This window comes from Actinacidiphila sp. bgisy160, from assembly GCF_965342435.1.
Lineage (GTDB): Bacteria > Actinomycetota > Actinomycetes > Streptomycetales > Streptomycetaceae > Actinacidiphila.
Genome location: NZ_CBDRCM010000027.1, coordinates 1 through 55,216, shown reverse-complemented (window position 1 = coordinate 55,216; position 55,216 = coordinate 1). Strand labels below are relative to the sequence as shown.

48 protein-coding genes and 8 pseudogenes (1 of these 56 cut by a window edge) are annotated in these 55,216 nt (G+C 72.1%); 27 read left to right on the top strand and 29 right to left on the bottom strand.

Annotation, left to right across the window (positions count from 1 at the left end):
* A protein-coding gene (locus tag ACRWNP_RS21530) for an SDR family oxidoreductase (RefSeq protein WP_431963750.1) crosses the window boundary here: on the top strand, positions 1-433 show its 3' portion. Its footprint begins 449 nt before the window's first position; only the last 433 of its 882 coding nucleotides appear in the window; the start codon falls outside the window, past its left edge; it ends in the stop codon at positions 431-433.
* Positions 434-607: 174 nt separating this feature from the next.
* On the opposite strand, the gene ACRWNP_RS21525 is transcribed toward ACRWNP_RS21530, so the two are convergent.
* The 3 genes from ACRWNP_RS21525 to ACRWNP_RS21515 form a co-directional block, all read right to left on the bottom strand.
* The gene (locus ACRWNP_RS21525) at positions 608-1,033 is read right to left on the bottom strand and encodes a hypothetical protein (protein ID WP_431963748.1); all 426 of its coding nucleotides are present in this window, start codon (positions 1,031-1,033) and stop codon (positions 608-610) included.
* 105 nt (positions 1,034-1,138) lie between these two features.
* Positions 1,139-1,657, bottom strand: a complete 519-nt coding sequence (locus ACRWNP_RS21520) for a DUF1360 domain-containing protein (protein WP_431963747.1) — start codon at positions 1,655-1,657, stop codon at positions 1,139-1,141.
* Positions 1,658-1,682: 25 nt separating this feature from the next.
* Positions 1,683-2,009 carry a plasmid stabilization protein gene (locus ACRWNP_RS21515; RefSeq protein ID WP_431963745.1) on the bottom strand — a complete coding sequence of 109 codons (327 nt, stop codon included), beginning with the start codon at positions 2,007-2,009 and terminating at the stop codon, positions 1,683-1,685.
* Between the two features lie 588 nt (positions 2,010-2,597).
* Here ACRWNP_RS21515 and ACRWNP_RS21510 point away from each other — a divergent pair.
* The 3 genes and pseudogenes from ACRWNP_RS21510 (at position 2,598) to ACRWNP_RS21500 (ending at position 3,902) form a co-directional block, all read left to right on the top strand.
* Entirely contained in the window at positions 2,598-2,807 is a 210-nt protein-coding gene (locus ACRWNP_RS21510; protein WP_431963743.1) for a hypothetical protein, read from the top strand.
* Between the two features lie 264 nt (positions 2,808-3,071).
* A pseudogene (locus ACRWNP_RS21505) lies at positions 3,072-3,182 on the top strand (metallophosphoesterase); the annotation flags it as partial.
* Positions 3,183-3,227: 45 nt separating this feature from the next.
* Positions 3,228-3,902, top strand: a complete 675-nt coding sequence (locus tag ACRWNP_RS21500; protein WP_431963741.1) for an endonuclease — start codon at positions 3,228-3,230, stop codon at positions 3,900-3,902.
* A gap of 19 nt (positions 3,903-3,921) precedes the next feature.
* Here the strand turns inward: ACRWNP_RS21500 and ACRWNP_RS21495 are convergent, their stop codons facing one another.
* Positions 3,922-4,614, bottom strand: a complete 693-nt coding sequence (locus tag ACRWNP_RS21495) for a haloacid dehalogenase type II (protein WP_431963739.1) — start codon at positions 4,612-4,614, stop codon at positions 3,922-3,924.
* Between the two features lie 163 nt (positions 4,615-4,777).
* Between ACRWNP_RS21495 and ACRWNP_RS21490 the strand changes: the two genes are divergently transcribed.
* Both ACRWNP_RS21490 and ACRWNP_RS21485 read left to right on the top strand, forming a co-directional pair.
* Complete coding sequence (locus ACRWNP_RS21490; RefSeq protein WP_431963737.1) at positions 4,778-5,281, top strand: hypothetical protein; 504 nt, start codon at positions 4,778-4,780, stop codon at positions 5,279-5,281.
* Positions 5,278-9,786, top strand: a complete 4,509-nt coding sequence (locus ACRWNP_RS21485; RefSeq protein WP_431963735.1) for an HAD-IC family P-type ATPase — start codon at positions 5,278-5,280, stop codon at positions 9,784-9,786. Before ACRWNP_RS21490 ends, ACRWNP_RS21485 begins: the two co-directional genes overlap by 4 nt.
* Positions 9,787-9,965: 179 nt before the next feature.
* On the opposite strand, the gene ACRWNP_RS21480 is transcribed toward ACRWNP_RS21485, so the two are convergent.
* The 3 genes from ACRWNP_RS21480 to ACRWNP_RS21470 form a co-directional block, all read right to left on the bottom strand.
* Entirely contained in the window at positions 9,966-10,439 is a 474-nt protein-coding gene (locus ACRWNP_RS21480) for a hypothetical protein (RefSeq protein WP_431963733.1), read from the bottom strand.
* Positions 10,440-10,477: 38 nt separating this feature from the next.
* On the bottom strand, positions 10,478-11,035 hold the full coding sequence (locus ACRWNP_RS21475; RefSeq protein WP_431963732.1) for a hypothetical protein: 558 nt from the start codon (positions 11,033-11,035) through the stop codon (positions 10,478-10,480).
* Positions 11,036-11,154: 119 nt separating this feature from the next.
* Positions 11,155-11,631, bottom strand: a complete 477-nt coding sequence (locus ACRWNP_RS21470) for a MarR family winged helix-turn-helix transcriptional regulator (RefSeq protein ID WP_431963730.1) — start codon at positions 11,629-11,631, stop codon at positions 11,155-11,157.
* A 329-nt stretch (positions 11,632-11,960) separates the two neighbouring features.
* Here ACRWNP_RS21470 and ACRWNP_RS21465 point away from each other — a divergent pair.
* Positions 11,961-12,089: pseudogene (locus ACRWNP_RS21465) on the top strand (carboxylate--amine ligase); the annotation flags it as partial.
* Between the two features lie 17 nt (positions 12,090-12,106).
* Positions 12,107-12,271: a hypothetical protein gene (locus ACRWNP_RS21460; RefSeq protein ID WP_431963728.1), complete on the top strand. Its 165-nt coding sequence runs from the start codon at positions 12,107-12,109 to the stop codon at positions 12,269-12,271.
* Between the two features lie 15 nt (positions 12,272-12,286).
* On the opposite strand, the gene ACRWNP_RS21455 is transcribed toward ACRWNP_RS21460, so the two are convergent.
* Positions 12,287-13,909, bottom strand: coding sequence for a phytoene desaturase family protein (locus tag ACRWNP_RS21455; RefSeq protein WP_431963726.1), 1,623 nt, complete (start codon positions 13,907-13,909; stop codon positions 12,287-12,289).
* 25 nt (positions 13,910-13,934) lie between these two features.
* Complete coding sequence (locus tag ACRWNP_RS21450; RefSeq protein ID WP_431963724.1) at positions 13,935-14,432, bottom strand: SRPBCC family protein; 498 nt, start codon at positions 14,430-14,432, stop codon at positions 13,935-13,937.
* A 120-nt stretch (positions 14,433-14,552) separates the two neighbouring features.
* Between ACRWNP_RS21450 and ACRWNP_RS21445 the strand changes: the two genes are divergently transcribed.
* Positions 14,553-15,443 carry an SDR family oxidoreductase gene (locus tag ACRWNP_RS21445; RefSeq protein WP_431963722.1) on the top strand — a complete coding sequence of 297 codons (891 nt, stop codon included), beginning with the start codon at positions 14,553-14,555 and terminating at the stop codon, positions 15,441-15,443.
* Between the two features lie 26 nt (positions 15,444-15,469).
* Here ACRWNP_RS21445 and ACRWNP_RS21440 read toward each other — a convergent pair.
* Both ACRWNP_RS21440 and ACRWNP_RS21435 read right to left on the bottom strand, forming a co-directional pair.
* Positions 15,470-15,955, bottom strand: a pseudogene (locus tag ACRWNP_RS21440) (hypothetical protein); the annotation flags it as partial.
* Positions 15,956-15,969: 14 nt separating this feature from the next.
* Positions 15,970-17,062: pseudogene (locus tag ACRWNP_RS21435) on the bottom strand (molybdopterin-dependent oxidoreductase); the annotation flags it as partial.
* On the opposite strand from ACRWNP_RS21435, the gene ACRWNP_RS21430 reads away from it, so the two are divergent.
* Positions 17,022-17,144: a hypothetical protein gene (locus tag ACRWNP_RS21430; RefSeq protein ID WP_431963838.1), complete on the top strand. Its 123-nt coding sequence runs from the start codon at positions 17,022-17,024 to the stop codon at positions 17,142-17,144. The pseudogene ACRWNP_RS21435 and the gene ACRWNP_RS21430 overlap by 41 nt on opposite strands.
* 301 nt (positions 17,145-17,445) lie before the next feature.
* Here ACRWNP_RS21430 and ACRWNP_RS21425 read toward each other — a convergent pair whose 3' ends face one another.
* Positions 17,446-17,955: an Ohr family peroxiredoxin gene (locus tag ACRWNP_RS21425; RefSeq protein ID WP_431963720.1), complete on the bottom strand. Its 510-nt coding sequence runs from the start codon at positions 17,953-17,955 to the stop codon at positions 17,446-17,448.
* Positions 17,956-18,269: 314 nt separating this feature from the next.
* Here ACRWNP_RS21425 and ACRWNP_RS21420 point away from each other — a divergent pair, with 314 nt between their 5' ends.
* Positions 18,270-18,536, top strand: coding sequence for a WhiB family transcriptional regulator (locus tag ACRWNP_RS21420; protein ID WP_431963718.1), 267 nt, complete (start codon positions 18,270-18,272; stop codon positions 18,534-18,536).
* A gap of 6 nt (positions 18,537-18,542) precedes the next feature.
* Here the strand turns inward: ACRWNP_RS21420 and ACRWNP_RS21415 are convergent, their stop codons facing one another.
* Positions 18,543-19,307: an SDR family NAD(P)-dependent oxidoreductase gene (locus ACRWNP_RS21415; protein WP_431963716.1), complete on the bottom strand. Its 765-nt coding sequence runs from the start codon at positions 19,305-19,307 to the stop codon at positions 18,543-18,545.
* 273 nt (positions 19,308-19,580) lie between these two features.
* On the opposite strand from ACRWNP_RS21415, the gene ACRWNP_RS21410 reads away from it, so the two are divergent.
* A complete protein-coding gene (locus tag ACRWNP_RS21410; protein WP_431963714.1) occupies positions 19,581-20,312 on the top strand; it encodes an SDR family oxidoreductase in 732 nt (243 codons plus the stop codon).
* A 32-nt stretch (positions 20,313-20,344) separates the two neighbouring features.
* Positions 20,345-21,220, top strand: a complete 876-nt coding sequence (locus ACRWNP_RS21405) for an RNA polymerase sigma-70 factor (RefSeq protein ID WP_431963712.1) — start codon at positions 20,345-20,347, stop codon at positions 21,218-21,220.
* 48 nt (positions 21,221-21,268) lie between these two features.
* Here the strand turns inward: ACRWNP_RS21405 and ACRWNP_RS21400 are convergent, their stop codons facing one another.
* Positions 21,269-21,748, bottom strand: coding sequence for a cupin domain-containing protein (locus ACRWNP_RS21400; protein ID WP_431963710.1), 480 nt, complete (start codon positions 21,746-21,748; stop codon positions 21,269-21,271).
* Positions 21,749-22,345: 597 nt separating this feature from the next.
* Between ACRWNP_RS21400 and ACRWNP_RS21395 the strand changes: the two genes are divergently transcribed.
* Positions 22,346-23,701: an NAD(P)/FAD-dependent oxidoreductase gene (locus ACRWNP_RS21395; RefSeq protein ID WP_431963708.1), complete on the top strand. Its 1,356-nt coding sequence runs from the start codon at positions 22,346-22,348 to the stop codon at positions 23,699-23,701.
* A 598-nt stretch (positions 23,702-24,299) separates the two neighbouring features.
* A pseudogene (locus tag ACRWNP_RS21390) lies at positions 24,300-24,908 on the top strand (sigma-70 family RNA polymerase sigma factor); the annotation flags it as partial.
* A gap of 64 nt (positions 24,909-24,972) precedes the next feature.
* Here the strand turns inward: ACRWNP_RS21390 and ACRWNP_RS21385 are convergent.
* Positions 24,973-25,860 carry a sigma factor-like helix-turn-helix DNA-binding protein gene (locus tag ACRWNP_RS21385; protein WP_431963706.1) on the bottom strand — a complete coding sequence of 296 codons (888 nt, stop codon included), beginning with the start codon at positions 25,858-25,860 and terminating at the stop codon, positions 24,973-24,975.
* Between the two features lie 233 nt (positions 25,861-26,093).
* On the opposite strand from ACRWNP_RS21385, the gene qcrB reads away from it, so the two are divergent.
* The 5 genes from qcrB (at position 26,094) to ACRWNP_RS21360 (ending at position 33,069) form a co-directional block, all read left to right on the top strand.
* Complete coding sequence (qcrB, locus tag ACRWNP_RS21380; protein ID WP_431963704.1) at positions 26,094-27,719, top strand: cytochrome bc1 complex cytochrome b subunit; 1,626 nt, start codon at positions 26,094-26,096, stop codon at positions 27,717-27,719.
* Positions 27,720-27,797: 78 nt separating this feature from the next.
* Positions 27,798-28,748, top strand: coding sequence for an alpha/beta hydrolase (locus ACRWNP_RS21375; RefSeq protein ID WP_431963702.1), 951 nt, complete (start codon positions 27,798-27,800; stop codon positions 28,746-28,748).
* A gap of 259 nt (positions 28,749-29,007) precedes the next feature.
* The gene (locus ACRWNP_RS21370) at positions 29,008-29,808 is read left to right on the top strand and encodes an alpha/beta fold hydrolase (protein ID WP_431963700.1); all 801 of its coding nucleotides are present in this window, start codon (positions 29,008-29,010) and stop codon (positions 29,806-29,808) included.
* A 215-nt stretch (positions 29,809-30,023) separates the two neighbouring features.
* On the top strand, positions 30,024-30,434 hold the full coding sequence (locus ACRWNP_RS21365; protein ID WP_431963698.1) for a VOC family protein: 411 nt from the start codon (positions 30,024-30,026) through the stop codon (positions 30,432-30,434).
* Between the two features lie 253 nt (positions 30,435-30,687).
* On the top strand, positions 30,688-33,069 hold the full coding sequence (locus ACRWNP_RS21360) for an ATP-binding cassette domain-containing protein (RefSeq protein ID WP_431963696.1): 2,382 nt from the start codon (positions 30,688-30,690) through the stop codon (positions 33,067-33,069).
* 311 nt (positions 33,070-33,380) lie between these two features.
* Here the strand turns inward: ACRWNP_RS21360 and ACRWNP_RS21355 are convergent, their stop codons facing one another.
* The 5 genes from ACRWNP_RS21355 to ACRWNP_RS21335 form a co-directional block, all read right to left on the bottom strand.
* Positions 33,381-33,572: a hypothetical protein gene (locus ACRWNP_RS21355; RefSeq protein WP_431963694.1), complete on the bottom strand. Its 192-nt coding sequence runs from the start codon at positions 33,570-33,572 to the stop codon at positions 33,381-33,383.
* A complete protein-coding gene (locus ACRWNP_RS21350; RefSeq protein ID WP_431963692.1) occupies positions 33,572-34,168 on the bottom strand; it encodes a YceI family protein in 597 nt (198 codons plus the stop codon). Before ACRWNP_RS21350 ends, ACRWNP_RS21355 begins: the two co-directional genes overlap by 1 nt.
* An 80-nt stretch (positions 34,169-34,248) precedes the next feature.
* Positions 34,249-34,995, bottom strand: coding sequence for an SDR family oxidoreductase (locus ACRWNP_RS21345; protein ID WP_431963690.1), 747 nt, complete (start codon positions 34,993-34,995; stop codon positions 34,249-34,251).
* Positions 34,996-35,174: 179 nt separating this feature from the next.
* The gene (locus tag ACRWNP_RS21340) at positions 35,175-36,875 is read right to left on the bottom strand and encodes an L-aspartate oxidase (RefSeq protein WP_431963688.1); all 1,701 of its coding nucleotides are present in this window, start codon (positions 36,873-36,875) and stop codon (positions 35,175-35,177) included.
* 220 nt (positions 36,876-37,095) lie between these two features.
* Complete coding sequence (locus ACRWNP_RS21335; protein ID WP_431963686.1) at positions 37,096-38,328, bottom strand: NAD(P)/FAD-dependent oxidoreductase; 1,233 nt, start codon at positions 38,326-38,328, stop codon at positions 37,096-37,098.
* Between the two features lie 221 nt (positions 38,329-38,549).
* Here ACRWNP_RS21335 and fdxA point away from each other — a divergent pair.
* The 3 genes and pseudogenes from fdxA to ACRWNP_RS21320 form a co-directional block, all read left to right on the top strand.
* A pseudogene (gene fdxA, locus ACRWNP_RS21330) lies at positions 38,550-38,861 on the top strand (ferredoxin); the annotation flags it as partial.
* A gap of 200 nt (positions 38,862-39,061) precedes the next feature.
* Positions 39,062-39,442, top strand: a complete 381-nt coding sequence (locus ACRWNP_RS21325) for an N-acetyltransferase family protein (RefSeq protein ID WP_431963684.1) — start codon at positions 39,062-39,064, stop codon at positions 39,440-39,442.
* 132 nt (positions 39,443-39,574) lie between these two features.
* The gene (locus tag ACRWNP_RS21320) at positions 39,575-42,076 is read left to right on the top strand and encodes a SpoIIE family protein phosphatase (RefSeq protein ID WP_431963682.1); all 2,502 of its coding nucleotides are present in this window, start codon (positions 39,575-39,577) and stop codon (positions 42,074-42,076) included.
* Between the two features lie 209 nt (positions 42,077-42,285).
* Here the strand turns inward: ACRWNP_RS21320 and ACRWNP_RS21315 are convergent, their stop codons facing one another.
* Positions 42,286-42,918, bottom strand: a complete 633-nt coding sequence (locus ACRWNP_RS21315) for a response regulator (RefSeq protein WP_431963832.1) — start codon at positions 42,916-42,918, stop codon at positions 42,286-42,288.
* Positions 42,918-44,207, bottom strand: a complete 1,290-nt coding sequence (locus ACRWNP_RS21310) for a sensor histidine kinase (protein ID WP_431963680.1) — start codon at positions 44,205-44,207, stop codon at positions 42,918-42,920. Before ACRWNP_RS21310 ends, ACRWNP_RS21315 begins: the two co-directional genes overlap by 1 nt.
* Before the next feature lie 212 nt (positions 44,208-44,419).
* On the opposite strand from ACRWNP_RS21310, the gene ACRWNP_RS21305 reads away from it, so the two are divergent.
* Positions 44,420-45,157: an ABC transporter ATP-binding protein gene (locus ACRWNP_RS21305; protein WP_431963678.1), complete on the top strand. Its 738-nt coding sequence runs from the start codon at positions 44,420-44,422 to the stop codon at positions 45,155-45,157.
* Positions 45,151-47,592: pseudogene (locus tag ACRWNP_RS21300) on the top strand (ABC transporter permease); the annotation flags it as partial. The gene ACRWNP_RS21305 and the pseudogene ACRWNP_RS21300, both read left to right, overlap by 7 nt.
* Before the next feature lie 95 nt (positions 47,593-47,687).
* Here the strand turns inward: ACRWNP_RS21300 and aceE are convergent.
* Entirely contained in the window at positions 47,688-50,381 is a 2,694-nt protein-coding gene (gene aceE, locus ACRWNP_RS21295; protein WP_431963676.1) for a pyruvate dehydrogenase (acetyl-transferring), homodimeric type, read from the bottom strand.
* 470 nt (positions 50,382-50,851) lie between these two features.
* Here aceE and ACRWNP_RS21290 point away from each other — a divergent pair, with 470 nt between their 5' ends.
* Positions 50,852-51,232: a cupin domain-containing protein gene (locus tag ACRWNP_RS21290; protein WP_431963830.1), complete on the top strand. Its 381-nt coding sequence runs from the start codon at positions 50,852-50,854 to the stop codon at positions 51,230-51,232.
* Positions 51,229-51,873 carry a TetR/AcrR family transcriptional regulator gene (locus ACRWNP_RS21285; RefSeq protein WP_431963674.1) on the top strand — a complete coding sequence of 215 codons (645 nt, stop codon included), beginning with the start codon at positions 51,229-51,231 and terminating at the stop codon, positions 51,871-51,873. The genes ACRWNP_RS21290 and ACRWNP_RS21285 overlap by 4 nt, the downstream gene beginning before the upstream one ends.
* Before the next feature lie 97 nt (positions 51,874-51,970).
* On the opposite strand, the pseudogene ACRWNP_RS21280 reads toward ACRWNP_RS21285, so the two are convergent.
* The 6 genes and pseudogenes from ACRWNP_RS21280 to ACRWNP_RS21255 form a co-directional block, all read right to left on the bottom strand.
* A pseudogene (locus ACRWNP_RS21280) lies at positions 51,971-52,192 on the bottom strand (MFS transporter); the annotation flags it as partial.
* 82 nt (positions 52,193-52,274) lie between these two features.
* A complete protein-coding gene (locus tag ACRWNP_RS21275; protein ID WP_431963672.1) occupies positions 52,275-53,237 on the bottom strand; it encodes an alpha/beta fold hydrolase in 963 nt (320 codons plus the stop codon).
* A 33-nt stretch (positions 53,238-53,270) separates the two neighbouring features.
* Positions 53,271-53,465, bottom strand: coding sequence for a hypothetical protein (locus tag ACRWNP_RS21270; protein ID WP_431963670.1), 195 nt, complete (start codon positions 53,463-53,465; stop codon positions 53,271-53,273).
* Positions 53,466-53,641: 176 nt separating this feature from the next.
* Positions 53,642-54,169: a hypothetical protein gene (locus ACRWNP_RS21265; protein ID WP_431963668.1), complete on the bottom strand. Its 528-nt coding sequence runs from the start codon at positions 54,167-54,169 to the stop codon at positions 53,642-53,644.
* 103 nt (positions 54,170-54,272) lie between these two features.
* Positions 54,273-54,611, bottom strand: coding sequence for an ArsR/SmtB family transcription factor (locus tag ACRWNP_RS21260; RefSeq protein WP_431963666.1), 339 nt, complete (start codon positions 54,609-54,611; stop codon positions 54,273-54,275).
* A 57-nt stretch (positions 54,612-54,668) separates the two neighbouring features.
* A complete protein-coding gene (locus tag ACRWNP_RS21255; RefSeq protein ID WP_431963829.1) occupies positions 54,669-55,106 on the bottom strand; it encodes a hypothetical protein in 438 nt (145 codons plus the stop codon).
* Positions 55,107-55,216: the final 110 nt, after the last annotated feature.

Here is a 55,216-nt window from a genome sequence, read left to right as displayed (position 1 = left end):
CACGACCGAGCAGTTCGACAGGGTGCTCAAGACCAACCTGTACGCGATGTTCTGGCTGTCGAAGATGGCGCTCGAGCATCTTCCGGCCGGTGGCTCCATCATCAACACCAGTTCCGTACAGGCCTACAAACCCAGCCCGCACCTGCTGGACTACGCGATGACCAAGGCGGCCATCGTCAACTTCACCCAGGGGCTGGCGCAGATGGTCGCCTCCAAGGGCATCCGGGTGAACGCGGTGGCCCCGGGCCCGGTGTGGACGCCCCTCATCCCCGCGACCCTCCCCGACACGACCGAGTTCGGCAAGCAGTCCCCGATGGGCCGCCCCGCCCAGCCTGCCGAGATGGCCCCGGCATACGTCTTCCTCGCGTCGCAGCGGGCCGGCTACATCACCGCTGAGGTCGTCAACGCCACCGGCGGCACCCCGCTGCCCTGACACGCTGTGCGTGGCCACCGGCACCAGCGACGTCGACGCCGCCCTGATCCCGGCGCTCGACGCCGCCTTGATCCCGGCGCCCGCCCGCACGACGACTCCACCGTTCCGGCCTGACGGTCGGACGGGCGCAAGGCCGACCGGCGGTTCGGCGCAGCCGCGCCACGCCGGACCGCGTCAGTCATCCGTGGCGATGAGGTGGATCCGGCAGCGCACCCTGCCTTCGGGCAACTCCAGGAGCATGCTGCTGCCGATCGCCGCGCGGCTCTCGATCAAGGCCCGGATGCGCGAGACCTGCTCGGGCGGGCCGTCGAGGGTCACATCGACCATGTCGGCGTGCGGTGGTGGGAGGAAGTCCTCCTCCGGCCCTGAGCCTGCTCCGGCAACGGGCCCGCGCGGCCCCTCGTGACCGCAGCGCCACACCGACGGCCCGGCACCGCGCCACTCGACGAAGTCGGTGTCGGTCACGCAGACTCTGAGCGGATCGACCCCGGCCCGCCGGAGGAACTCCACGAAATCACGCATGTCGTAAGCGACGCCGAGGATCTCCCCGTCGACGCGCACATGACGGCCGCCGGTCTCCGACGGTGGATAGACGATCACGCGGCATGCCAGGGGTCCGGCCTGCGCATCCGACGGTGACGTGGGTGGCGTGCACATACGTCGTACCTCCGCGAGTGAAGAGGGGCGGCGGCGGAAACCGCGGCGTCACTCCCCGGCGGCGTGCTGGGCCCCTGCCCGGGCGAAGTGCAGCAGGTCGGAGAGCGTGAGCGCGGCGGGTGCGCCGGCCGCCAGGCGGGTGGCGCGGAGGGTGAACACCAGTCCCGCCGACAAGCCCGTCGAGATCCACAGGCCGGTGCAGAACGGGCACGTGACGAGTTCACCCACCGCCTTGCGGACGCCGCGGCCGCGGACCTCCTCGTCCAGCTCGGAAGGGCCCGAAGTGCCTTCGAACCGGCTGAACGGCGCGCGCAGCGGGCTGGTGACCGGATCCTTCGTGATCAGCCGGGACAGGCGGTGCGTGGCACCCGTGCACAGGACCACGTCCCATGGCGTGGGTTCGGGCACCGTCCGACCGGTGGGCCGGGCCAGCCCCGCGATCGCGCCCAGCGCGCCGCCGTAGGCGCCCATCAGCGCGCTGAACGCGCCGAGCGACCGGTCGGCGTCGCCCGCGTACTCCTGCTCCGTCTCGGCCGCGGCCCGGCCGACCTCCTCGCGTAGGGGCATGGGGACCACCTCCCTGGAGGGGTGTTCAGTCGCGGCCGAGGGCGCGTTGGAGTTCCGCCTTGTTCATGTGGGAACGGCCGTCCACGTTGCGGCGCTTGGCCTCGGCGTAGAGCTGGTCGTAGGTGGGTCCCTGGGAGCCCTTGCCGGAGCGCTGTCCGCCGCGCTCGCCGGAGGACATGTCCTCGATGGAACTGCGGCTGGCGGTCTTGGACTCGCCCGCCCGGGCGCGTTCCTTGTTGACCGTGCGGGCGGCGATCTCCTTCGCCCGCTTCTCGCTCTCGCCCCGGTCCTTGGCGCTCTCCTTGATGTGCTCGTACTGCCGCTCACGCTTGCGACTCGACCCTGCGGGCATCTGTGATCACTCCCTTGGTGGCTTCGCGTGCCCGCCCACTTCGGCCGACGAAATGGGTGCGTGGATGATGTGCGCCCTGCGGGCGGCCGCCGACCACCGTTCCCGGCGGACGCCTTTCTGCCTTCCCGGCGGCCGGCGGCGACACTCCCCAGTGGCACTCAACGCCTTGCCCATAAAGAGCCGGAAAAACATCCCGACGTGGGTCCGGCCTGCCGGCCCTTGTAGTGCTCGAACGGCGCGCCCTTTGTTTCTTGTTATTCTTTCCACGTGTTGGCGCGTCTCCCGGAGGCCAGACATGGGACAGCCTTCCGAACACAAGCCGCCCGAAATGCGTTACGCGGCCGCGACCTCTCCGCCGCAGCGGACCAGGGCCGCGACTCCTCTCCTGTACGGGGGCGGCTCCGTCCCCAGGGAGGCGCTCTACGCGCCACTGCCGATCGGTCGTTCGTCCCCGTTCGTTCCGCATGTGGTGAGGAAGGTGCGGCGGCGATGAGACGCGGCGGTGTTTGGTCATTTCGGCCTCGGGCAGGTTCGCCCTTGCCGGTCGTCGCGGAAAGAGGCGACGACGAAGCGAGGAGTTCGACGACCATGGGAAAGAAGCGGGAGAAGGACACGGCGGAATTCGCCGCCAAGGAGCCCGGGGCGGGAAGCGGCAAGGAGGACCGGGCACACGAGCGGGTGGTACGCGGATCCGCCGGCGGGGCGGAAGGCTATTCCGCCGCGCACGGCACCCTGGCCGGCAACCCCATCGAGGGACTGGAGACGCAACGACCCGAGAAGCGCGAGGACGACTCATGACCCGGTCGTCCGGGGAGAACGGCCCGGTCGGGACTGGAGAACGAGGTGCCCGGGCAGCCGAGATCCAGGAGGCTCGGCGCTCGCGCCGTAGTGAACGCTGACGCGAGTTTCGCCTCGGTCCGCGACACGACGGTTCTCTGGCGGTTTCCTTGCGCCTCTACCACAGTCGGCCCGCTGACCCCGGTTACGCCCGCAAGGCCCACGGGGAGCGTCCCATGTGGCGGGACGTGAGCGGCGCCGACGTCAACGCGTACCTGAAGGATGGCGCACCGGGGCGTCGAGCGGGGCATGACGGCAGGAGGCGTGCGCGTCCGCAATGTGGCGCAGCCCGTGATCGACCGCGCGTTCGCCGTCTACCGGCTCCATGCCGGGTAGCAGAGTGGACGCAGGCCCCCGTGTTTCCCGAGAAGGTGATGTGAGATGGCCGGGACCACCGGACAGCGGGACACCGCCAAGGACAAGGCGACGGTCAAGGCCCTGCTGGAGAAGGAAGGCCACACCTACGCCGAGGACGCCGGCATCAAGCTGAAGAACACCCCGCAACCGCTCTACCAGGTACTGGTGGCGGCGTGCCTGCTCAGCGCCCGGATCAAGGCGTCCGTGGCCATCGCCGCTGCGCACGAGCTGTTCGCCGCCGGAATGCGGGACCCCCGCAAGATGCGCGACGCCACCTGGCAGCAGCGGGTCGACGCGCTCGGCAGGGGACACTACCGGCGCTACGACGAGCGGACGGCGACGCAACTCGGGGACGGCGCGGAGCTGCTCCTCGACCGTTACGGAGGCGATCTGCGGCGCCTGCGGGACGAGGCGGACGGCGACCCGGACGAGATCCGTCGCGCCTTGCGCCAGGTTCCCGGGCTGGGGCCGGTCGGCGTGGAGATCTTCCTGCGGGAGGTGCAGGCGGTCTGGCCGGAGACCGGCCCGCTCTTCGACGACAAGGCGCTCAAGGGCGCCGAGCGGCTCGGACTCCCGGCGCGGCCGCAGGATCTGGCCGGCCTGGTGCCACAGGCCGCCTACGCCGTCTTCGCCGCGGCCCTCGTGCGGGCGGCACTGGACCGTCACGTGGTCGAGGAGGTCGCCGGGGCAGGCTCCTGAGCGGACCCTTGCCGGTACGTCAGCGGGCTGCCACGCCGAGGTCACGGGCGAGATCCGGCAAGCTCGGCGCTTCCCAGTCCGGGCGCAGCATGACACCGGGGTAGTGGGACCGGTGCCGCCGAAGCCAGGCGCCCGCGAGACCGGCGCGCCGCGCACCGTCGACGTCCCAGGGGTGTACGGCGACCAGCAGCGCCTCCTCGGGCCGCACGCCCGCCTGATCGGTGGCGTAACGGTAGGCGGCCGGTGCCGGCTTCCAGCAGCGGGGCCCCGAGACGTCCAGCAGGGCCTCGAAGTGCTCCAGCAGGCCGGCGCCGTCCAGCAGGCGCCGGGTCGCCGCCGCGGAGCCGTTGGTCATGGTCAGCAACCGGTAACCGGCGGCCCGTAGGGCCCGTACGCCGCCGGGTACGTCCGGGTGCACCGAGAGCGCGGCGAATCCCTCGACCACATGGCGCGCGGCCTCCTCCGCGTCGCCGCTCCAGCCGGGAAACCGGGCGAGCAGCACGCGCACGTTCTCGGCCGCCACTTCTGCGAAGTCCGCGTACCCCCCGGCGGCCGTCAGGGCGAAACCGTCGCGCAGCACCGCGGTGAACCAGGTGGGCAGCGCGTCCGAGGGCACGTCGATGTCCTCGAACCGGTCACCCAGGGGTCCCAGATCACTGAGGGTTTCGTTGACGTCGAAGACGATCACGCGGATACGGTTCGGGGCCACCATGAGCGCCTCCGGAGCGATGGTCGTGCCTGTCCCTCCATCGTGCGTCGCCGTCGGTCCTCGCCGGGTGCGGATTGTTCAGCTCCGCATTTCTGGGCAGCACCTATATGAGGTGATAAAAATGGATGAAACTGGTCGCAATTCGTCCTCGGCTGTGAGGGAGGCCGTGACGCACCCCCTGGACACGGTGAAGGCGACCGCACAGCGGCTGCCGGGGGCCGGGAAGGTCAAGGGGGCGTTCGACGGCGTGCTGGACACGGTGGGAGTGGTCTCACCGCGGACCCGGCGGGTGGCCGCGTACACCGGGGCGGGCCTCTTGGGCGTGGCCGGAGTCGTCGAGTGGCCGGTGGCGGCCGCCGGAGCGGCCGCGGTATGGCTGACGCAGCAGCGGTCCGGTGCGCGCGCGCAGACCCCGGTCCAGGACCAGGACCAGGGCGAGCATGAGGCCTCGGAGGCGCAGGACACGATGATTCCGCCTGAGACACGGATACCGGCCGCGCCGCACGCGCAAGGGCACATGTCCGCAGCGCGGACGCATGAGGCACCCACGGCCGAGAAGGGACCGGGTGCGATGGCCGGGCCCGGTGATCTGCCGGTCCCCGAGGGCGGACCGAGCAAGGCCAAGATCAAGGCGAAGGAAGGCAAGAAGGCGAAGGCCTCCACCACATGAGGCCGCCGACCGGGTTGGGGCTGCTGACCGCACTACCGGCGGCAAGCCTGCGACTCGCGGCGACCGCGCCCATCGGCGTTGCGCGGCAATGCGTTCCCCTGGCGGGCGCCGGTGCGCGGGCTGCGGTGCGCGGTGCCGCGGCCGCCCGCGGCGCCCTGCGACTGGGACGGGCCACGCAACAGGCGCTCACCCCCGGACGCTGCTGGGTCGGCGGGCGACGCCTGCACGTACCCCTGCGCCCACGCGGTGGTGCCGCCCCCGACCGACGGCAGCTGGAGGCGGCGGCCAGGAAGGTCGCGGTGTCACTGGCCGAGCATCCCGACGTACTTGCGGCCTACTGGGACGGCGGTTTGGAGTCGCTGGTGGTGCGGCTGGCACAGGACGCGGTCGCCGACAAGGTGGCGGCGCGGGCGGCCGAACTCGCCGATTCGCAGCGATTGGAGCAGCCCGGGGAACCCGGACCGGATCCCGGACATCCGGGGCAGGTTCCCGGCGCCCGGGCGCACGCCGCCGCCCTGTGCTGCGACGTGGCGGGCATCGTCACCGCGACGACCGGGCGGTTGCTGCGGCTGAAGCGTTCCCCGCGCATGGTGACCGCGGCCGTCACAGCGCTGCGCGAGGACTCGAGGTCACGTGCCTGGCTCCGCCGCGGGCTCGGTGCACCGGCCGCCGATGCGGTCCTGTCCGCCGCGTACGCCGCGGCGCACGGCTTCGGACAGTCGCCGACCGCCCTTGTGCTGGACGCGGCGCTGCGCGCCGGTCTGCTCGTCGAATCGGTCACCCGGGCCGCGCTGTTCGACGAGGTCCACGACCGGCTGTGCACGCCCTCCCGGCACAGCCTGCCCGCACCCCGGATCCGGCGGCCGCGCCCGCACGTCCTGCCGGCGCAGCAGTACGCCGACCAGGCCGTCACCGGAGGGCTGCTGGGGGCCGCGGCGACTCTCGCCTTCACGCGTGACAGCGCCGAGGCCGCCGAGGCGGTCCTGGCCGCCTCGCCCCGCGCCGCCCGCTACGGGCCCGTCGCGTTCACCGCCACCCTCGGCACCGGCCTGGCCCGTCGCAAGGTACTCGTACGCGACCCGGAACGGATCCGGCAGTTGGAGCTGGTGGACACCATCGTGCTGCATCACTCCGTGCTCAGCGGACGAAGGCGCACGCTCCTGGAGGTCCGTCCCCGCGGCGACGACTGGGACCATGACCGGCTCTGGCACGCCACGGCGGCCTCGCTACGGGCCCATGACGAAGAGCGGCCGGACGGCCGGGAAGTGCGCCTGCGGCCCGTGCCCGGCAGCGCACCCGGCACTCACACCGGGCCGATGACCGTCCTGGACGAGGACAATCGCGAGGTGGGTAACGTCTTCGTCGGCCGGGAGGTCGACCCCCTGGCGGAGGCGGTACTCGACGCGGCGCGCCGGGCGGGCCTGCACGTGGTCGTGGCCGACGACGGCACCCTGAGCGAGTTCGGCGCGCTCGCGGACCAACTAGCTCCCGCCGGGGAATCATTGAGCGCACTGGTGTGCCAACTCCGCCGATCCGGAAGGATCGTGCTCACCGTCGCCCGTGTGCCGGCCGGGACAGGACCCGACGACGACGTGCCCACGGGACTGATGAGCAGCGACGTGGCAGTGACCGTCGTCGACCCGGGCAGCGCCGTGCTGTGGGCGGCGGACGCCCTCGTCCTGGACGACCTCTCCGGTGTCTGGCGGCTGCTGACGGCCGTGCCGGGCTCCCGCGCGGCGGCCCGGCACGCCAAGGTCCTCGCCGAGGCCGGTGCGGCACTGTCCGAACTCATGGTGCTCACCCGGGGATCGCGGGGCCGACGCGCCGCGTGGCGGGTGGGCCTGCGACTGAGCCCGGTCAACGCCGCCGCGGCGGCGTCCCTCGTCGACGGCTGGCGCGGCGCGCGGCGGGCACTGCGCCACGGCATGCCGACGCCCCGGCCGCACGTACCCTGGCACGCCCTGGAGCCCCATGAGGCCCTCGACCGGCTGCGCGAGACGGAACGCGCCGTTCACGAGGAGGCGGCCCGCGCGAGGTCGGCAGCCGGGCGCATCGGCCAGAGCGTGGCCACGTCACCCGTCGCCGTGCCCCTGCGGCTGACGGGGCGTCTTGTCGGCGCGGTGCGCGCCGAACTGGACGACCCCCTCACCCCGGTGCTCGCCGTCGGCGCGACCGCCTCGGCCCTGCTGGGCTCGGCAGTGGACGCCCTGCTGGTGACCGGCGCGATGGGCATCAACGCCCTCGTCGGCGGCATCCAGCGACTCCGTGCCGAACAGGCCCTGTCCTCATTGGCTGTGACCCAGCGTCAGCAGGCACGCAGAGTCGTCGACCCGGACACCGGGGACACCCGCACCGTCGAGGCCGGACGGCTCAACCCCGGGGAGATCATCGAACTCCACACCGGCGACGTGGTACCCGCCGACGCGCGGCTGCTGCAAGTCGAGGACCTGGAAGTCGACGAGTCCTCTCTGACCGGCGAGTCCTTGCCCACCCTCAAGCGGGTCGAGGCCACGCCGCGGGTGCCGGTTCCCGACCGGCACTGCATGGTCTTCCAGGGCGCCACCGTGGTCGCGGGCCAGGGGCGCGCGGTGGTGGTCGACACGGGGGACGACACCGAGGCGGGGCGCGCCGCCCATCTTGCCGCAAGGATGCCGCCCGCGCCGGGGGTGCAGGCCCGGCTTCGTGAACTGACGTCCACGGTGTTGCCGCTGACCCTCGCCGGTGGGGCCGCGGTGACCGGGCTGTCGCTGCTCCGGGGCACTCCCGTGCGGCAAGCCGTGGCCGGAGGGCTGGCCGTCGCCGTTGCGGCCGTGCCGGAAGGGCTGCCGCTCACCGCGACCGTCGCCCAACTGGCCGCCGCCCGACGGCTGACCGAGCACGGCGTGCTGGTGCGCACCCCGCGCACCCTGGAGGCGCTCGGCCGGATGGACACCGTCTGCTTCGACAAGACCGGCACACTCACCGAGAACCGGCTGCGTGTGGTACGTACCGCCGCCCCCGACGGCGGCGACCATGAAGCCGGCTCCCCGGAGGGCCTCGCGATCCTGCGGCAGGCCGCCCGGACCTGCCCTCAGGTCGGCGACAACCACGGAGTCCACGCCCACGCCACCGACGGGGCCGTCCTGGAGGCGGCCGGCGACGACCAGCAGTGGACGCCCGGTGACACCCAGCCCTTCCAGGCCTCCCGTGGCTATGCCTCGGCCACCGGCCACGACGCGGAGGACACCCCATTGCTGGTGGTCAAGGGTGCTCCCGAAGTGGTGCTTCCGCTCTGCCCCGAGGCGGACGCCTCCGCGACGGAGACGGCCCGGGCGCTGGCGGCCGAGGGGCTGCGTGTGCTGGCCGTCGCGGAACACCGTCTGCAAACCGGTGAGTTCGGGGGGGCACTCGAAAGCCCCCTGGAGGACTACCGGTTGCGGCTGACCGGCTTCATCGCCCTGGCCGACACCCCTCGTCCCGACGCGGCGCCGTTGATCTCGGGGCTCCGCCAGGCGGGCGTGCGACCGGTGATGCTCACCGGTGACCACCCCGAGACCGCCCGGACGGTCGCCGTCGCACTCGGCTGGCCCGAGGACGTCACCGTCGTGACGGGCGACGAACTCGCCACCCGCGACCGAACGGGCCGGGCGGCGCTCGTCCGTGACTGCGGCGTCGTCGCCCGCGTCGCACCGGAACAGAAACTCCAGGTCATCGAGGCCCTCAGGGAATCCAAGCGGGTCGTCGGCATGGTCGGTGACGGCTCCAACGACGCGGCCGCCATCCGGGCCGCGGACGTCGGTGTCGGCATCGCCGTGCGGGGCTCCGCGGCCGCGCGCAATGCCGCCGACCTTGTCATCGTCAACGACGAACTCTCGGCGCTGATCGAGGCGGTCGCCGAGGGCCGCGCCCTGTGGCACAGCGTCGCCGACGCGCTCACCGTACTGATCGGTGGCAATGCCGGCGAGATCGGCTTCTCCCTGTTCGGGACCTTGGTCTCCGGTGCGTCTCCGCTCTCCACCCGTCAGCTCTTGCTGGTCAATCTGCTGACCGACATGTTCCCGGCCATGGCGGTCGCCGTGACCCCCCAGGGCGCCACGGCGGACACCGCAGCGGACACGGACAGGGAATCGGGAGCAGCGCGGACCGGCAGCGCCCCGCTGGGCCTGGGGACTCTGGGGGCGCCCCTGGGCCGGCAGATCCGCCACCGCGGAATCGTCACCACCCTGGGCGCCGCGACCGCCTGGCTGGCGGGTACCGTGACTCCCGGCAGCGCCCGGCGCACCAGCACCATGGCGCTGTGCGGAGTGGTGGGCGCCCAGCTGACGCAGACCGTGACCGGCCGTCGTCACAGCCCCCTGGTATGGCTCACGGTGCTCGGCTCCGCGGCCGCGCTGATCGCGGTCATACAGACTCCCGGCGTGAGCCAGTTCTTCGGCTGCACCCCGCTCGGTCCCGTCGCCTGGGCCGGGGTGACCGCCGCCGTGGCCCTCGCCGCCCTCGCACCCCGGACACCCCTCGGTGGCTGAGGCCCCTCACCCGACGTGTCCGCGCCGCCCGGTCCGGGTGCGGCCCGTGACCGGACAGGTGGCCGTCAGCAGCGTGACGACCCATGGGGTCGCGGCCACCCACAGCGGCTCATACCGGAACGGACAGCAGGCAGCTGGGGCGCCACCCGCTCCGGGGGCACCCCAGCACGCCCGCTGACTCACGCGGACAGCAGACGATTGAAGAAGGAGCGGTAGCGCCGGAGCGCGGTACGCAGCTCTTCGGTGTTCACCTCTTCGCCGCGCGTCCACTGGCCTTCGAGGCCCTGCTTGTGCTGAGCGAACGTCGACGCCAACTTCTGCATGACGTCGGCGACCAACTCGTCGGCGGCGTGCACGGCATCGCGCGGATCATCGACGAACTCGCTCTGGATCCGCTGCCAACGGGCGCGGAAGTTCTCCTCGTCCTCCGGACCCAGCAGCTCCGGGACCTCATCCGCGGAGGTGTCCGGGGTCGGAGCGCCGACAGTGTCGTCCGGGGGCGGTTCGCCCCGGGCTCCGGTGCTCTCACCCGGGTACTCCGGTGCCCTGGAGGCCGCGTCCGAGCGCTCCTGCGGGGGGCCGGAGGGGGCGTGGGTCTCGGCGAGGTCTTCGGTGGCCAGCCCGCTTCCGCGGGAGACGCGCTCGCGTTCCATGGTTTCCGCCTTTCAGGCTGTGTTGCGGGAGCCCTGCGTCAGGCCCGGGCGTGGCGCCGCCCACCGCCGTCGGTGAGCAGCTCGTCGAACAGGGCGCGGTAGTGCACCATCGCGCCACGCAGCTGTTCCGTGGTCGCCTCGTGCCGGGTACTGAGGTCGTTGACCTCGTGGGCCGCCCGGTAGTGGTCCAGGGTCCGGCCGTGCTCCACCGACAGGTCCTTGATCCGCTGGTCGAAGTCCTCGGTCGGGTAGCCGCGGTCGCGCATCAGGGAGGCCACGAGGCTGTCGGCGTCGTGGACGGCGTCCTCGGGCCGGTCGACGAACTCCTCCTGGACGCTGGTCCACTCCCGCGCGTAGCGGTCACGGACACCACTGGGCAGCGGCTTGATGTCCAGCGAGTCGTGCCGCTTGGCTCGTGCGGCGAGGTCGCGCTCGGCATCCCTGCGGCTGCCGACGCCTTCCACCGTCCGGTCGTACTCCGGGCCGAAACGGTCCTTGAGACGCCGGTGGCGGACGAAGAGGGTCGATGCGACCGCGACGAGGGCGAGTACCACCACCACGGGGATGATGATCGCCAGAAGTGTCCCTGTTGACATGGGCCGGCTCCCTAGCACTCAGGCGAACCCCCCTCACGCGGACGCCTGCCCTGGGCCCTGTCTTCAAAACGCCGTATTCGCGGTTCGCGGCATTCGCCGCGTGAGGCGTCAGGGGGCTCTCAGATCGTGCCGCGCTCCGCGCGCAGGTGCTCGGCGATCGGGGTGAGCGCGCTGCGCAGGGCTTCCTGGTCCTCGGCGGGGAGCAGGTCGATGAAGTGCTCCCGTACGGCGGCGACGTGGTGCGGGGCGACCTTGCGCATGGTCTCCCAGCCGTGCTCGGTGAGGACGGCGAACAGCCCGCGCCGGTCGGACTCGCAGTTCTCGCGGCGGACCAGGCCCGCGGTCTCCATGCGGCTGATCTGGTGCGACAGCCGGCTCTTGGACTGCAGGGTGGCGCGGGCCAGGTCGCTCATCCGCATGCGGTGCTCGGGCGACTCCGAGAGGTTCACCAGGATCTCGTAGTCGTTGATGGTCAGGTCGAACGGCTCCAGGTCGCGGCCGAGCTGGTTGATCAGCAGGGTGCCGACGTCCAGGTAGGTGCGCCAGGCCCGCTGCTCGTCGTCGGTCAGCCAGTCGTCGTTCTTCCCCTTCGCCATTTTTCCAGCATATCGAGCGCCGCGATGTCGTTTGAAATCTCCATTGCCGCGCCGCGGTAGCGGCCCTTGATGCGGACGGCTCACCGCGGCCGTCGCTGCGGAGGGTGTCCGGATGCCACCGAGCGTGATCACCTCGGCGATGTCCGGGCCTGTGCCGGTACCGGTGACCGCGACAAGCGGCGCGGGCGCATCGACCCCCGCCGTCGGGGAAGCAGAAGTGATGCCTGGCGTACTGGTGGTGCCACGGATGCCGCGGGCTCCGGCCCCTCGCCTCCCACGCGTGGCGTCACCCGGGGTCACCCCTGTGGTCTTGGAAACGGAGTGGCGCGATGCGGACGGTCGGTGTGGAGGAGGAGCTCCTGCTGCTCGACGCGGAGTCCGGGGAGCCGCGGGCGCTGTCGACGGCGGTGCTGGCGGCGGCGCGTCGTGATTCCACCGTGAGCGGTGAGGTGTTCGAGGCACCCTGTTCGAGCTGGTGCGTGACGCCCTGGAGGACAACGGCGACCTGATCCCCGCGCAGGACGCCCTCGCCGCGGTCCTCAAGGCCGGCAACGGCGCCCGCGTCCAGCGCGACCTGCTCCGCCGCACCGGCGACCTCCGCGAGGTCACCGCGGCCTGCGTCCGTATCACGCAAGTGTGACGGCCACGGCGGCTCTCAGGCGCGGTGACCGAGGCGGCCGCGGCGGGTGAGGGCACGTTGTGCCCTGCTCAGCACGCGGCTGGGGGAACGGGAACGGAGCGCGGCATGAGCGGCGTTGGCGCCCGGCGCGCCGTGGACCCCGCCGCCCGGATGGGCCCCGGCGGACGCCAGGAAGAGTCCGGCGATCGGTGTCTCCGGGCGTCCGGTGCCCGGCAGAGGACGGAAGACCAGTTGCTGGTGCATGGCCGCGGTGCCGCCGTTGATGGCACCCCCGTGGAGGTTGGCGTCGTACGCCTCCAGTTGCGGCGGGGCGAGTATCCGGCGGGCGGTGACGAGGGAACGGAAGCCGGGAGCGTACCGCTCGACCTGCGCCTCCACCCGTTCGGCCATCAGCTCCTGGTCCGTCCGGTCCCAGGTCCCGGCGATGCCCGCACCGGCCGCGTCGCCGCGGACGCGGTGGGGGAGGTGGGTGTACGCCCACGCGGACTGCGTTCCGGAAGGAGAGCGCGAACCGTCGGCCGTGGTCATCTGCCCGAACAGGAGGAAGGGCCGTTCGGGCACCTGTCCCATCGCGATCTGCGCGGCGAACTGCGTCAGCGCGTCGACTCCTTCGGCCAGGTGCACCGTGCCGGCCCGCGCGGCCGCGGGCGCCGACCACGGCACCGCGCCCTCCAGGGCCCAGTCCACCTTGAACGTCGCGAAGTCCCACTGGAAGCGGCGCAGGTCCTCCAGAACACGGGGCGGGAGGTCGTCCCGGCTCACCAGCTGCCCGTACAGCGTGGGCACGGACACGTCCGCCAGCACGGCGCGGCGTGCCGCCACCGCGTCCCCGTCGGCTGTGCGGACGCCCACCGCCCGCCCGGAGCGCACGACGACCGAGGTCACCCGTGCCCCGCAGCGCAGCGTCCCACCCCGTCCGAGCAGACGGCCGACGAGGGCGGCGGTGAGCGCTCCGGCGCCGCCGACAGGGACCGGGAACCCATAGGTCTGCCCCAGCATGGCCATGAGCCAGCCGAACCCTCCGCTTCCCGCGGCCTCCGGCGCCAGATCGGCGTGCAGCGCGCTACCCGCCAGCAACAGGCCACCCAGCTCGCCCCGGAACTCCTCCTCGCCCAAGCGGCGCACGGGAAGCACGAGGGTACGCGCCATGCGCAGCCCCCCGCCGGCGCGCAGCCGTGCGGCGAGCCGCAGGCCCGGCCGCACAGGGGGGAAGGGGGTGAACAGCGCGCCGATGACGTCGTCACCGAGGCGCTCCCAGGCCGTGCAGAGCCGGAGCCACGCAGCCCCGTCGCCGCCTGTGTCCGCGTCGAGGACCGCGGCGGTGTCGATGGCGCGCCGGTGCAGCACCGCGCAGCGGCCGTCGAGCAGCGGATGGGCGACGACGGCCGGCGCGTGGCTCCACCGCAGCCCTTCGCGATGCAGTCCGAGCCCGCGGATGACCGGCGAGGCGGCCGCGAGGGGATAGAAGGAGCTGAAGAGGTCGTGCACGAAGTCGGGATGGACGTCCCGCGCGGAGCGGACCCCGCCGCCGGGCTCGTCCTGCGCCTCCAGGACCTCGACACTCCATCCCGCGTCGGCCAGCAGGTTGGCGGCGACCAGGCCGTTCGGGCCCGCGCCGATCACCACCGCGTCCGCCATCGGTGCCTCCCGTCGCCGGCGTCCTTCAGCCGTGTGGTGCCGGGGCCCGCGGTGCGCACGCCGGCGGCCCGCTGTCCCTGCGGTCGCTTTCTCCGTGCGCCTCCACGGCCCTGGCCAGCCGGCCGAGCATGCTGCGGTGCCGCAGCTGGAGGAGTGCGTCCAGCGCCGCGTTGTGTGCCAGTCCGCCGGGGCCGCGCAGCGGATGCTCGTCCACGATGACCAGCGTGTCCTGTCCCCAAGGACGCAGTTCGAAGGCGATCCGCGCGGTGCCCAGGCGTCCGCTGAGGGCTTCCAGCTCCAGTTGCTCCGGAGGCCGGCAGATCCGGACGATCGTCTCGCCCGTAAGCTTCACGGGCCCCAGTCGCACGGTGTACTCGATGCTCGAGCCGACCGCCGGCCAGTCGCCGTCGCTGTGCCGTGACGAGGACGGGCCCACGACCCAGTCGCCGTAGAGAGTGCCGTCCGCCAGGACGGCCCAGACGTCCTCCCGTGTGCCCCGCACCAGCCGGTGCCGTACTGCCATGAGTTCCTCCGGTGACCGCTCGGTGCTTCCCGGCCGCCTGTTCTCCTGCCCTCGGTTACGGTCGTTATAGGTGGTTTGCGAAATTTCTTCATCGGGGCTGGAGGATCCTGGAGGCCAGAGATGACCGGCTCCCACCCTTTGGAGGGACGTACGGCTGTGGTCACCGGCGCCGCCCGGGGCATAGGGAGGGCGGTGGCGCACCTGCTCGTGGCACGCGGCGCCCGTGTCGCACTGCTCGGACTGGAACCGGAGGAACTGGAGTCGGCCGCGGCCACCACCCCCGGTCCGGCGCGGGCCTGGTGCGTCGACGTCACGGACGAAGCCGCATTGCGCCGAACGGCCGACGAAGTGGCGGAGCGGTTCGGCGCGGCCTCCGTGGTCGTGGCGAACGCCGGCATCGCCGCCGGAGGACCGTTCACGGAGTCCTCCATGGCGACCTGGCGCAGGATCGTCGAGGTCAATCTCGTCGGAAGCGCCTTGACCGCCCGTACCTTCCTCCCGCACCTGCTGGCCACCCGCGGCTACTACCTGCAGGTCTCCTCGCTCGCCGCCATGGGTGCCGCCCCGTTGATGTCCGCGTACTGCGCCTCCAAGTCAGGGGTGGAGGCCTTCACGCACTCCCTGCGCGCCGAGGTGGCACATCGCGGCGTCGACGTCGCGGTCGCCTACATGAGCTGGACGGACACCGAGATGATCCGCGACGCCGAGTGCCACCCGACCATGCGCGAACTGCGCGCCCTCATGCCCTGGCCCGCGAGTCGTACCTACACCACCGAGGCGACGGCGCAACGGCTCGTACGCGGCATCGAGCACCGCGCGTCCGCCGTCTATGTACAGCCGTGGCTGCGTGGCGTCCAGGCCGTGCGCACCCTCCTGCCGGGCCTGGTCTCCTGGCGGGCCCGGCACACCATGGGCGCCCTGGAACAGCGCGGCGACATCACCGACACAGGCCTGCTCGGCGCGGGCGGCCGCGCCGACCCGTCCGAGAACCGCCACTCCCGGCCCCGCTGACGTCGCCGTCGAAGAAGCGGTCGGCGCAGGCTCGCCAGTGCCTGGGGAGACAGGTTCTTGATCATGGTGTTGGTCCAGCGCATCTGCCGCAGCGTCCGAGGATGGCACCGCGTCGCGAGGCCGAGCAGCCGCTCGTCCCTCGTGGCCTGTCCCGCCTGGGCCAGCATCTCCCAGTACAGGGAGTTTCCCGACGCGGCGAGGTGGAGCTCGCGAAGATCCCGCAGGAGCAGGAGGGCGGGTTCGGGGTGGCGCCCGACCGCCTCGGCGGCCTTCCTGCTGATCGTCGACAGCAGACCGGTGTGCGGCTCGTCCGGCGGGTCGAGGTCGAGGTCGTAGGTCAGGGCGGCGTCCGCTATCCGCTGGGTGTGCTCCCGGGACCATGCGGCCAGGTCGATGGCGACGTGGTGGACCTCGTGCTCCGTGCGATGGCGGTCGGCCACGGTCACGAGTTGCCTCGCCAGGTGCTGCTCTCCGCCGTGCAGTGCGCGCAGCAGGTCCTGGATGCCGTTCACCGGATTCAGCCCTCCTTCACGTTTCGGGGCCCGCCGGGGTCGGCGACATGGGCGTCGTTCTCCCAGTTGCGGAAGCCGGGCAGGTCGCCGTCGGCGCCGCATTCGCGCGTGTTCTCCGCGGTGGGCTGTCCGTTCATCTGCAGCACCCCGGCCCCGGGCCGGCCGAGCATGCCGCGGATCAGATGCAGGTTGTTGACCTGAACGGCGGCCGCGGTCGCCTGGTGGGACTGGTAGAAGCCCTGCAGCACGGTCGACGTCAGCCGGTCCGCGCTGCCGAGGAGTTCCGCCGCCTCGGCGATGCGCGCCGCCGGTACGGCACAGATCCCGGCGGCCCATTCAGGGGTGCAGTCGCGTACCTGCTCGGTCAGTTCCTCGTAGCCGACCGTGTGGGCCGCGATGTGGTCGTGGTCGACGCGGTCTGTGCGGATGACCTCGTGCAGAAGGGCGTTCACCAGTGCCACGTTCGTGCCGACGCGCGGGGCGAGATGGACGGCGGACCGGCCGGCCGGCGGTGTGGGGCGTGGGTCGACGCAGACCAGGCGGGGCGGGTCGGCGCCGTCGAGACGGTCGAGGACGCGCATCCATTGCACCGGCTGGGTCTCGGCGATGTTGTGCCCGAACAGGGCGATGACGTCCGCGTGGTCGAAGTCGTCGTAGCAACCCGGCTGACCGTCGCAGCCGAACGATTCCGTGAGTGCCTCCCCGGCGGTCGCCGTGCACAGACGGGTGTTGCCGTCCAGGTGGTTGGTGCCGATACCGGCCCGCGTCAGGACGGCGAGCGTGTAGTACTCCTCCAGGAAGAGCTGACCAGGTGTAGAAGCCGATCGAGCCAGGCCCCCGTTCGTCCAGCAGGGTTTGGGACCGGGATACGACGCGCTCCATGGCGGTGTCCCAGTCGCACTCCACCAGTTGACCGTCGCGACGGATCAGCGGCCGGGTCAACCGGTCCGGTGCGTTGTCGGCCTGCCAGCCGAAGAGGTCCTTGGGGCCGAGCCGACCCCGGTTCACGCGATCGACGGCCCGGCCCCGTACGCCCACGATGCGGTCACCGAGGACGGCGATGTCCATGGCGTCGCCGTCCGAGTGCAGGATCGAGGCGGCCTGCACCCACCGCTCCACCTTCTCCGGTTCGATCCCCTCGGCCAGGAACGCGTCCACCCGCGTGGGCCACGGCTCGCTCCGGGCGTAGGGCGTACGACTGCCCCACGGGTGTGCGATCCGGTCCACCGACGGCTCCATGCTTGCCTGCAGGGCTGCGGCTACTCGGCGCCGATCGCCCATCGGGTACCCGGGGCACCGCCGCCTATTCCGGTGCCGTCGCGAGCGCCTCCTCAGGAGCTCCCAGGGTCCGGTCCTGGTGCGGATGGCCCAGCCCGAACCTCGCGGGAGTGCCGGACTCGCCCGGGACGACCCTGGCGGAGGAGCCACGTCGACGACGGCAGCCCGCGCCGCGACACGCTGCTCGCCTCGATCGGCATCGGCGATGTCCGCTACGCCTGAGGCTCGGGCGCGAGCGTGAGCGTCGCCGGTGTCCCCTGGGCCAGCATCTTGGTGTAGGGGCAGAGGGCGTCCGCCTGCCTCAGCAGGGGAGCGGCGGTCGCCGCGTCCGTCCCCGGCCAGGTGACCACCAGGTCCGCCTGCACCAGGTAACCGCCGTCGCGGGGGTCGCGGCCGAAGGCCACGGACGCCTCCACCGCGATCAGCGCGGGGTTCCGCCCGGCCTGGCGGGCGACCAGGCTGAGGGCGCCGTGGAAGCAGGCGGCGAGGCCCGCGGCGAACAGCTGTTCCGGGTTCGTGCCACCGCCGTCACCACCCAGTTCGGCGGGGAGCCGCAGCGTGAGGTCCAGCGTGCCGTCGGCCGAGCGGGCCCGCCCCGAAGCCCGTCCGTGACTCGCCTCGCCGCCGCTGACCGTCACGGTCGTCGCGTAGATGGGCGAGAAGACGGGGCCGTCGAAGTCCTTCGCGGTGGAAAGGCCCGGCCATCTGGTCGGCTCGCTCACCGGAGGACCTCTCGACGGGAGGGATTCCGGCCCGCCGCAAGGCTCCCGGTCCGTGCGGGCCCCCTGCCGTTCATGACGGTGATCTGCATGCTCTGCCCTTCGTCATCCCGGGGAGAGGCCCGGACCTGATCACCGACTCTGACCGGTCAGGTGATCCGTGTGTGACCCGACGGGCGGCGGAATCCCGGTGAACTCGCCCGGCGACTCCGGAGCTTGGCCCCAAAGGGGCATGCCGGGTGCCCGGACCCGGCATATCGGGCGTCACACCCCCGTCGGTCCGCTGGTCTCCATTGGAGTCCCTGCGAGGAGGTTTCATGAACTGGCGATACGACGCGGCGTGCCGCGAGGAGGATCCGGAGCTGTTCTTCCCCATCAGCGGCAGTGGCCCGGGCATGGCGCAGATCGAGCGGGCCAAGGCCGTGTGCCTGCGGTGTCCCGTCACGGCCCAGTGCCTGCGGTGGGCGCTGGCGGCCGGCCGCCTGGACGGGATATGGGGCGGCACCACGGAAGAGGAACGGCGCACGATCCAGCGGCGCGACTACGTCGAGCGCTGGCGGAAGGCGCGGCAGGCGACCACCTGATCCGGATCAGACGAGTTCCAGCCCGCCGTCGACCGTGACGACCTGACCGGTCATGTGCGTCCGCACCGGCTCGGCGACACGCAGGATCCACTCCGCCACGTCCCTGGGTTCGGCGAGGCGGCCCATCGGGATGCGGTCGCGTTCCTGGCCGAGCATCGACTCGATCTCCTCCGGGGAGAGCCCCGCGGCGACCATGACGTCCGTGTCGGTCGGGCCGGGGGCGATCGCGTTCACCCGGACCCCGACCGGCGCGAGCTCCAGGGCCCAGGTGCGCGTCAACTGTTCCAGCGCGCTCTTGGTCGCGGCGTAGTACCCGCCGCCCGGCAGCGGGCGGTGACCGTAGGTGCTGGACACGTTGACGATGGAGCCCGAGGACGCCCGCAGGTGCGGCAGGGCCGCATGGGCGAGCAGGCTCGGCGCGGTCACGTTGAGCGCGAACAGCCGCTCGATCACCGAACGGTCCGTCTCCTCCAAAGGCATGACGCCCGTGGCGCCGGCGTTGTTCACCAGCACGTCGAGGCGTCCCCACCGCTCCACGGCGGCGGTGACGGCGGTGCCGGCGGCGCCGTCCGCGCAGATGTCGAGCGGCAGGACCGCGATCCCGGAGTGCGCCCGGGCGGTCTCCTCCAGCGCGTCCTTGCGCCGCCCCACCCCCAGGACTCGCGCGCCTGACTCCGCCAGGGCGATGGCGGTGGCCCGGCCGATGCCGGAGCCGGCACCCGTGACGATCGCGGCGCGCCCCGAGAAGCGCAGGTCTGCAGAACTGGTCATGACGTTCCCTGGTCCTTGTTCGATGTTCGTTGTACATCGAACAATATAGAGCAGTGGGGCGGGGAGCGTGGTGGCGACCATGGGGATCCATGTCACATATGTCCTGCTCAGTGCATGGGCATCCCGGACGCGGTGTGCCCCCCGGCCCGCTGGCGCCCCGTCCTCGCCCCCTGGCAGGCCACGCGCGGCAGCCCAGGCGCGTCGACCACCGCGAAGGTACGTTGAGCACGTATGGGCATTCACCGGTCATCAGCGTCGGGAGATGGCAAGGCCATGAGAATCGCAGTCATCGGCGGAACCGGGCTCATCGGCTCGCGGGTCGTGAAGGACCTTGAAGCGGCCGGTCACGAAGCCGTGCCGCACTCGCTGTCCACGGGCGTGGACCTCCTGAGCGGAGAGGGTGTCGCGGAGGCCGTCGCGGGTGCCGACGTCGTCGTCAACCTCACGAACTCGCCGACCTTCGACGAGGCCTCGCCCGCCTTCTTCCGGACGTCGATGGACAACCTGGTCGCCGCGAGCGAGAAGGGCGGCGTCGGCCACATGGTCATCCTCTCGATCGTGGGCGCGGACCAGGTACCGGAACTGGACTACTACCGGGCGAAGGTGCTGCAGGAGAACATCCTCAAGGCGAGTTCGATCCCCTACTCCATCGTCCGCGCCACCCAGTTCATGGAGTTCATGGAAGCGACGATGTCCTGGACCACCGACGGCGAGACCGTACGGCTGCCGCGGACCCCGCTCCAGCCGATCGCCGCCGCCGACGTCGCGAGGATGGTCGCCGAGGTCGCCTCCGGCCCCCCGCTCAACGGGACCGTGAACATCGCCGGGCCCGATGTCTTCCCACTCGAGGAGATCGGCCGGATCACCATCGAGGCCAAGGGCGACGGCCGTTCCGTCGTCGTCGACGACACCGCGGGCATGTTCGCCGTCGTCAGGGGCGACGTCCTCACCGGCGGAAGCGACGCCCGCATCGCCCCCACCCACTACAGGGACTGGCTCTCCTGAACTACCGGCGCGTCCCGACCGAGGACGACGCAGTGGATGAAGCCGAGGACCTCCAGGAAGCGCAGGAGGAGTTCCAGGCCGCCCGCGGCTGCCTGTTCGGCATCGCCTACCGGATGCTCGGCAGCGTGAGCGAGGCCGAGGACGTCCTGCAGGACGCCTGGATCCGCCGGCAGACCTACGACCGTTCCAAGGTGGAGAACCCGCGGGCGTTCCTCGCCACGACGGTGACGAGGCTCGCGATCAACGTGCTGAAGTCGGCCAGGGCCCGCCGGGAGACCTACGTCGGGCCCTGGCTGCCGGAGCCGGTGGACACCGGGAGCGACCCCGCGCTGGGCGCCCTGAACGGCGAGGCGCTGGAAGTCGCCGTGCTGATGCTCCTGGAGAAGCTCACGCCCACCGAACGCGCGGCCTACGTACTCCGGGAGGCCTTCGAGTACCCGTACGCGCGGATCGCGGAGGTCGTCGGGCAGTCCAACGCCAACGCGCGCCAACTGGTGAGCAGGGCGCGCAGGCACCTGGCGGCGGAGAAGCGAGCCGGCGTCGTGGCAGCGGACCACCAGCGGTTCCTGACGGCGTTCGTGGCGGCCGCCCAGGCGGGGGACATCGGCGTCCTGGAGAACATGTTCGCCGAGGACGTCGTCTCGTACTCCGACGGCGGAGGCGAGGTGCGGGCGTCGAAGTTCATCGTCGTCGGCCGTCAGCGGGTGGCCAAGTACATCCACGCCTTCGCCGACCGGTTCTGGGTCGCCGCAACGGTGGAGCCGCTGCAGGTGAACGGCCGGCCCGCCATGAAGCTGTCCCGCGACGGCGCCGTCTTCGCCGTCGTCACGGTGAGCGTCACCCCGGAGGGCATCGACCGCGTGATGTGGATGATGAACCCGGCGAAACTCGCGGTCCTGGACGCGTGAGCCCGCCGTCCCCCGGCACCACCGCGGCGCCGGGGGACGGCGCAGGCGTCAGTCGACGAAGTACGAGTCGTGCTTGTCGAGGAACGCGGCGCGCTCCTCCGCCGTGGCGTCGCCCATCTGCGACAGCTTCTCGAAGTACTCCTCACGCGGAGCGCCCGGGGTGAAGAGCAACAGCATCTCGGCCGGCGCGTCGGAGTCGTTGCGGAAGGCGTGCAGCCCGCCCTGCGGGACGTGCAGGAAGTCACCCTCCTGCGCCTCGACCCACTTCTCCCCGTCGTAGAGGCGGACGGTTCCGTTGAGGATGAAGAAGGACTCCGAGATGGTCCGGTGGAAATGCGTCTTGGGACCACCGGCGTTCGCCCTCATCATGACGCGGTAGAGCCCGTACTCGCCCCGCGTCATGTCCGTGGTCGCCAGATAGTGGATGCCGTCTCCGGCCTGGCCGACGTTCGGCGGGGTGCTCGCCGGGCGGAAGTTCGCGTTGACCTCGCCGGTATCCCCGAAGTACACCTGCTTTGGGTACGACATGCCTACCATCCCTTGCTCGGGTCGCTTCGCGTGCGCCGCGGCGCACCGCTCGGGCGTGTAAGCCGGTCCCTGCGGCCGGCCGTCCATGACCACGCCCCTCACGGTGTAGACCGCGTTCCCCGCGCGCGTGTGACAGCCCCGGGTGCCAGGGGACGGCGACGACGCCCACCGCCGCCAGGCCGTTGTCCGCATGCAGGAGATGTCGTAGAGGCAGCGCGGGTCGTGAGGACCTGCCGGGCCCCGGTGGGCAGCGCGCGGGAGACGGTCTCGTGTCTCTCACTGGGCTCCGATCCGCTGACGGCCACCAGCCTGAACGGCGTTCCGTCGATGTTCTCCAGCGTAACGGAACGGGTCCTCGGGCACGTACCGCCGGCTTCGCCGGTGCAGTGGAAGCGCACGTCGCCGAAGTCGGTCGTACCGCAGGAGACGTCGGCACGAAGGTGAAGGGTGCCGAGCAGACCGCACCGCGACACAAGGCCGTCGCCGGCGATCAGGGGCGTCCCGTGATCACAGTGCTCGCTCACTGAGCGGGCATGCGCTGTCACACCGACAGGGGCCGCGCTGTCTTACTCGTGACGGAGAGAAACAGAGGGAATCATGCGCGAGATCCTGATCGTCGGCGGCGGCTACGCCGGCTTCTACACGGCCTGGGGCCTTGAGAAGACGTTGCGGCCCGGGGAGGCGCGGGTCACCGTCGTCGACCCGCGTCCCTACATGACCTACCAGCCGTTCCTGCCGGAGGTCACCGCGGGTTCGGTGGAGGCACGCCACGCCGCCGTGTCGATGCGGCGCCACCTGCACAAGTCCCGCCTCATCGCGGGCAGCGTGACCGAGATCCGCCACGCCGACCGGACGGTGACCGTCCGGCCCGTGAACGGGGAGGAGTACGAACTCCGCTACGACACGCTCGTCGTCACCGCCGGCGCCGTGACCCGCACCTTCCCCATCCCGGGCCTGGCCCGGCATGCCATCGGCCTGAAGCACGTCGAGGAGGCGGTCGCCATCCGCGACCGGCTGCTGACGGCGTTCGACCAGGCGGCCTCGCTGCCGCCCGGGCCGGAACGGCGCAAGCTGCTCACCGTCACCTTCGTGGGTGGCGGGTTCTCCGGTGTCGAGGGCTTCGGCGAACTGCTGTCGCTGGCGACCGCGATGCTCAGGTCCTACCCGGAACTGAGCCTGGGGGAGCTGTCGTTCCACCTGGTCGAGGCGCGTGGCCGCATCCTGCCCGAGGTGAGTGACGAGCCCGGAGCCTGGGTGGTGCGCCACCTGGAGCGCCGCGGCGCGCATGTGCACCTGAACACCCAGCTGGTGTCCGCCGAGGACGGCCACGTCCTGCTGTCCAGCGGGGAGGAGTTCGACTCGGAACTCATCGTCTGGACCGCGGGCAACGCCTCGAACCCCGTCGTGCACAACCACACCGACCTGCCGGTCGACGAGCGCGGCCTGCTCGTCGTGCGGCCCGACCTGCGGGTGGGTACGGACGCCGAGCCGGTGCCGGACGTGTGGGCGGCCGGGGACGACGCGGCGGTGCCCGACCTGGCATCGCCCGTTCCGGGGGCGCGCACGGTGCCCAACGCCCAGCACGCGGTCCGGCAGGGCAAGCGCCTGGCCAAGAACATCGTCGCGAGCCTGCGCGGCGGCAGGGTCCGGGACTACCGTCACAGCAGCCTCGGCGTGGTCGCCACGCTGGGCCTGGGACGCGGCATCTTCCAGTACAAGGCCATCGTCGTCAAGGGCTTCCCGGCCTGGCTGATGCACCGCGGCTACCACGTGCTCGCCGTGCCCACCTGGGAGCGGAAGGTCCGGGTGCTCACCGTCTGGCTCACCGCGGCTCTGTTCGGCCGGGACCTGGTCTCCCTCGCCTCCGTGCAGCACCCGCGGGACGCGTTCGTCACCAGCGCCACTCCCGGCCGCCGCGCGGATCGGCAGGCGGGCGACCACGCAGGGGTGTGAGCGCCGGGAACGCCGGAGGTCACATGACGTCGACCGGGCGGTGGAGCAGGCTGGGACCGGCTCCACCGTCAAGGCGCCGCACGGTTGTTCACTTTCCGTAACGTTGGCATCTCCGTAGGCACAGCTTCAGCCACGGATGAATAACGTGTCACCACTTTCCACAGCGATCGAGATCGATTGTGTGCGATTTCTGCGCAAATGCCGGAATCTGCATCCGTTTTGCGTCTTTCGCTCAGCATATGATGTCGGTCAGTGACGGCTCGTGTGCTTGCTCCGGCGGTTGAAGATGTTTTTTCTCTCACCCTCATCTGTCACAGGACCGGGTGTCCGGCGGTCTATTCGGTGGACGTGAGGGGAGAGAATGTGACGCTTGGTGACCGAGGCTCGTGGGGTAACCACCCAGGTAGAACATCGTGTGACACACGTGTGTCATGCGGCTGGGGGCTGCCCGTAAATGGCCTCTGACCGGATGGGTGACGTCTGTGCCCATCGGCCGCCCGGCGACGGTGAGGCCGCGTGGGCAGGCGGAGCCAAGGAGAACGCGGACGCCGGGCCGTCCCCCTCCGCACACAACCTCGACGAGGCCGCCTGCGTCTTCATGGAGCTCCAACCCCGTCTGTTCGGCATCGCCTACCGCGTGCTCGGAAGCGCGGTCGAGGCCGAGGACGTGGTGCAGGAGGTGTGGCTGCGCTGGCAGCGGACCGACCGTTCCGCCGTGCTCAGCCCGGCCGCCTTCCTCTCCACCACGACGACCCGCCTGGCCATCAACGTCGCACAGTCCGCCCGGGTACGCCGGGAGGCCTACATCGGGCCCTGGCTGCCCGAGCCCGTCGACACGAGCGCGGATCCCGAGGTGGGCGCCCAGCGGGCGGAGGCGGTGGAGCTCGCCCTGCTGCTGGTGCTGGAGCGGCTGAACCCCGCGGAACGCGCGGCCTACGTCCTGCGGGAGGCGTTCGACTACGCCTATCCGGAGATCGCCGAGATACTCCAGATCAGCCTCGTCAACGTGCGCAAGATCGTCAGCCGGGCCCGCAAGCACGTGCTGACCAAGCCCCGCGAGACCGTGGACGCCGCGGAGCACCGGCGCCTCCTGGAGGCCTTCGTCGCGGCGGCCCGTACCGGGGACCTCGCCCCGCTGGAAGCCGTACTCGCCCCGGACGTGTCCGGCCGTCTGCGCGAACGCGGCGACCTGCCCGGTTCGTCGCGGACGACGGACGCACACGCGTGAAGCGCCGGCGGGACACGCGCCGGCGCTTCACACGTCGGCCCTGTCAGGAGCCGATGATCCGGCGCCCGGTGCGTGCGGGGTGGTTCCAGGGCCGCAGCTTGTCGGGGTTGAGGACGATCCAGGCCTGCGACACGCGTCCGTCGGCGACGTCCAGACTGACGACCGCCACCACCTGGCCCTCGTAGCGGGCCACCAGACCGGTGCGGCCGTTGACGGAGTGGGTGGACAGGGTCACCCGCTGGTGGTGCGCCAGCAGCGTCATCAGACTGCGCGCGACCGGCTCGGCGCCATGCACGGGCCGGACCAGCGCCCGCAGCTTTCCGCCGCCGTCGAAGAACGCCGTCACATCCGGGCACATCAGCGACGACAGCCGTACCGCGTCGCCACTCACGCAGGCCGCGCCCACCGCGCGCGCCACCGCGTCGTGCTCCTCTGGCGTGACGGGGTGCGACCGGCAGGCGCTGATCGTGCGTCGCGCACGCTCGGCGAGTTCCGCGCACTCCGGCTCGGAACGCCCCACCACGTCCGCCACCGCGCCCAACGACAGCCCGAAGCAACCGTTGAGCACGAAAGCCGCGCGCTCCGCGGGGGACAAGGCGTCCAGGGCGGTCAGCAGAACCTCACCGATCTCCTGCTCCAGCTCGAGCCCCACCACCGGCCGCGCCGGACTCGCCACGGCCGGTCCGGTTCCCCCCGCGGACGTGGTCAGGCGGGCCAGACAGATCCCGCCCACCGTCCTCACGAGCCACGCTCCGGGCGACTCGATCACCCCGCGGGCCGCCTCCGGCAGTTCGAACCACTGCCGGTAGGCCTCGTCGACGACCGACTCGGCTTCCGCCCTGCCGCCCACCATCCACATCGCCACGTCCAGCAGATGCCGGCGCTCATCCAGCAGCTCCGCGATCGGCACCGCGTCATCGGAGAAATCCATGGCCCCTGACCTCCTCGCACAGCACAAGGACACGGCACCGTGCTTCCTGTCCCAGTGGTGAGACCGGGCGGGCGCGGATCGTGTGACATTCCTCCCTCACGCCCCCGGTCCCGCAAGGCCTCGCAGGCGGTGCACGTCACACTTTCGCCGCGTGATCGGTCATATGGGTGGAAGGTGCACGACAGTGCCGACCTGCGACCCGCCATGGATGAAACTTGAATGGTGACAGGAACATGAGCAGCGGCAGCCGGCCCGCCGACTCGCAACAGCCGGGCAAGGGCACGAAATTCGCCGACTGGGTCGGCGAGCGACTGGGCGCCGACAATCGTGCGAGACCGGACGGGAGGCGAAAGGTGTTCCCCAGCCACTGGTCATTCATGCTGGGCGAGATATCCCTGTACAGTTTCCTCGTCCTCGTCCTCACGGGAGTGTATCTGTCGCTGTACTTCCACCCGTCGATGACGCCGGTGGAATATCACGGCAGTTACGCACCGCTGCAGGGCCAAACGGTGTCCGAGGCCTTCGACTCGACGATGCGCATCTCCTTCGACGTGCGCGGTGGTCTGCTGATCCGCCAGGCCCACCACTGGGCGGCGCTGATCTTCGTCGCCAGCATGTTCGCCCACATGCTGCGGGTGTTCTTCACCGGCGCGTTCCGCAAGCCGCGCGAGCTCAACTGGGTGCTCGGCTTCTCACTGCTGGTCCTGGGCATGTTCGAGGGCCTGACGGGCTACGACCTCCCGGACGACCTGCTGTCCGGGACCGGGCTCATGGTCGTGAACGGGACCATCCTCTCCGTCCCGGTCGTCGGGACCTACCTGTCGATGTTCCTCTTCGGCGGCGCGTACCCGGGCAAGGACCTGATCGCGCACTTCAACACGCTCCACGTCGTGGTGATCCCGGCCCTCATGGCGGGCATCCTCGTCGCCCACCTGGTCGTCGCGCGCCGGCACCGGCACACCCAGTACCCGGGACCCGGGCGGACCGAGCGGAACATCGTCGGCCTGCCCTTCCGCGTCTACGCCGTGAAGTCGGGGGCGTACCTCCTCCTGGTCACCGGCGTCGTCTTCATGATCGCCTCGGTCGCGCAGATCAACCCCGTCTGGCTGTACGGCCCCTACCGTCCCGACCAGGTCACCGCGGGATCGCAACCCGACTGGTACATGGGCGTCCTCGACGGACTTCTGCGCGTGATGCCCGGCTGGGAGGTCGCCTTCCGGGGCCACACCCTGGCCCTGGACAACCTCGTGCCGCTGCTGGCGGGTGCCGGGCTCTTCCTCGCCCTGGGCGCCTATCCCTTCGTCGAGGCCTGGGTGACCAAGGACGGCCAACGGGACCACCACCTCCTCGACAGGCCGCGCAACCGGCCGGTGCGCACGGCCCTCGGCGCGGCATGGGTCAGTGTCTACGCGGTGGCGTTGCTGGGCGCGGCCAACGACCTGGTCGCCCTCCGGCTGCACATGTCGGTCAACGCCGTGACGTGGGCCGTCCGCGCCGGCCTGTTCGTCGTGCCCTTCGTCGTCTACGTCGTGACGAAACGATGGGCGCTCGCCCTCCAACGCGCCGACCGCGACGAGGTGCTGCACGGCCGTGAGACCGGGACCATCAAGCGCATGCCGGACGGCGAGTACATCGAGGTGCACGAGCCGCTGGGCCGGGAGAGGCTCCACCTCCTCACACAGCACGAGCAGTACGTGCCCATCCGGCTCTCCCCGGACGGCAGGGCCGGCCGTGCCGAGCGACTGCGGGCCCTGCTCAGCCGGGGCCTGTACGGGAAGGGGACGCAGATTCCCAAACCCACGGTGCGGGAATACGAGGAGATCTCCCACGACCACGGCGAGGACCACGTTTTCCGCTGAGGTGTCACATATTCCCCGGCTGCCCTGTCCAAAGGGCGAAGGAAAACGCACGAGAGTGCCGAACTTGGGAGTTCGACAATGAGCAAGCCCGTTCTCGAGTCCGCGGCTCAGGGAATAGCGGACGCGACGGCGAAGCCGCCTTTCCTCTATGAGCTCGGTCCGGAGGGCGCCCGCAAGGTCCTCGACGACATCCAGGCGGCGCCGGTCGAGAAGTACGACGTCCGGGAAAAGTGGATCACCGTGCCGGCCGAAGTGGGCGACGTGCGGGTGCGCGTCGTCAAGCCCGTGGGCGCGGAGGAGGTCCTGCCCGTCGTGTTGTACGTGCACGGCGGCGGCTGGGTGCTCGGCAACGCGGGTACGCACGACCGTCTCGTGCGCGAACTGGCCGTACTGGCGCACGCCGCGGTGGTCTTCGTGGAGTACGACCGCTCGCCGGAGGTCCGGTACCCGGTCGCCATCGAGCAGGCCTACGCGACGGCCCGCTGGGTCACCGCGAAGGGCGCGGACGAGGGCCTGGACGCCGCCCGCATGGCCGTCGCCGGCGACTCCGTCGGCGGCAACATGGCCGCGGCCCTGACCATCATGGCCAAGCAGCGCGGCGACGTGACCTTCGTCCACCAGTCGCTCTACTACCCGGTGACCGACGCGGCCCAGGACACCGACAGCTACCGCGAGTTCGCGGACGGCCCGCACCTGACGGCGAAGGCCATGGCCTGGTTCTGGGACTGCTACACCGCCGACCCGGCGGAGCGGGCGCACATCACCGCCTCGCCGCTGCGGGCGAGCCTGGAGGACCTCGAGGGGCTGCCGCCGGCGCTGGTCATCACCGACGAGAACGACGTGCTGCGCGACGAGGGCGAGGCCTACGCCCGCAAGCTGACCCAGGCCGGCGTCCCCACCGTCAGCGTCCGCTACAACGGCACGCTGCACGACTTCATGATGCTCAACCCCGTCCGCTCCACGCAGGCGACCACCGCCGCGATGGAGCAGGCGACCCGCGCGCTGCACACCGCGCTGCACACCAACTGATCTCCCCCCACAGCCGGATCACGGGCCCGGGCCGCTACGCCGCGCCTGCCCCGCACCGGTGAGCCCAGGTGGCCCGGACCCGCGTACGTCCCCGTTCGGCGGCCGCGAGCCACCTCTTCCAGACGTACGGCACCAACTGCCGTACCCGCCGCCGGCCTCCGTCCCGGAGCCGGGTGGCACAACCAACACCTGCCTCGAAAGGGCCAATACTGTGCACCGTCATGCCCGTTACGGGACCCTCCGCACCTCCCTCACCGTCATGGCCACGGTGACCGTCGCCGCCGGTCTGCTCGCCGCCACCGTGGGTCCCGCCAGCGCCACCAAGGGCGGCGACACCCCCTCGCGGCACCGCAAGCCGACCGTCGTCCTCGTCCACGGCGCCTTCGCCGACTCCTCCAGCTGGAACGACGTCGTCAAGAAGCTGAAGCACGACGGCTACCCCGTGGTGGCCGCGGCCAACCCGCTGCGCGGGCTGGCCGGTGACGCCGCCTACGTCCGTGAGCTGGTGGACAGCATCGACGGCCCCGTGGTCCTGGCCGGCCACTCCTATGGCGGTGCCGTGATCTCCAACGCCGCCCGCGGCTCCGACAAGGTCAAGGCCCTCGTCTACCTGGCCGCCTTCATGCCCGACAAGGGCGAGAACGCCTTCGACCTGTCGCTGAAGTTCGACGGCAGCACGCTCGGCGACGCGCTCAAGCAGGTGCCGGTCACGATGGCCGACGGTTCCAAGGGCGTCGACCTCTACATCGACCAGGCCAAGTTCCACCACCAGTTCGCCGCGGACGTCCCGGCGCACACCGCGGAGATCATGGCGGCCACCCAGCGGCCCGTGGCCGGCGGCGCGCTGTACGAGCCCTCCGGCGAGCCCGCGTGGAAGACCATCCCCTCCTGGGTCCTGGTGGCCTCCAACGACCGGAACATCCCCCGCGAGCTCCAGGTCTTCATGGCCGAGCGCGCCGAGTCCCACGTGGAGGAGGTCCGGTCCTCCCACGCGGTGAGCGTGTCCCACCCGAAGGAGTCCGCGCGCATCATCGAGGAAGCCGCGCGTTCCGTCCGCTGAGCGACGGCCCGGTGACGGGCGGGGCGGCGCACCACGCGCCGCCCCGCCCGTCCGTCGTCCGGCCGCACCGCCGCGGGCACCCGCTGCCGGGCGTTATCGCGTTGCCGGCCGGCCGGCGGCGTCCCCGCGTGGCGGACCCCGCTCCGTGAGCGGCGGCCCGGATCGGTCAGGAATGGAGAAGCCACCGCGAGCGGGCCACGGCTAGCGTGACGGCCATGGACATCACCATTCACTGGACCTTCCTCCCGCACACCGACCCCGAGGCCACGCTGGCCTTCTACCGCGACACCCTCGGCTTCAAGGTCCGCAACGACGTCGGCTACGGCGACATGCGCTGGATCACCGTCGGCCCCGCCGATCAGCCGGGCACGTCGATCGTCCTGGAGCCGCCGGCCGCCGACCCGGGCATCACCGACGAGGAGCGCCGCACCATCTCCGAGATGATGACCAAGGGCACCTACGCCCGCCTCGTCCTGGCCACGCCCGACCTCGACGGTGTCTTCGAACGCCTGGTGGCCGCCGGCGTCGAGGTCGTCCAGGAACCGACCGAGCAGCCGTACGGGATCCGCGACTGCGCCTTCCGGGACCCCGCCGGCAACATGATCCGCTTCAACGAGATCCGCTGACCGCGCCCGAAACCCGCTCCCGCGCCCGCCCCGCCCGTGGATCAGGAACCCGCCCGCAGCCCCGGACCGTTCGACGCGGCCGGTCCGAAGCGGGCGCGGGGGCGGTCCGGCGGACGGCTACCGTGGCCGTGACCGCGTCGCCGAGGGGGCACAGGACATACTTGCCCGAAGCCGGTCGGGTCCACTCAGGCGACGCCGCCGGGGACCGCGGGGGCGGTCCGGCACGCACCAGACGGATGGAGAGACGATAAGCATGGCCAAGAAGGCGGACGCGCAGTCGCTTGCGCCGCACGTTGCCGACAGTCACGATCTGATCCGCGTGCACGGGGCGCGCGAGAACAACCTCAAGGACGTCAGCATCGAGATCCCGAAGCGCCGCCTTACGGTGTTCACCGGCGTCTCCGGCTCGGGAAAGAGCTCCCTGGTCTTCAACACGATCGCCGCGGAGTCGCAGCGGCTGATCAACGAGACCTACAGCGCCTTCGTGCAGGGCTTCATGCCGACCCTGGCCCGGCCCGAGGTCGACGTCCTCGACGGCCTTACGACCGCGATCACCGTCGACCAGCAGCGGCTGGGGGCCGACCCCCGCTCCACCGTCGGCACCGTCACCGACGCCAACGCCATGCTGCGCATCCTCTTCAGCCGGCTCGGCACCCCGCACATCGGCCCGCCCAGCGCGTACGCCTTCAACGTCCCTTCCGTCCGGGCCAGCGGTGCGATCACCGTCGAGCGCGGCGCGAGCAAGGCCGAGAAGGTCACCTTCACCCGCACCGGCGGCATGTGCCCGCGCTGCGAGGGCCGCGGCACGGTCTCCGACATCGACCTGGGCCGGCTCTACGACGAGACCAAGTCGCTCAACGAGGGCGCGATCACCGTCCCCGGCTACAAGGGCGGCGGCTGGAACTCCCGGCTCTACGCCGAGTCCGGGTTCTTCGACCCGGACAAGCCGATCAGCGGGTTCACCAAGCAGGAGCTGCACGACTTCCTGCACCGCGAGCCGACCCGGATGAAGATCGCCGGCATCAACATGACCTACGAAGGGCTGATCCCGCGGGTCCAGAAGTCGATGCTCTCCAAGGACAAGGAGGCGATGCAGCCGCATATCCGCGAGTTCGTGGACCGCGCGGTCGCCTTCACCACCTGCCCCGAGTGCGACGGAACGCGGCTCAGCGAGGGCGCCCGGGAGTCGAGGATCGCCGGGACCAGCATCGCCGACGCCTGCGCGATGCAGATCAGCGACCTGGTCGAGTGGGTGCGCGGCCTGGACGAGCCCTCGGTCGCCCCACTGCTCACCAAGTTGCAGCACACCCTCGAGTCGTTCGTGGAGATCGGCCTCGGCTACCTCTCGCTGGAGCGGCCCGCGGGCACGCTCTCGGGCGGCGAGGCGCAGCGCGTCAAGATGATCCGCCACCTCGGGTCCTCGCTCACCGACACCACGTACGTCTTCGACGAGCCCACCACCGGACTGCACCCGCACGACATCCAGCGGATGAACGGCCTGCTGCTGCGCCTGCGCGACAAGGGCAACACCGTGCTCGTCGTGGAGCACAAGCCGGAGACGATCGCCATCGCCGACCACGTCGTCGACCTCGGCCCCGGCGCCGGCACGGCTGGCGGCACCGTCTGCTTCGAGGGTGACATCCAAGGGCTGCGCTCCAGCGGCACCATCACCGGCCGCCACTTCGACGACCGCGCCTGCCTGAAGGAGACGGTGCGCAAGCCCACCGGCCACCTGGAGGTCCGCGGCGCCACGGCGCACAACCTGCGTGACGTCGACGTCGACATCCCGCTCGGGGTGCTCACCGTCATCACCGGCGTCGCGGGCTCCGGCAAGAGCTCCCTCGTGCACGGATCCGTTCCCGCGGGTGCCGGCGTCGTGTCCGTGGATCAGAGCCCCATCCGCGGCTCGCGCCGCAGCAACCCGGCGACGTACACCGGACTGCTCGACCCGATCCGCAAGGCGTTCGCCAAGGCCAACGACGTGAAGCCCGCCCTGTTCAGCGCGAACTCCGAGGGCGCCTGCGCCACTTGCAACGGCGCCGGCGTGGTCTACACGGACCTGGCGATGATGGCCGGCGTCGCCAGCACCTGCGAGGAGTGCGAGGGCAAGCGGTTCCAGGCGTCCGTGCTGGAGTACCACCTCGGCGGGCGCGACATCAGCGAGGTGCTCGCGATGTCGGTCACCGAAGCGGAGGAGTTCTTCGGCGCCGGCGATGCGCACACCCCCGCCGCGCACCGCATCCTGGGCCGGCTCGCCGACGTCGGACTCGGCTACCTCAGCCTCGGCCAGCCCCTCACCACGCTCTCCGGCGGCGAGCGGCAGCGGCTGAAGCTGGCCACGCACATGGCCGACAAGGGCGGCGTCTACGTCCTCGACGAGCCGACCGCCGGCCTCCACCTCGCCGACGTCGAGCAACTGCTCGGGCTCCTGGACCGCCTCGTCGACTCCGGCAAGTCCGTCATCGTCGTCGAGCACCACCAGGCGGTCATGGCGCACGCCGACTGGATCATCGACCTCGGCCCCGGCGCCGGCCACGACGGCGGCCGGATCGTCTTCGAGGGCACCCCGGCGGACCTCGTCGCCGACCGCACCACCCTCACCGGACAGCACCTGGCCTCCTACGTGGGCGCCTGACGCGCGGCTCCGCCCGACGGCACGACAGCACGACGGCCGGGGCGACCACGCCGCGGCCCCCGTGGCCCCCAGTAGAGTGTCCGGCACTCTGATCGGCCTGGGCACCGGTCTGGCGCCGGGAGCGGTTCTGCGGGGGGCCGCGAAGGCTGCTGGATCGAAGCGGGAGTTGGCCTGTGGTGCCGGGCGGCCCGATCACCGTCCTGGAGGAGGAGGCGTCCGCCCATGCCGCGGCGCTCGCGGACTCGATGGGGCCGGTCTGCTTCGGCCCCCGGCAGAACCGCCTCCGACCGTGACGGGCGGCCCCTCGGTCCTCAGGGTTGCTCGCGCGCGTCCTGCTGCGGGAGGAGGTCGTGGAGGGCCTCGGCGACGGCGGTCATGCGGTCGGCGACGTCCGCGAGTTCGCGGCGCAGTTCGATGACGCGCAGTTCCAGGGCGACGGCCTGGGCGGTGAGGGTCAGGGCGGTGGCCGAGACGTCGCGTCGGTGGCCGGTCGGTCGGGTCATCACGGGGCCTCCGGTCCGAGTCGCAGCGCGGAGACGCTGAGTCCGAGCCGCACCTTGTCGCCGAGCAGTACGCCCCCGCTCCGCAGGAGGACGTTCCAGTCGAGGCCCCAGTCGGAACGCCGGAGGGTGGCCGAGCCCTCGAAGCCGATCCGCCGCCGCCCGTCGGCGTCGCGGGTGGTGCCGCCGTGTTCGAGGTCGAGGTGCAGGGGCAGTTCGACGTCCTTGAGCCGGAGGTTTCCCGTCATGCGGAAGCGGTCCTCTCCCAGGGGGACGACCGCGGTGGAGCGGAAGACCATGAGGGGGAACGACGCCGAGTCCAGGAAGTCGGGGCCGGTGAGGTGGTAGTCGCGCGCCCGGACGCCCGTGACCAGGCTGCCGGTCTGCACGCTCACGTGGGCCTCGGAACGGGCCGGCCGGAGCGCGTCGAGCCGGAGGAACCCCTCGAACGCCGTGAATCGGCCCCGCACGTTGCTGACCATCCCGTGGCGGACGGAGAAGCCGACCGCGCTGTGGACCGGGTCGATGACGTACGCGCCGGTCGGTTCTTCCCGCGGACGGGCTCCGGGGACGGTGCTTACCGCGCGATTACTGGGCATGGTGGGGAGACCTGTTCGTGCGGGTGGGTCGCGGGAGGCTGCGGTGGCCCCTGGTGGGGGGCAGGGGCCACCCGCGGGGGTTACCGCTGCTGGGCGAACCAGTCGGCGAAGCGGGTCGCGGCGAGCTGCGCCCCGGGGCCGGGGACGAGGGAGTCCTCCTGCAGCTCGGACCCGTAGTACCGGCCGTGCGGGTCCGTGACGACCTTGCGGGGGTCGTTCTGCGCGGTCAGCACGTCACGGATCAGCTCGTCGAACCGGAACACGTCAGGGCCGGCGATCTCCAGCACGCCGTTCAGAGGCGTGCCGACCGCGGTGCGGGCGACGGCCGTGGCCACGTCGTCGGAGTAGATGGGCTGGAACTTGACGGGCGGGATGCGCACCGTGTCGCCCTCGGTCGCCGCGTCCGCGATGCCGTTCGCGAACTCGAAGAACTGCGTGGCGTGGACGATGGAGTAGGGCAGGCCCGATGCCTTGATCAGCTCCTCCTGGGCCAGCTTGGCGCGGAAGTAGCCGTTGTCCGGGAGCCGGTCGGTGCCGACGATGGAGAGCGCGACGTAGTGGGTGACGCCGGCTTCGGCGTTCGCCTTCACGAGGTTGCTGGTGCAGGTGCGGAAGAAGTTCATCACGGCCTCGTCCTCCCACGCGGGCGAGTTCGAGACGTCGACCACGACCTGGGCGCCTTGGAGGACCTCGGCGAGGCCCTCGCCCGTGAGGGCGTTGACGCCCGTGTTGGGGGAGGCCGCGACGGCCTCGTGCCCGTCCGCGTTGAGCTTGCTGACGACCTTCGAGCCGATCAGCCCGGTTCCGCCGATGACTACGACCTTCATGATGGAGTCCTCTCGGGTGTTCTCGTGCGCGGGGCGCACGGTGCGGTCAGCCGCCCACCGGCACCGGCCCGTGTGTGTTCGCAGGGAAGACCGGGCGGCGGAGCGGTTTGTGACAGGGGCCCTGCGTGACGGGGACCCCGCGTGGCGGGCCCCGTTTTCTCGCAAGGTGCGGAGGGGCGCTACTCGACGAGCTTGCCCTCGGTGGAGACATCCTGCATCAGGGCGGCGATCTCCTCGGGGATGGCCGGGATGCTCTCGCGGGTGACGCCGGTCTTCGGCGACCAGACGAGGTTGACCTGCAGCGCGGGGTCCGATTCGGGATAGTCGCTGCGGTTGTGGCAGCCGCGGGTCTCCCGCCGCTCCAGCGCCGATTCCAGCGTGGCGCGCGCCGCCAGGGCCGCGGACTTCAGGTCGAACGCGTGCGCGAGGTCCTGGAAGCCGGCGATGTCGGGGTGGACACCGACGGACTCCATCCGCTTCTCGATGACGTCGAGTTCCGCCAGGCCCGCGCGCAGGCCCTGCTCGTCGCGGACGACGCCCGCGTGCTCGGTCATGGTGTTGCGGATGGCGCGCTGCAGGGCGCGGACGTTCTCCGGCCCGTCCGCCGCCAGGAGGTCGTCGACCTCGGCGCGGGCCTGTGCCACCGCGGCCGCCGAGCGCGGCTGCGAGGTCAGTCCCAGCGAGTAGGCGGCGGCCGCCTGACCGGTGATGCGGCCGAAGACCAGGAGCTCGATGAGGCTGTTGCCACCGAGGCGGTTCGCGCCGTGCAGACCGCTGGAGGCCTCGCCGATCGCGTACAGGCCGCCGACGTCGGTGCTGTGGTCCTCGGGCCGCACCCAGACGCCGCCCATCGAGTAGTGCGCCGTCGGCGCGATCTCGATCGGGTCGCGGGTGATGTCCAGCATCTGCAGGTCCAGCAGCGTCTGGTAGACCCGGGGCAGCCGCTTCATGATGGTCTGCCGCGGCAGGTGGGAGACGTCCAGCCACACGGCGCCCTTGGGGGTGCCGCGGCCCTCCTTGATCTCCGTGTACGAGGCGAGGGCCACGCGGTCACGGGTGGACAGCTCCATCCGCTCGGGGTCGTAGCGGCTCATGAACCGCTCGCCGAGCGCGTTGCGCAGGATGCCGCCCTCACCGCGGGCCGCCTCGCTGACGAGGGTGCCGGCCGCGTTCTCCGGCTCGATGATGCCGGAGGGGTGGAACTGGACGAGCTCGGCGTCGCGCAGCCGCGCGCCCGCCTCCACGGCCAGGCGGAACGAGTCACCGGTGTTCTCGTCGCGCCGGGAGGAGGTGCGCCGCCAGATCCGGGTGTGGCCGCCGGCCGCGAGGATGACGGCGTCGGCGTGGATGAGGTAGCGCCTGCCGTCCGTGAGGTCGAAGCCGTACGCGCCGAACACGGCGCCGTCGTGTTCCAGGATGCGGGTGATGTAGACCCCGTCGAGCACCGGGATGCCGAGCTGCTCGGCCCGCCGGACGAGGGTGCGCTGGATCTCCAGACCGGTGTAGTCGCCGGCGAAGGCGGTGCGGCGGTACTTGTGCGCGCCGAAGAAGCGCTGCGAGATCCGGCCGTCCTCCTCCCTGGCGAAGGCCATGCCGTACCGCTCCAGGTCGTCGATGCCCAGGGCCGCGCCCTGGGTGACGATCTCCACGGTGCGGGGGTCGGCCAGCAGGTAGCTCTCCTTGAGCGTGTCCGCGGCGTGCTGCTGCCAGCTGTCCTCGGGGTCCATGGTGGCGAGCGCGGCGTTGATGCCCCCGGCGGCCAGCGCGGTGTGGGCGTCGTCCTTGGGCCGCTTACCGACCGCGAGGACGTCGACACCGGCCTCCGCCAGTTCGATCGCCGCTCGCAGTCCTGCGCCTCCGGTGCCGATCACCAGCACCATGGTGGAAATGTGTTGTTCAGTGAGGGCCACGGTCCGCTCCGATCGCCTTGGTTGTCATTCAGTACGACCGCGCGATCAAGCCATCTGTGACACACCGTCCGCCCTCCTTCCGGTGACCGCGTGACGGGGCGGAAGGGGCAGACAGGGAACGGAGAAGACCGTCGGACGACCGGGTCGTCCGGTCGTCCCACGCTCGTCCCACGCGCGTGCGGCCGGGCCGTCAGGCGGTGACGCGGTCCAGTGGCACGTCCGGGTCCGCGAGGCGCGCGTCGTCGATCGCGGCGCGCGAGGTGATCAGGTCGCGGACCGGCTCGATGACGTCCCACACGTTGACGTTCATGCCGGCCAGGATGCGGTTGCCCGACATCCAGAAGGCGACGAACTCCCGAGCCGCCTTGTCCCCGCGGAAGACGACGCGGTCGTAGCCCCCGGGCTCCACGTATCCGGTGTACTCCATGCCGAGGTCGTACTGGTCGGTGTAGAAGTACGGCAGCCGGTCGTAGACGGCGTCCTTGCCGAGCATGCCCTGCGCTGCCGTGGCCGGCTGGTTCAGCGCGTTGGCCCAGTGCTCGACGCGGATGTGACGGTCGAGGAACGGGTGGTAGGCGTTGGCGACATCACCCGCGGCGAAGACGTCCGGCGCGGAGGTTCGCAGGTGCGCGTCGGTGACGATGCCGTTCCGCACCTCCAGGCCGGCGCCCTCGGCGAGCTGTACGTTCGGGGTGATGCCGACGCCCACGACCACGGCGTCCGCGGGGAGGTGGGTTCCGTCGGCGAGCCGCACGCCGTCGGCGCGGCCGTCGCCGCCGGTGATGCGCTCCACCTGCACGCCGTGCCGCAGGACCACGCCGTGGTCGGTGTGCAGGGTCGCGAACACCTGGGCGGCCTCGCGCCCGAGGACCCTGAGCAGCGGCAGTTCCTCGGCCTCCAGAACCGTCACCTCCGCCCCGGCCTGCCTGGCGGCCGCGGCGGTCTCCAGGCCGATCCACCCGCCGCCGATGACGACGATCCGGGCGCCCGCGGTGAACGCGGCCTTGAGCCGCTCGCTGTCGCCCACGCGGCGCAGATAGAGCACGTTGTCCAGGTCCGCCCCGGGGACGGGCAGGCGGCGCGGGGTGGAGCCGGTGGCCAGGAGCAGCTTCGTGTACGGCATGCGGCGCCCGCCGTCGAGCTCCACCTCCTTGGCCCCCGCGTCGAGCCCGGTCACCGTCGTGCCCAGCCGCAGGTCGACCTCGTGTTTGTCGTACCAGTCGTCGGGGTGGACGAAGATCGAGTCGCGTGTCTCCTTGCCGAGCAGATAGCCCTTGGACAGTGGCGGGCGAGTGTAGGGCCTGTCCTGTTCGTCGCCGATGAGGACGAGCCGGCCGTCGTAGCCGTTCTCCCGCAGCGCTTCCGCCGCCTTGCCCGCGGCCAGACCGCCTCCGACGATCACGAACGTGTTCTCAGGGGACACGATGCACCTCATCTCGATGTCGCATGCTGCGAACCATGTACGGAGAGTCAACCATCTGACCGCGGGACACCCCGTTGTGTGACACAGCCGTCGTGTCGCCCGGCCGCCCGGCAGGCGTCGTTGTCACAACGTCAGGGCAGTTCCGGTCATACCGCTGACCGAAGGACGCCCGGGGCAGCCGACCGCCGGTCGTCGTCCCCGCCGCGGCCAAGGAGCAGAAGGTGACCTACGTCATCGCGCAGCCCTGCATCGACGTCAAGGACCGGGCCTGCGTCGCCGAGTGCCCGGTGGACTGCATCTACGAGGGCGGCCGGACGCTCTACATCAACCCCGCCGAATGCGTGGACTGCCGGGCGTGCGAGCCGGTGTGCCCGGTCGAGGCGATCTTCCACGAGGACGACCTCCCTCAGGAGTGGGCGCGGTACACGGAGGTCAACGCCGAGTACTTTGAGTCCGTTTCGGGCTCCGGCGGACACGGCAGGCCGCTGGTCGGCGACGGGGACCACCCCTTGGTGGCGGGGTTGCCTCCGCAGGGCGGAGCCCGCAAGAAGGACATCGCTGTCTTCGCCATCGGCAAGGAGGAGGCCGAGGAGGCCGGCCTGTGGTTCCCGCTGTGACGGCCCGGGGGGACGGGCCCCGAGTCGTGGAACTCGGTCCCCAGGACCTCGAACGCGCCGTGGCCATGCACCTCAGATGTTCGGCCGATACCCTGTGGAACCGCTACCACAGGGCGATGGGCGATCCCCGGTCCTACCTGAGCGCCCTGCTGGCCAAGCCGGGGGCCGTGCACCTGGGCGTACAGAAACCGGCAGGCGACATCGTGGCCGTGGGGCACCTGATGCCCGACCGGGGGAACGCGGAGGCGGCCCTGCTCGTGGAGGACGCCTGGCAGAACAGCGGGCTCGGCAGCCGCCTTCTGCGCGACCTGGGGCACCGGGCCGTCAGTGCCGGGTGGAAGGAGGTCTACGGCCTCGTCCTGCCCGGTGACGGGAGGATCTCCGCCATCCTGTCGCACACCTCAGTGCCGATCCGCACCGTGCACGAGGACGGCGCGACGACCGTCTGGGCGCAGACCGGCGACATAGCGTCCGCGGGGGTTCCCGCCGACGTGTGATGACAGGCGCCGCGTGCGGCGCCTGGGGCTGTGACGAGTGCGGCGCTGTCACAGATCCGGACGTTGTCCTGTCAGAACCCCGGAAGAAGCAAATCGGGCATTTCGCCCGGCCTGCCTGAGGACGGGACTTCTATGACCTGCACAGATGCGGTGGCACTTGGTAAGCATGTGAACACGCCCGGGATATCCGACTCGGCGTTCGCGGTCTTCGACGAGCGGGGGACCGTGGCCGCCTGGACGCCGGCCGCGGAGAGCCTGGTCGGATACACCGCCGGGGACGTGGTCGGCCTGCCCGCCGTACTTGTGCTGCCGTCCTTCGGGGAGGCTCCGTCGATGTCGGCCTTCGTCAAACAGTGCCGTGCCCGGAACGGCTGGCCGGGCACGGCGGCGGTGTCCCACCGGGACGGCCGTGTGATCGAGGTCTGCCTGCGGATCACGATGCTGCAGGGGCAGGACGGGGCGACGCGCTGGCTCGCGACCCTGACCGACACCGGCGCGCTGCCCGGGGACGCGATGAGCGGGTCGGCATGGGGGCCACTCCTCGCCCGCGCGCCCATCGGAGTCGTCATCCGTGACCAGCAGCTGCGCTGCGTCTTCGTCAACGAGGTGATGGAGGAACACGACGGAGTCCCGTGCGACCGGCGACTGGGACGGCGGTTCGTCGACGTGCTGGCCGGGCCCAAGGCCGGCGCGCTCGAAGCGGTGATGCGGCAGGTGCTGAAGAGCGGCACCACCAAGGTGCACGAATACCGGACGTGGCTGCCGGTGAGCAAGGGCCGGAAGCACCCGTTCGCGGCGTCGTTCCACTGCCTGCAGGGAGCCGACGGCACATCCCTCGGTGTGTGCGTCATCAGCGCCGACGTCGTCGAGAGCAGGCTGGCGCGTGAGCGCCTGGCAGCCGTGGGCGAGGCCAGTGCGCGGCTCGGCAGCACCCTGGACGTGATGCAGACCAGCCAGGAACTGGCCGACCTCGCCGTGCCTCTGCTCGCCGACTACGTCGCCGTGGACCTGGAGCAGTCGGTGCCCTTCAGCGAGGGGCCGGCGGCGCGCGTCGACCCGGCGGGTAGGCGCTTTCCCGTGCTGCGACGTGCCGGTCTGGCCTCGATCCACCACGGTGTCCCGGAATCCGCGTGGGTGCGCGGCGAGCCGGTCCCCGTGCCGCCCCGCTCACCGTTCGCCGCCGTCCTGAGCACGGGCAGGTCCCACCTGGAGCCGATCCTGGACACCGCTCCGGGGATCTGGATCGACGACGACCCGACCCTGGCCGCGAGGATCCGCAGGAACGGCGTCCACTCGCTGATGGTCGTCCCGATCCGCGCCCGGCGTGCCCTGCTGGGCGTGGCCCTGTTCATCCGCACCGAGGACCCGGAGCCGTTCCAGGAGGTCGACCTGCTGCTGGCCGAGGAACTCGTCGCGCGCGCCGCGGTGGCACTGGACAACGCGCGCCAGTACGCGCGCGAGCACACCGCGGCCCTCACCCTCCAGCGCAACCTGCTCCCGCGCCGCCTGAAGGGCGGCACGGCCGTCGAGACCGCCTCGCGCTACCTGCCCGCAGACATGGACCACGGCGTGGGCGGCGACTGGTTCGACGTCATCCCGCTTTCCGGCGCCCGGGTCGCCCTCGTCGTCGGGGACGTGGTCGGTCACGGTCTGCACGCCGCCGCGACCATGGGCACGCTCCGCGCCGCCGTGCGCACGCTGGCCGACATGGAACTGCCTCCCGCCGAACTGCTGGCCCGCCTCGACGACACCGTCCAGCGACTGGTCGAGGAGGACGCCGACCCCACGGACCAGACGCCCGCCGTCGTGGGCGCCACCTGCCTGTACGCCGTCTACGACCCGGCCACCCGCGTGTGCACCATGGCCCGGGCCGGGCATCCCCCGCCCGCCATCGTCGACGACGAGGGCCGGGTCACCTTCCCCGAGCTCCCCACCGGAGCGCCGCTGGGAATCGGCCTCGGGGATCCCTTCGAGGAGGTGGAACTGGAACTGCCCGAGGGAAGCCTCGTCGCCCTCTACACCGACGGCCTGATCGAGAGCCGCGACGGCGACATCGAGGACGGGATGTACCGCCTGGGCGCCGCCCTCGCCGAACCGGGGCGGTCCCTGGAGGAGCTCTGCACGCGTGCGACGGCGAGCTTTCCGGCGCAGGCACCCTCGGACGACGTCACTCTGCTCCTGGTACGGACCCGGTCGCTCAACGCGGCCCAGGTCGCCTCCTGGACGCTGCCCGCCGACGAGAGCGCCGTCCGCCGCGCCCGGCAGCTGGCGGCCGGTCAACTGGACGCGTGGAGCCTGGGCGGGCTCGAGCACTCCGTGCGGCTGATCGTCAGCGAACTGGTCACCAACGCCGTCCGCCACGGCGCCGGCCCGATCGGCCTGCGCCTGATCCAGCACCAGGTCCTCACCTGCGAGGTCTTCGACGCCGAACACTGCGCACCGCGCATGCGCGGCGCGCGCAACATGGACGAGAACGGCCGCGGCCTCTTCCTGGTCGGCCAGCTCTCCCGCCGCTGGGGGTCCCGTTCGGCGGCCGACGGCAAGGTCGTCTGGGCCGAACTGGACCTGGCCTCCGCGCGCGCGGGTACCGGCCGTCACGGCAACCACCGGGCGGCGAAGTCCGCCGACGCCTGAAGGTGATCGCGGTGACGCGAGGCGGTGAGAATCCGGGGACGGACAGCTCGACCCCGGAGGCGACACACCCATGAGGCCAACCCGCGCAGCCCTGTTCGTCGCGGCCACCGCCCTCACCCCAGCCCTGATCCTCACCACCCCGGCGCCCGCCGCCACGCGCCGCGGCTGAGCCGGCCGGAGCCTGACGACGGGTCTGCCCGTCCCGGTGCTCAGGCCCGCAGGTAGGCCAGCACGGCCAGGACCCGGCGGTGGGTCTCGTCGGCCGGGGGGAGATCGAGCTTGGTGAGGATGCTGCCGATGTGCTTGCCGACGGCCGCCTCGGAGACGACCAGTTGGCGGGCGATCGCGCCGTTCGACCTCCCCTCCGCGACGAGCGCCAGCACCTCCCGCTCGCGCGGGGTGAGCCGCTCCAGCGGGTCGCGGCGGTGGCGCAGCAACTGCCGTACGACCTCGGGGTCGACGACCGTACCGCCGGCCGCGACCTCGCACAGCGCCTCGACGAACTCCTCGACCTGGCCGACCCGGTCCTTCAGCAGGTAGCCGAGGCCCGTTCCGTCGCCGGAGTCCAGCAGGTCGGCGGCGTAGGCGCGCTGCACGTACTGGCTGAGGACGAGGACGGGCAGGGCGGGCCGTTCCCGGCGCAGCCGCACCGCGGCCCGCAGACCCTCGTCCTGGAAACCGGGCGGCATGCGGACATCGGTCACCACCACGTCGGGGGAGTGCTCGTCGACGGCCGCGACCAGCGCGCCGGCGTCGCCCACGGCGGCCACGACCCGGTGCCCGCAGCGCTCGAGCAGGCCGGTCAGCCCGTCCCGCAGCAGCACGCTGTCCTCGGCCAGCACTACGCGGAGCGCTCGGTCCACTCGCAAGGAATCTCCACACGCAGCAGGGTCGGTCCGCCCACGGGGCTGGACAGGGAGAGTCTGCCATCCAGCACCGACACCCGGTCGGCGAGCCCGGTCAGCCCGCTGCCCGCCCCGGGCTCGGCGCCGCCCCGGCCGTCGTCGCGCACCTGCAGGAAGAGCCGCCCGTCCCGGTGCCCGCCGTTCACCTCCGCACGGTCGGCGGCGCTGTGCCGGGCCACGTTGGCGAGAGCCTCACGGACCACGAAGTACGCGGCGGCCTCGACCGCCCGGGGCAGCCGCCCCGGCAGGTCCAGATGCACGTCGACGGGGACGGCCGAGCGGTCGGCGGCGTCGGCGACGGCCGCCGCCAGGCCGTAGTCGGCCAGGACCCTTGGGTGGATGCCGTGGATGAGTTCGCGCAGTTCCTCCAGCGCCCTGCCCGCCTCCTCGTGGGCCTTGGCGAGCTGGTCGGCCAGGGGGCCGGGCGGCGCGTCCAGGCGGGCCAGCCCCAGGGCCACGGTCAGCGCGACCAGGCGTTGCTGCGCCCCGTCGTGCAGGTCCCGCTCGATCCTGCGCCGCTCCGCCTCGAACGCGTCCACCAGTCGCACGCGGGAGCGGGCGAGTTCGAGGATGCGGGCGCCCGGGTCGCGGTGGTGAGGAGCGATGAGGAGCCGGGTGAGCCCGGCCCGGGCGCCCGCGGCGACGCCCAGGACGTAGGCGCCGAGCACGAGCAGCAGCAGCCCCAGGACGGCCGTGCCCCACGCCGCCGGCCAGGTGGTGACCGTCCACTGCTTGAGCACCTTCGCCTCGTGGCCCTTCCCGACGGTGGCCATCAGCACCGGAGTGGCGGCCAGGGAGAGCGGCACCGCCAGCGCGACGGTGACGACCAGGGCGTCCACCGGCCACAGCAGGCCCGCGAACAGCAGGGCGTGACCGAGCTCCCGCCAGGTCGCCCGCTCCCGCAGCCGGGTGGTCAGCCAGACCCACAGCCCTCCCCTGACGGGCGGCACATGAAGCCCCGGCGCGGGATCCCCGTCGACCAGGCGCAGGCGGGCCCGCTCCAGCAGCGCGACGGGAAGACCCGCGAGCGCGGTGAGGACGAGCAGCGGCAGGCCCACCAGGACGACGGTGAGGGCCGCCCCGGCGGCCGCCGCGGTCACGATCCCCACGAGGGTGACGGCGCCCGCGACCACCCCGGTCAGCAGGTACGCCAGCGAGCGCCACGGCCACGCGGACAGCAGGAAGCCGCGTCCGGACAACGCCTGCCACACATTCCTGGGATGCATGCGGATCACCGTAGGACCCCGGCGCGGGCCCGGACCATCCGCCCAGGGGGAGGACCGGGGGTATGCCTGGCCCTACCCCGACTCTCGCCCCTGCCCCACTGCGCCGGGGCCGCCTCACGGGATTTCGTGGAGTCGTCCGGGATGCGCCGCGTCCCGGAGCGCTCCGCCCCGCCGGGCGCGGGGGAGAAACGGCACCGAACGAGTGGGGACAGATGAACGACGACGCCATCCGATTGTGCTCCGTCACCAGGCGGCACGGCTGCGGCGACAACGCCGTGACAGCCCTGGACGAGGTCTCCCTCGCCTTCCCCAGGGGCTCCTTCACCGCCGTCATGGGGCCCTCCGGCTCGGGCAAGTCCACCCTGCTGCAGTGCGCCGCGGGCCTGGACCGGCCCACTTCGGGATCGGTCCTGCTCGGCGACACCGACCTGACCACGCTCGGCGAGACCCGGCTGACCCTGCTGCGCCGCGACCGCATCGGCTTCGTCTTCCAGGCGTTCAACCTGCTGCCGTCGCTGACCGCCGAGCAGAACGCCGCCCTGCCCCTGCGACTGGCCGGCCGCCGGCCCTCCCGGGCACGGGTCCGCGAGGTGCTACGGCAGGTCGGCCTCGGCGACCGGGCCGGGCACCGGCCGTCGCAGATGTCCGGTGGACAGCAGCAGCGCGTCGCCCTGGCCCGCGCGCTGATCACCCGCCCCGAGGTGCTGTTCGGCGACGAACCGACCGGCGCCCTGGACTCCCGGACCAGCCGCGAGGTGCTGACCCTGCTGCGCGGCATGGTCGACCGCGAGGGCCAGACCGTCGTGATGGTCACCCACGACCCGGTGGCCGCCTCCTACGCCGACCGTGTCGTGTTCCTTGTCGACGGCCGCGTCAACGGCGAACTGGCCGGGGCGGGCGCCGACGACATCGCGGCGCGCATGACCGGGCTGGAGGGCGTGCCGTGCTGACCGTCGCCCTGCACACCCTGCGCACCCGCTGGGTCGCCCTCGCCGGCAGCTTCGTCGCGCTGTCGCTGGGGGTCGCACTGCTGGCCGTCATGGGCCTGGTCCTCGCCTCCACCCAGGACGCGCCCGAGCGCGGGCCTGAGCGCTTCGCGGCGGCGCCCGTCGTGGTCCGCGGTCAGGACACCCTGCGCGTGCCCACGACCAAGGGCGAGCGGACGCAGCCGCTCGCCCGGCCGCGTGCCGTGCCCGCCGCGACCGTGGCCGGGCTGCGGGCGCTCGGCAGGGTCGTCGAGGACCGTGCCTTCCCCGTACGCGCCGAGGGCGGACCGGGTGGCCTCGTCGGGCACCCCTGGTCCACGGCCGCACTCGCCTCGTACGGGCTCACCGCGGGACGCGGGCCCCGTGCCGCCGACGAGGTCGTCGTGACCGGCGGCTGGGCCGCGCCGGGCGAGCGCGTCCGTACCGACCGGGGCACCGTCCGCGTCGTGGGCACCGTGGCGGACCGCGGGTTCGAGCACGCCGTGTTCTACACCGACGCGCGCGCCGCCCGGCTGTGCCCCGTCAGCACGCAGTTGGGGGTCGACGCGGACGCCTCGGCGGTGCGGGACACCGTCCGCGGCAGTGGCGCCCGGGTCCTCACCGGCAACGACCGCAGGTACGCCGACGCCGACCCGGGCCGGGACGCCGAGGCGGTGACCGCGCTGAACGCCCTGTTCGGCACCGCCGGCGGCGTCGCCGCCTTCGTGTCGGTGTTCGTCGTGGCGTCCACGTTCGCCTTCGCGGTCGCCCAGCGCCGCCGCGAGTTCGGGCTGCTGCGCACCGCGGGCGCCACCCCGTGGCAGCTCCGCCGGATGGTGCTGGCCGAGGCCCTGCTGGTCGGCGTCCTCGCCTCGGCGGCGGGCTGCGCGCTCGGCGGGTACGCCGCGCCGTGGCTGGCCGCGTCGGTGGTCGACGGCGGACTGGCACCGGGCTGGTTCACCGTCGGTGACCACACCTGGCCCTACCACGTGGCCTTCTGGACGGGTCTGCTCGTCGCCCTCGGCGGAGCTGCCGCGGCCTCGTGGCGGGCCGGCCGCACCGGCCCCGCGCAGGCGCTGCGCGAAGCCGCCGTGGACAGCGGGGCGATGACCTGGGGCCGTCGGCTGGCCGGCGCCGGGCTGCTGCTGACCGCGGTGGTGACCCTCGGCCTCTCGCTGGCCGGGGACCCCGGCGACCTGCTGCACCGCAAGACGTACGTGAGCAGGCCGATGCTGCTGATCACCGCTGCCGCGCTGCTCGCACCCGTCCTGCTGCGCCCGCTGACCCGGATGCTCGCCCGGGCTCTCGGCCGGTTGCCCGGCGCGGCCGGCATGCTCGTGGGTGAGAACGCCGCGGCGAGTGTGCGCCGTACCGCCGCGGTCGCCTCGCCCGTACTGGTGATGGTCGCCCTCACGGGCTCGCTGCTCGGCGCAGGCGCCACCCTCGACGCGGCCGAGGCCGGGCAGGCGCGCGAACGGACCACCGCCGCCTACGTGGTCACCGCACCGGGCGGCACGGGTTTCGGCACCCGGACCCTGGAACGGCTGCGCGGCATCGCCGGGACAAAGGTGTCACCGAGCGCGTCGAGCCAGGTGTACGCCCTGGAGGACGGTCCGGCACTGATCAGATCCGAGGCGCACGCCGCCGACCCCGGGGCCCTGGCCGCCACCACCTCACTGCCGCTCGTCGCGGGCAAGGTCACCGACCTCGACGACGGGTCGATCGTCGTCAACGAGGAATGGGAACGGCACTCCGTCGGGCAGAGCGTCCGGGTATGGCTGGGAAACGGCGCGAGCAGAACGCTGCGCATCGCGGCGGTGATGGCCACCGGCACGGGCGGCAACGGCGTCTACGTCACCCCCGCCAACGCCCCGGGCGCCCCCGTCGACCGGGTGGACGTCGCCCTGGCGGACGGCGCCGACCTGGGCGCGGTGGCCGTCGCGCTGCGCGAGGCGGTGGAGCCCGCCGGCGGCCGGGTGCTCACCAGGGAGGAGTGGCTCGCCGCCGCGCGGCCGAAGAGCGACCGCACGACCCGGCTCGGCCTCCTGCTCGTCCTCGGCATCGCGCTGCTCTACACCGCCATCTCCCTGGTCAACACCATGGTGATGGCCACCTCCGACCGGGTCCGCGAGCTGGCCGTGCTGAGGCTGGCCGGGGCCACGGAACGCCAGGTGCTGCGACTGGTCGGCGCCGAGTCCCTGGCGGTGGTCGCGGTCGGCGCGCTCCTGGGCCTGGCCGTCGCCGCGGTCAACCTCGCCGGAATGCGGTGCGCGCTGGCCCTGCTGTCGGTGAGCAGCCCTGTCGAACTGCCGTGGACGGCCGTCGGCGCGGCCGTGGGCGCATGCGCGGTGCTCGCGGTCGTCGCCTCGGTCGTCCCGGCAGCCGCGGCCCCGCGGGGCCGTGCGGCGGCACTGGCCGGGACAGCCGCAGTGATCCCGCGCCGGGCGGGCCCTCGGCGACGTTCACGCCGAGGGCCCGAGGGGGCACGGAGACGTCCGCGCCCCCGGTGGGCGCGTCAGTCCTGCCAGCCGTATCGGCGGCGGGCCTGTTCCACCGTCCGCGGGGTGACCGCTCCGGTGCGCGCCAACCGGTCCAGGGCGGCCACCACGATCGACCCGGCGTCCACCCGGAAGTAGCGGCGCACCGCCTCCCGGGTGTCCGACAGGCCGAAGCCGTCCGTGCCGAGGGACGAGTAGTCCTGTTCGACCCACTGGCTGATCTGGTCGGGCACCTGCCGCATCCAGTCGCTGACCGCCAGGACGGGCCCGGGCGCTCCCGACAGCGCCGACGTCACGTACGGGACGCGCTCCTCACCGCTCAGCCGCTGCCGGTCGGCGTCGAGCGCGTCGCGGCGCAGCTCCGTCCAGGAGGTCACCGACCAGACGTCGGCCCGTACCCCCCACTCGGACGCGAGGAGCTCCTGAGCCTCCAGCGCCCAGTGGATCGCGGTGCCGGAGGCCAGCAGCTGGATCCGCGGCCCGGCAGCGGGATCCGCCGCCTGCCGGAAGCGGTAGATGCCCCGCAGGATCCCCTCCTCGACCGACGGCCCCTCGGGCATGGCCGGCTGCCGCTTCGACTCGTTGTAGACCGTCAGGTAGTAGAAGATGTCCTCGGACCGGTCGCCGTACATCCGCCGCAGCCCCTCCCTGACGATCACCGCGATCTCGAAGGCGAACGCGGGGTCGTAGCTCACGGCGGCGGGGTTGGTGGACGCCAGCAGGTGCGAGTGCCCGTCGGCGTGCTGCAGGCCCTCGCCCGTCATCGTCGTCCGGCCCGCGGTCGCGCCGACGACGAAGCCGCGCCCCAACTGGTCGGCCAGGGCCCAGAACTGGTCGCCCGTCCGCTGGAAACCGAACATCGCGTAGAAGATGTAGAACGGGATCATGGGTTCGCCGTGCGTGGCGTACGAGGTCGCGGCGGCCGTGAACTCCGCCAGCGACCCGGCCTCGGTGATCCCCTCGTCGATCAGCTGCCCGTTCTCGGCCTCGCGATAGTGCAGCAACTGGCCGGCGTCGACCGGCTCGTAGGTCTGGCCGTCGGGCGAGTAGATCCCGGCCGACGGGAAGAGGGACTCCATGCCGAACGTCCGCGCCTCGTCGGGGACGATCGGCACCCAGCGCCGCCCTGTGTCCGGGTCGCGCATCAGGTCCTTGACCAGCCGCACGAGCGCCATGGTGGTGGCGACCTCCTGCTTGCCGAAACCCTTCCGCAGGGCCTCGAAGGCGTCCGCGGGCGGCTGCTTCAGCGGCTTGGCGATCACCTTCCGCACCGGCGCCGGACCGCCCGGGGCGCCCCGCCGCTCCCGCAGGTACCGCACCTCCTCGGAGTCCTCGCCGGGGTGCCAGTAGGGCACCAGGTCGCCGCTCAGCGCGCTGTCCGGGATGGGCAGTTCCAGCGTGTCGCGCATCCGGCGGAACTGCGCCATCGTCAGCTTCTTCATCTGGTGGTTGGCGTTGCGCGACTCGAAGTCCGCGCCCAGGGTGTGCCCCTTGACGGTCTGGGCGAGGACGACGGTCGGCGCGCCCCGGTGCTCCGCGGCGGCTCGGTAGGCCGCGTACACCTTCAGCGGCTCGTGACCGCCCCGCGACTCGGTGAACAGCTCGGTGATCCGGCTGTCGGTCAGGCCGGCCGCGATGCGGGACAGAGCCTCGCCGGTGAAGAAGTGCTCGCGTACGTACGCCGCGTCCCGCGCCGCGTACGTCTGCATCTGCGCGTCGGGCACCTCGCCGAGCCGCCGCACCAGCGCCCCCTCGGCGTCCTGCGCCAGCACCGGGTCCCAGGCCGCGCCCCACAGGGACTTCACCACGTGCCAGCCCGCGCCGCGGAACCGGCCCTCGAGTTCCCGCACGATGCTGGAGTTCGACCGCACCGGCCCGTCCAGGCGCTGCAGGTTGCAGTTGACGACGAAGGTCAGGTTGTCCAGACCCTCGCGCGCGGCGAGCGCCAGCGCGGCCAGCGACTCGGGCTCGTCCACCTCGCCGTCCCCGAGGAACGCCCACACGCGCGACCCGGAGGTGTCCTTGATGCCCCGGGCGTGCAGATAGCGGTTGAACCTGGCCTGGTGGACGGCCGCGAGCGGGCCCAGCCCCATGGAGACCGTGGGGAACTCCCACAGCCACGGCAGCCGCCGGGGGTGCGGGTAGGACGGCAGACCGTGGCCGTCGGCCTCGCGGCGGTAGCCGTCCAGTTGCCCCTCGCCCAGCCGCCCCTCCAGGAACGCGCGGGCGTAGATGCCGGGAGACGCGTGCCCCTGCACGTACAGCTGGTCGCCGGAACCTCCCCCGGGGCCCTCCTTGCCCAGGAAGAAGTGGTTGAAGCCGACCTCGTAGAGCCAGGCCGCCGACGCGTACGTCGCTATGTGGCCCCCGAGACCCAGACGGGAGGCACGGGTGACCATGGCCGCCGCGTTCCACCGGTTGAGCGCGGTGATCCGGGACTCCATGGCGAGGTCGCCCGGGAAGTCCGGCTGAGCGGCGGCGGGGACGGTGTTGACGGGTTCCGTGGACAGCAGCCCCGGGACCGGCACCCCGGACGCCGTGGCGTACTCGTGGACGCGGTTGAGCAGGTAGGCGGCGCGGTCGGGCCCGGCGTGCCGGATGACGGCGTCGAGCGACTCCCGCCATTCCGCGGTCTCCTCGGCGTCACGGTCGGGCAACCGGTCGGGCCGGCTGGTCGAGGGGGACTGCGCGGCCTGCGCCGGATCACTCATGGCGGCCTTTCTGTCGGGGCGTGGGGGAAGGCCGGGCGGCCGGCGCGGGGGAGGACCTGCGGACGGCGGCCGGCGGTGGGCGAGTGGACCTTTCGCCCGCGGGGGCCGGCGACCCCTGCGGTGTCCTCGTGACGGCGTGGCCGGCCACTCCACCTGCTGTGACCGCGCCGGTGCCGTCGTTGTGACACCACCGGCGGGCGCCCCTTCCGAGCGGTGGGGCGGGAACGAGGGGGACGTCACACAAGCGGGTGCTGTCCGGTCGTATGAGGGAGCAGCTACGTCCGCCCGGAAGAGGCGACGCCGGCCACCGGCGCTCGATGCCGCTACATCGGCCGCGCGAGACGGCGGCCTATCGTCATTTCCTCTCAATTCGGGCATAACCATGGAGGTGCAGCGCAGTGTCGGACAAGGAGACACAGGGCAGCAGCAACGAGCGGCCGCGGTCGGAGGTCTGGAAGACGGCGGTGACGATGCTGCAGGACGCCAAGCCGCCCTTCATCCCCGAGGGCGCCTCAGGGATGACGATCGCCGTCGAGTGGCCACCCGGCGACCCGGGGACCCCGCCCCACCGCCACTCGGGACCGGCCTTCGGGTACGTGCTCGAAGGCGCGGTCCGGTTCGAGCTCGAAGGCGAGCCGGAGCGGATCGTGGGGGCCGGTGAGACCTTCTGGGAACCGGGCGGCGACGTGATCCACTACCAGGACGGCAACGCCCTGACGGACGCGCGGACCCGGTTCGTCGTGACCATGCTGTGCGCGCCCGGGCAGCCGATGCTCACCCTGGTCGAGGACGAGGAACTGGCCCGGCGCGCCCACCTGCGCGCCCCGCGCCCGTCGCGGACCGGCGGGTGACCGCTCCGGCGCGGGACGGCGGAGCCCCGCGGGAGTGCGGAGCGCGCTTCGGAGGACTGCGCGCGGACGCGGCGCGCAACCGCCGCAGGATCCGCACGGCCGCCGGTGACCTGCTCGCCGAACAGGGCGCGGGCGTGTCGCTGGACCGCATAGCCCGTCAGGCCGGGGTCAGCAACGCGACGCTCTACCGCCACTACGGCAGTCGTGAGGAACTGCTGACCGACGTCGCCGAGGAGATCGCGGCCGTGGCCGCGGCCGCCGAGGCGCGGCTGTCCACGAGCGATTCCCTGGTCGCGCTTCGCGGTTTCCTGGAGACCCTGGCGTCCGCGCGGCCCGCCGCCCTGTACTGCCTGCCCGAAGGGGCCGCGGTCGGGCAGGCGGCGGGTGCCGGACCCCGGGCCCGTGTGGTCGCCGCGACGTGGCGACTGCTGTCCCGCGCCCAGCGGGCGGGGCGGGTGCGTGACGATGTGACCGCCGAGGACGTCCTCGCCATCGTGTCGCAGCTCGGCCGCCCGCTCCCGGGAACCACCTGGCGGGCCACCGAGGAGAAGTGCCCGCGCCTGGTCCGGCAGTACGTGGACGGCCTGGTCGTACCGGCTGTGCGGGCGACGCACGAGCCGTATCACCTGCCCCGGCGCTGAACCGGGCGCGGCCACGCCCTCCCGCGCCCCCGGCCGGATCGCCGGCCGGGGGCGGCCACGTCACGCGCGCATCGGCAGGTGACCGGAACAACGCTTCCTACGCGGCCGACCGGGGAGCGTCCGACGGGGCGGCCGGACGGACCGGTCCGGCGCGTCCTTTGCCGCGGTGGCGGTCCATCTCACGCCATTCCGGGCGCAGACCCGCCAGATTGGTCGTGAGGAAGTACACGACACCCGTGGCCACCAGCACCGGTCCGAGACCCACGCCCGCCACGGCGGCGCCGCCGAGCAGGCCGCCCAGCGGAATCCCGGCCCAGGCGGCCGGCGAACTGCGTGGCGGTGGCGGGTCCCGCGAAGAGACCTTTGCAGAGCGGTACCGGGCGGTCATCGCCCCCGGGCCGCTACCGGCCGGCGTGCTCCAGCGCGAAGTCGGCCACCACCTGCGTGAATTGCCCGGGGCGCTCGACGTGCGCCAGGTGGCCCGTCTCCTCGAGGACGGCGAGCCGCGCACCGGGGATCCGCTCGTGGATCATCCGCGCCCACCGCGGTCCGCAGATGAAGTCGTCCGCACCGACCAGCACCAGCGTGGGCACCGTGACAGTGGACAGCCGCTCCCGGACGTCGAAGGCGGGGCCCTCTCCGAGCGAGGGTTCGGCGTACATGCGCAGCGACCCGCGCGCGGGCCCGAACTCATCCTCGCGCCCCCAGTAGTCGACGACGTAGGCCGGCATGATCGTCCGGAGGCAGTCGGTCGCGCCGTCGTCGTCGAGCCGGCCGAGCGGCGTGGTCAGCTTCTCGGCGTAGGTGGCCACCTCGGGGTGCTCCGCGGCGTGCCGGCGGGCGAACCCCTCCATGTTGGCCACGGCGGACGCCCAGAACTCCTCGCCGGTCACCGGGGAAGTGTCGTACAGGACCAGCGAGTCGAGGCGCCCCGGGTGCTCCAGCGCGTACTGCTGGGCGACGAAGCCGCCGTGCGAATGGCCGAGCAGCGTCACCTCGGGCTGCGCGAGGTGCTCGATCACACCGTTCAGGAAGTGCGTGTACGTCGCCAGGGTGTAGTCGCGCGGGTCGGGCAGGCGTCCGGACGCGCCGGTGCCGACGGGCTCCACGTACACCATCGTCAGCACGCGCTCCAGGAGCGGCATGCGCAGGTACTCCCAGCCGATGCCAGGTCCGCCCGAGTGGGCCACGCACACCGGGCCGCCGGAGCCCGCGACGTGGTACCGCTGTGCCGCGGCGGCGCCCTCGTGGTCGACGGTGATCGTGTGCGTGCCCGGGGCGAGCGGCCCGCCGGCGCCGTCGGCGGGGCGGGGGAGGATGGCGGGTACGACGGAAGCGTTCACACTCTTCACAGGTTGTTTCACAGTGTCAGTCTACGGACGAGGCGCCAGGGTGCTTCATTCGTCGATCACGTTCGGGAGAGCGAGGCCGGGCAGCCGGCGAAGGGTGTCGTCCACGGCCGCCAGCCGGGCGTTCACCTCGGTGATCTCCTCGCGCAGCCGGCGGACGCGCGCCTCCAGGGATGCGGCCTCGGCGGCCAGGGACGTCACGATCGCCCGCACGTCGGGGACGCCATCGGTGTTCGGGTGCATGGTTGCCCTTCCAGGCGGATCTGCCGGTCGAGACGGGAGCGGCCGCAGGAGGAGGGCAGGGGAAACCCCCTCCCGCGGCCGCCCACCCGGCGCGGTGCGCCGGTCAAGCACACTCTCGACAGGTCAGCCGGCCCGATTGTGACAGCGATCCGCCGGTGTCACGCGATCCCGAGTCGTCAGACGGCGGCCCGGTACAGGCCGCGCCCGGCGCGCTGGACCCTGGAGGCGCCCACCAGCCGGTCGAGCGTGCTGCGCACCGCGTTGATGCTGCCGGCGTTCTCGTCCCGGCCGAGGGCCGCGGCGACGTCTCGGGCCCGCACCTCGGACCCACCCATGGTGGCCAGGTACTCCAGGATCTGCTCGGTGAGCCTGCCGTAACCGGCCGCCACGGAAGCGGCGGCCCGCTCCGCGGTGCCGCCATCGGCGCCGTCCTCGTCCGCGTGTCCGGTCTCCTCGGCCACACCCTCCTCCATGACGGCGGGCTGCCGCCCCTCGGCCTGGCCGCCCGCGTCCAGCGCGGTGGGAGACTCGACCGCCAGGTGGCTGAGGGCGCCGAGAGCCCTGCGCACCGATCCCAGGTGGGCGACCACCGCCGCCAGCTCCCGTTCGAGCGCCTGTTTCTGCAGCTCGAGGCGCTGCAGTTCTCCCTGCAGAGCTCCGGCCGTGACCTGGAGATCCTCGGTCGTGTGCGCTGCTGAGACCATGTGTCCTCTCATTCCCGGCCGCTGGGGACCAATGTCCGCGCACACAGATTAGTACGGCGAACACACGCGGTGACTACGCGGAACAACAACGGAGTGCCCCGCACTACGGCTCGACCACGGTGACCTCGCCGACGTCCTCGGCGTCGGCCGCCGCGAGCAGGGCGCGGGTCAGGTCGGGGAACCGTTCGTCCAGCTCGGCTCGACGCAGCGTGACGTAGCAGCGGGTCCCCTCCTGGCGGGTGCGGGTGATGCCGGCCTCGCGCAGGATCTTCAGATGGTGGCTCAACGTGGACTTGGCGACGGGCGCCCGCAGCTGGCCCCAGCCGCGTTCCCTGCCGTCGGCCAGCACCCGCACGATCCCGATCCGCGTCGGATCGCTGAGCGCGGAAAGGACGCGGGGCAGGCTCATCTCGCCCGCCTCCTGGGAATGCTGGTCCGCCATACGCCCACGATAACCCGAATGTTCGAAGAATGTGGAACCCCGGCCGGGGACGCGGCCTCAGGACCGGTGCGCCCGGTACAGGCCACGGCCCGCGCGGTCGAGACGCGAGGCGCCCACGAGGCGGTCCAGTGTGCTCCGGACGGCGTTGATGCTGCCGCTGTCGCCGTCACGGCCGAGGGCCGCGGCGACGTCTCGGGCACGCACCTCGGTGTCACCGGTCCGCTCGAAGAAGTCCATGATCTGCTCGGTCAGCCGCCCGTACGTCCTGCCGGTGTGCGAGAGGGCCGCGGCGTCCGGGGGAGCGGCGGCGGGCGCGGGGGTGCGCATGACCGCCTGGAGCGCGCCGAGGGCCCGCTGCACCGAACCGAGGTGCGCCACGACCGCCGCGAGTTCCCTCTCCAGGGCCTGCCTCTGGGCCTCGAGACGGAGCAGGTCCTCCTGGAGGCTCTCCGCGGTGTGCTCGACGCTCCGCGCCTTACGGGTCACCGAGGCCATGCGGGTTCCCCTCACCTCCGCGCGTTCCGTGTTCACACGGATTGGCACCTTTCGCATCCCAATTTACGCGCCGAGGGGTGTGATGTCCCCACTCTCCGGAGGAAGGCGGG

Coding starts and splice junctions, on each gene's coding strand:
- ACRWNP_RS21340 (WP_431963688.1), bottom strand. CDS start 36,875: ATGGTGCTGGTGATCGGCACCGGAGGCGCAGGACTGCGAGCGGCGATC.
- ACRWNP_RS21520 (WP_431963747.1), bottom strand. CDS start 1,657: ATGCCCCTACGCGAGGAGGTCGGCCGGGCCGCGGCCGAGACGGAGCAG.
- ACRWNP_RS21305 (WP_431963678.1), top strand. CDS start 44,420: ATGAACGACGACGCCATCCGATTGTGCTCCGTCACCAGGCGGCACGGC.
- ACRWNP_RS21445 (WP_431963722.1), top strand. CDS start 14,553: ATGACCGGCTCCCACCCTTTGGAGGGACGTACGGCTGTGGTCACCGGC.
- ACRWNP_RS21400 (WP_431963710.1), bottom strand. CDS start 21,748: ATGTCGTACCCAAAGCAGGTGTACTTCGGGGATACCGGCGAGGTCAAC.
- ACRWNP_RS21320 (WP_431963682.1), top strand. CDS start 39,575: ATGACCTGCACAGATGCGGTGGCACTTGGTAAGCATGTGAACACGCCC.
- ACRWNP_RS21255 (WP_431963829.1), bottom strand. CDS start 55,106: ATGGCCTCGGTGACCCGTAAGGCGCGGAGCGTCGAGCACACCGCGGAG.
- ACRWNP_RS21475 (WP_431963732.1), bottom strand. CDS start 11,035: ATGTCAACAGGGACACTTCTGGCGATCATCATCCCCGTGGTGGTGGTA.
- ACRWNP_RS21500 (WP_431963741.1), top strand. CDS start 3,228: ATGGCCGGGACCACCGGACAGCGGGACACCGCCAAGGACAAGGCGACG.
- ACRWNP_RS21260 (WP_431963666.1), bottom strand. CDS start 54,611: ATGGCGGACCAGCATTCCCAGGAGGCGGGCGAGATGAGCCTGCCCCGC.
- qcrB (WP_431963704.1), top strand. CDS start 26,094: ATGAGCAGCGGCAGCCGGCCCGCCGACTCGCAACAGCCGGGCAAGGGC.
- ACRWNP_RS21325 (WP_431963684.1), top strand. CDS start 39,062: ATGGGCGATCCCCGGTCCTACCTGAGCGCCCTGCTGGCCAAGCCGGGG.
- ACRWNP_RS21270 (WP_431963670.1), bottom strand. CDS start 53,465: ATGCACCCGAACACCGATGGCGTCCCCGACGTGCGGGCGATCGTGACG.
- aceE (WP_431963676.1), bottom strand. CDS start 50,381: ATGAGTGATCCGGCGCAGGCCGCGCAGTCCCCCTCGACCAGCCGGCCC.
- ACRWNP_RS21495 (WP_431963739.1), bottom strand. CDS start 4,614: ATGGTGGCCCCGAACCGTATCCGCGTGATCGTCTTCGACGTCAACGAA.
- ACRWNP_RS21365 (WP_431963698.1), top strand. CDS start 30,024: ATGGACATCACCATTCACTGGACCTTCCTCCCGCACACCGACCCCGAG.
- ACRWNP_RS21350 (WP_431963692.1), bottom strand. CDS start 34,168: ATGCCCAGTAATCGCGCGGTAAGCACCGTCCCCGGAGCCCGTCCGCGG.
- ACRWNP_RS21345 (WP_431963690.1), bottom strand. CDS start 34,995: ATGAAGGTCGTAGTCATCGGCGGAACCGGGCTGATCGGCTCGAAGGTC.
- ACRWNP_RS21265 (WP_431963668.1), bottom strand. CDS start 54,169: ATGGTCTCAGCAGCGCACACGACCGAGGATCTCCAGGTCACGGCCGGA.
- ACRWNP_RS21485 (WP_431963735.1), top strand. CDS start 5,278: ATGAGGCCGCCGACCGGGTTGGGGCTGCTGACCGCACTACCGGCGGCA.
- ACRWNP_RS21415 (WP_431963716.1), bottom strand. CDS start 19,307: ATGACCAGTTCTGCAGACCTGCGCTTCTCGGGGCGCGCCGCGATCGTC.
- ACRWNP_RS21360 (WP_431963696.1), top strand. CDS start 30,688: ATGGCCAAGAAGGCGGACGCGCAGTCGCTTGCGCCGCACGTTGCCGAC.
- ACRWNP_RS21375 (WP_431963702.1), top strand. CDS start 27,798: ATGAGCAAGCCCGTTCTCGAGTCCGCGGCTCAGGGAATAGCGGACGCG.
- ACRWNP_RS21420 (WP_431963718.1), top strand. CDS start 18,270: ATGAACTGGCGATACGACGCGGCGTGCCGCGAGGAGGATCCGGAGCTG.
- ACRWNP_RS21310 (WP_431963680.1), bottom strand. CDS start 44,207: ATGCATCCCAGGAATGTGTGGCAGGCGTTGTCCGGACGCGGCTTCCTG.
- ACRWNP_RS21290 (WP_431963830.1), top strand. CDS start 50,852: ATGCTGCAGGACGCCAAGCCGCCCTTCATCCCCGAGGGCGCCTCAGGG.
- ACRWNP_RS21515 (WP_431963745.1), bottom strand. CDS start 2,009: ATGCCCGCAGGGTCGAGTCGCAAGCGTGAGCGGCAGTACGAGCACATC.
- ACRWNP_RS21470 (WP_431963730.1), bottom strand. CDS start 11,631: ATGGCGAAGGGGAAGAACGACGACTGGCTGACCGACGACGAGCAGCGG.
- ACRWNP_RS21455 (WP_431963726.1), bottom strand. CDS start 13,909: ATGGCGGACGCGGTGGTGATCGGCGCGGGCCCGAACGGCCTGGTCGCC.
- ACRWNP_RS21395 (WP_431963708.1), top strand. CDS start 22,346: ATGCGCGAGATCCTGATCGTCGGCGGCGGCTACGCCGGCTTCTACACG.
- ACRWNP_RS21410 (WP_431963714.1), top strand. CDS start 19,581: ATGAGAATCGCAGTCATCGGCGGAACCGGGCTCATCGGCTCGCGGGTC.
- ACRWNP_RS21450 (WP_431963724.1), bottom strand. CDS start 14,432: ATGGCAGTACGGCACCGGCTGGTGCGGGGCACACGGGAGGACGTCTGG.
- ACRWNP_RS21370 (WP_431963700.1), top strand. CDS start 29,008: ATGGCCACGGTGACCGTCGCCGCCGGTCTGCTCGCCGCCACCGTGGGT.
- ACRWNP_RS21510 (WP_431963743.1), top strand. CDS start 2,598: ATGGGAAAGAAGCGGGAGAAGGACACGGCGGAATTCGCCGCCAAGGAG.
- ACRWNP_RS21385 (WP_431963706.1), bottom strand. CDS start 25,860: ATGGATTTCTCCGATGACGCGGTGCCGATCGCGGAGCTGCTGGATGAG.
- ACRWNP_RS21480 (WP_431963733.1), bottom strand. CDS start 10,439: ATGGAACGCGAGCGCGTCTCCCGCGGAAGCGGGCTGGCCACCGAAGAC.
- ACRWNP_RS21355 (WP_431963694.1), bottom strand. CDS start 33,572: ATGACCCGACCGACCGGCCACCGACGCGACGTCTCGGCCACCGCCCTG.
- ACRWNP_RS21430 (WP_431963838.1), top strand. CDS start 17,022: ATGGCGTCGCCGTCCGAGTGCAGGATCGAGGCGGCCTGCACCCACCGC.